A 52210-nucleotide genomic window follows, 5' to 3' on the forward strand; every position below is an offset into this window, starting at 1 on the left:
GAGCGCGACCGTGACCGGGGGGACCGCGACCGTCAGGCCCGCACCCCGCCGCTGCTGCGGCGGACGGCCACCCTGACGGTCGCGGTCCCCCCGGTCACGGTCGCGCTCCGGCTTCGCCCCCGCCTCGTCGTCCAGCCGCAGCGTCAGGGAGATCCGCTTCCGGGGGATGTCGACCTCCATCACCTTCACCTTGACCACATCACCCGGCTTCACCACCTCCCGCGGGTCCTTCACAAACGTCCTGGACATCGCGGAGACATGGACCAGCCCGTCCTGGTGCACCCCGATGTCGACGAACGCGCCGAACGCCGCGACATTCGTCACGACCCCCTCCAGCACCATCCCCGGCTCCAGATCGCCGAGCTTCTCCACCCCGTCCTTGAACGTCGCGGTCTTGAACGCCGGACGCGGGTCCCGCCCCGGCTTCTCCAGCTCCCGCAGGATGTCCGTGACGGTCGGCAGCCCGAAGGAGTCGTTCACGAAGTCCGCCGGCCGCAGCGACCGCAGCACCGACGTGTTGCCGATCAGCGACGCGACCTCGCCGCCCGTCGTCTTCACCATCGACCGCACCACCGGATACGCCTCGGGGTGCACGCTCGACGCGTCCAGCGGGTCCTCCCCGTCACGGATACGGAGGAAGCCCGCGCACTGCTCGTACGCCTTCGGGCCGAGCCGCGACACATCCTTGAGCGCCCGCCGGGACCGGAACGGCCCATGCGCGTCGCGGTGCGCGACGATGTTCTCCGCGAGCCCGGTGCCGATGCCGGAGACCCGTGAGAGCAACGGCACCGACGCGGTGTTCACATCGACCCCCACCCCGTTCACACAGTCCTCGACGACCGCGTCCAGCGAGCGCGACAGCTTCACCTCGGACAGATCGTGCTGGTACTGGCCGACGCCGATCGACTTGGGGTCGATCTTCACCAGCTCGGCCAGCGGGTCCTGGAGCCTGCGCGCGATCGAGACCGCGCCCCGGATCGACACATCGAGACCGGGCAGCTCCTGCGAGGCGAAGGCCGACGCCGAGTACACCGAGGCGCCCGCCTCGGAGACCATCACCTTCGTGAGCTTCAGCTCCGGGTGCTTCGCGCACAGCTCACCGGCGAGCTTGTCGGTCTCCCGGGACGCCGTGCCATTGCCGATGGCGATCAGATCGACCGCGTGCTCCTCGGCCAGCCGCGCCAGCTTCGCCAGCGACTCGTCCCACTTGTTCGCCGGGACATGCGGATAGATCGTGTCGGTGGCGACGACCTTGCCCGTCGCGTCGACCACGGCCACCTTCACCCCCGTACGGAACCCGGGGTCGAGCCCCAGCGTCGCGCGCGTCCCGGCCGGCGCGGCCAGCAGCAGATCCCGCAGATTCGCCGCGAACACCCGCACCGCCTCGTCCTCGGCGGCCGTCCGCAGCCGCAGCCGCAGATCCATCCCGAGATGCACCAGGACCCGGGTCCGCCACGCCCACCGCACCGTGTCCGCCAGCCACTTGTCGCCGGGCCTGCCACGGTCGGCGACCTCGAAGCGCCGCGCGATCATGTTCTCGTACGTCGTCGGGCCCGGCAGCTCCTGGGCCTCGGAGGGCTCCTCGGGCTCCATCACCAGATCGAGGACATCCTCCTTCTCGCCCCGGAACATGGCGAGCACCCGGTGCGAGGGCAGCTCGGTGAACGGCTCGGCGAAGTCGAAGTAGTCGGCGAACTTTGCGCCCGCCTCCTCCTTGCCCTCCCGTACCTTCGCGGCCAGCCGCCCACGCGTCCACATCCGCTCGCGCAACTCGCCGATCAGGTCCGCGTCCTCCGAGAACCGCTCGGTGAGGATGGCCCGCGCGCCCTCCAGCGCCGCGGCCGGGTCCGCCACCCCCCGCTCCACGTCCACGAACGCCGCCGCCGCTGCCAGCGGTTCGACCGACGGGTCCTTCAACAGGCCCTCGGCGAGCGGCTCAAGACCTGCCTCCCGGGCGATCTGCGCCTTCGTCCGCCGCTTCGGCTTGAACGGCAGATAGATGTCCTCCAGCCGCGCCTTGGTGTCGGCCGCCAGGATCCGCGCCTCCAGGGCGTCGTCGAGCTTGCCCTGCTCGCGTACGGACTCCAGGATCGCGCTCCGCCGCTCCTCCAGCTCCCGCAGATAGCGCAGCCGCTCCTCCAGCGTGCGCAACTGCGCGTCGTCGAGCATCTCGGTCGCTTCCTTGCGGTAGCGCGCGATGAACGGCACCGTGGACCCGCCGTCGAGCAGCTCGACGGCCGCCTTCACCTGCCGCTCCCGTACGCCGAGTTCCTCGGCGATCCTGCCTTCGATGGACGTCGTCACGATCACGCTCCGCTGTTCTGTGGTCGGCCGACTGCATTGTGGCAGGTGGCACCGACATCGGTGGGCGCGACCGGCTCAGTGCCCGCCGACGGGTTCGCCGGGACGCGCGTACGGCGCCGGGCCGGCCGTACGATCACCGTGCCCCGCTCCGTACGGTCGCGGCGCGCCGCCTCAGCCGTGGAAGGTCCAGCCGAAGCGGGGTTCCCGGCGCTCCAGGAACGCGGCGACGCCCTCCGCGGTCTCCCCGCTGGAGCGCGCCTGCTCCGCCCAGTACGCGGCCCGGTCGGTACGGCCGGAGGCGAACTCCTTGGCCGCCGCCTGGGTCAGCCGCGACCGGGAGACCAGCACCCGCGCGAACTCCGCCACCCGCTTCGCCAGCTCGCCGGCCGGCAGCACCTCGTCCACAAGACCGGTGCGCAGCGCGCGCTCCGTACCGATCAACTCGGCCGAGAACAGCAGGTACTTGGCGGTCGCCGGCCCCACCAGCGAAGCCAGCCGCCGGGTGGACGAGGCCGGATAGACGATCCCGAGCCGCGCCGGAGGCACCCCGAACAGCGCCCCCTCCTCGGCGAACCGCAGATCGCAGGCCGCGGCCAGCTGGCAGCCGCCGCCGACACAGTGCCCGCGCACGGCCGCCAGGGTCGGCTTGGGGAAGGCGGCGAGCGCCTCTTCGGCCCGTACGGCCAGCGCCTGCGGGTCGTCACCGGCCTCCCCCTCGGACGCGCGCAGTGAGGAGATGTCGGCGCCCGCGCAGAAGGCTGCCCCCTCGCCGGTCAGCACCAGTACCCGTACGGCGGGATCCGCCGCCAGCCGTCCGAGCAGCGGTGGCAGCTCCCGCCACATCGGAACCGTCATCGCGTTGCGCTTGGCGGGATGGTGGATCACGACGGTCGCGATGCCGTCGGCGACGGTGTGCAGTAGCTGCGGCTCCATTCGCCGGATGCTATCCCCGGCCCATCGGGCGCCCTCGGCCGCTCCCGAAACGGCAGTGGACGGTCGGGACCGGTCACCCGGCATATGCACGCGCTCGAACGCGGTCATTCCCCATCAATAGAGGCTGACTTCTGTTCAGTAGCCCGGCAGGACCCGATCCGTTCCCAACACTCGTATCCGTTGGACGACACCGGTCGAGCCTCCGGTCGAATCAAGTCAAGGGTGGGTGCCGCAAGGATGGAGAGCCCCGGGAGTGTTCCGGTCCGGCCACTGTCGTACGAGGGGGTCTGGCGGTTCACCGCGCCGGCCGTCGACCTCTCCGTACCGCAGGCCCGGCACGCCGTACGCGACCTGCTGAAGCGCCAGCGCGTACCGGTCCGCGACAGTGTCGTCCAGGCACTGCTGCTGATCGTCTCCGAGCTGGTCACCAACTCCGTGCGGCACGCGGCGCTGCTCTCGCCGGAGGTCGGCGTCGAGGTCGGCATCGGCGCGGAGTGGATCAAGGTCTCGGTCGAGGACAACCATCCGTACCGGCCCAAGCCCCTGGAGACGGACCACGCCCAGACCGGCGGGCGCGGACTGCTGCTCGTACGGGAGACCACCCGCGAGGCGGGCGGAAGCTGCGCGGTCGAGCACACCGCGGGCGGCGGGAAGATCGTCTGGGCGTTGCTGCCCTTCAGCGCGCCGCTCGGCGGTGCGCCGGTGCGCGAGGGCGTCACCAGCCCCCGGCAGACCCCGTGAGTTCCCGGATCGCCGGGCGCGCGGCGTCCAGCACGGTCATGAACCACGCCGAGAACGTGTCCGCGGCATGCCGTTCGGTCAGCTCCGCCGGGGTGACGTACACGGTGGCGTCCACCTCGTCCGGGTCGGGGCGGACCGAGGACTGCGCCATCCCCACGAAGAGGTGGTTGTACTCCTGCTCGACCAGGCCCGAGGCCGGGTCCGGGTGGTTGTAGCGCACCGTACCGGCCTCGGCGAGCAGCGAGGGCGAGATGCCCAGCTCCTCATGGGTACGGCGGGCCGCCGCGGTGAACGGTGCCTCGCCCGGGTACGGATGGCCGCAGCAGGTGTTCGACCAGACACCGGGGGAGTGGTATTTGCCCAGCGCGCGGCGCTGGATCAGCAGCCGGCCCTGCTCGTCGAAGAGGAAGACGGAGAAGGCCCGGTGCAGCAGGCCGGGCGCCCGGTGGGCGGAGAGCTTCTCGGCGGTGCCGATGGTATTGCCGTTCTCGTCGACCAGCTCCAGCATGATCGTTTCCTGAACGCTGTTCGACGAGCTGTTCGCAGCGGTGACTGGTGTGGTCGGCATAACCATCCTTCGCTTCGGGCCTCGAATGCCAAGTCTGCCGCACAAAGGTCGCGCGTCCGCACTTCGGGAGTGTGGGCATGTTTGTTTTGCCAGGCCCCCGGGGGTGTCAATGACGGTGTGTCAGTGGCAGAGCTTCGCCTCGTGCTCCGCGTGCCCTCTCGGTTCGAGCTGGAAGGTGCAGTGCTCCACATCGAAATGGTGACCGAGGCATCCCTGCAGGTCATGGAGCATCTTCTCGTGGCCCACCGCATCGAGCGCGTCCTGGTCCACCACCACATGCGCGGAGAGCACCGGCATGCCGGATGTGATCGTCCAGATGTGCAGGTCGTGCACATCGTCCACACCGGGCAGCGCGAGCAGATGCGCGCGCACCTCGGCCATGTCCACGTCCTTGGGTGCGGCCTCCAACAGCACGTTCAGTGTTTCCCGGAGGAGTTTCACCGTACGCGGAACGATCATGAGCCCGATCAGCACGCCCGCGATCGGGTCGGCGGTCTGCCAGCCCGTGGCCAGGATGATCCCGGCCGAGACCAGCACCGCGAGCGAGCCCAGGGTGTCCGCGAGGACCTCCAGATAGGCCCCGCGCACATTGAGGCTGTCCTTCTGCCCCCGCATCAGCAGGGAGAGCGAGACCAGATTGGCGGCCATACCGATGAGGGCGAAGACGATCGTCAGCCCGCCCCTGGTCTCCGGCGGCACGATGAAGCGCTCGATCGCCTCGTAGAGCAGGAATCCGCCGACGCCGAGCAGCAGTACGCAGTTGGCCAGCGCGGCCAGGATCTCGGCCCGCGCGTAGCCGAACGTACGGCTCTCGTCGGGCGGCCGGGCGCCGAAGCGGATCGCCAGCAGCGCCATCCCCAGCCCGACCCCGTCCGTCGCCATATGGGCGGCGTCGGCGAGCAGAGCGAGGGAGCCGGAGAGCAGACCGCCGACGACCTCCACCACCATCACGGACAGGGTGATCGACAGCGCGATGCGCAGCCGCCCCCGGTACGCGGCGGTCGCGGTGCCCCCGGGCGGCCTGCCGTGCGCGTGTCCATGGTCGTGCCCTGCCCCCATGAGGCCGCCTTCCGGTCGTCCGTGCGATCTGCCGACCACGCCAGTGAACTAAGCGTGGGGCGTCTCGGGCAACCCGGCACTGAACACCGTTGTCGTATGCTCTGACCTGCGGAAATGATCGCAGGTCAGAGCGACGGACCTGTCACCCGACCGATGCGGCCGGATGGTGGAGCCGCCAGCCCTCCCAGGCAGACTCGACCATCTCGCGCACGCCCCGGCTCGCCGTCCAGCCCAGCTTCTCGGCGATCAGCCCGACCGAGGCGACGGCCCGCGCCGCGTCACCGGGACGGCGTGCCTCGACCACCGGCGGGACGCGGTGGCCGGTGACCTCCGCCACCAGGGCCGCCAGCTCACGGACCGAGACGCCCTCGCCCCTGCCGATATTGACCGTGAGATCCCGACCGGCCGTGAGATCCCCACTGGCTGCGAGGTCCCGACCGGCTGCGAGATTCCCACCGGCCGTGAGACCCGCGGTGCCTTCCCGTCCCGCCAGCCACCGCGCCGCCGCGAGATGGGCCTCGGCGAGATCCGCGACATGGATGTAGTCGCGGATGCAGGTGCCGTCCGGGGTCGGATAGTCGTCACCGAAGATCCGCGGAGCCTCGCCGCGGCTGATCCGGTCGAAGAACATCGGGATGATGTTGAACACCCCGGTGTCCGCCAGCTCCGGCGCCGCGGCGCCCGCCACATTGAAATAGCGCAGACACCCGGTGGCGATCCCGTGTGCCCGCCCCGTCGCCCGTACGAGCCACTCGCCCGCGAGCTTGGTCTCCCCGTACGGGTTGATCGGCACCGTCGGGGTCCGCTCCGTGATCAACTCCACATCCGGCACTCCGTACACGGCCGCCGAGGACGAGAAGAGGAAGCGCCGCACCCCCGCGGCGGCCACGCTCTCCAGCAGGACCGTCAGTCCGTGCAGATTCTCCCGGTAGTACCTCAGCGGCTGCTCGACCGACTCCCCGACCTGCTTCTTCGCCGCGAGATGCACCACCCCGGTGACCTCGTGCTCCCTGAGCGTACGGTCGACGGCCCCCCGGTCCAGCAGGGAGCCCCGCACCAGGGGAATCCCGGCCGGAACCCGCTCGGGGACACCGGTCGAGAGATCGTCGAGGACGACGGCCCGCTCTCCCGCCGCGGCCATCGACCGTGCCACATGTGCCCCGATGTATCCCGCTCCGCCTGTGATCAGCCACGTCATGGACGCAACCCTATGGCGTGCCGCGAAGGGCCCCTTCCGCGGTTGTCCGGCGGACGCCGGATCGCCAGTGATGATCACCGCGTGGGCCGTTCCTATCCCAGACCCGGGCGACCGCAGCGTAAACGGGTGGTGAACTCAGCCTTCAGTTCATCCGATAGCCTCTTTGCCGATGCGCCGCCGACCCGGAACCGGGTCCCGTCGCCGCGCACCGAGCCCTGTAAGTGCCAAGGAGTGAGTTCGTCTGTCGACCGCCATCCTCACCGGCCCCCCGGTCCCCGGATCGCCGCTCGAAGGCCATCTGAGGTCGCTGGGTTACGACGTACGGACCGCGCCGGGCGCCGAGGAGGCCCGGAGCCTTCTCGCCTCGGCCCCCGCCACCGAGCGGGTCGCCCTCGTCGACACCCGTTTCGTCGGCCATGTCCATGCCCTGCGGCTGGGTCTCACCGACCCGCGCTTCCCCGCCGCCGCCGTACCCGGCGCGGTCACCGCGCAGCCCGGGGCCCGGGCCGCACTGCTGCGCGCCATGACGGCCGTCGCGGACGGCGGCTCACCGGCGCGGGGCGGCACGACCGGACCGCATCGGACCGGTGCCGCCTCCACCATCGCGTCCACCACCGCGCCCATTGCCGCCTCCGCCACCGTCACCGCCCCGGGCGCCGTCTTCGCCGACCGGGTCGCCGCCGCGCTCGACGCAGACGGCCCGGGCGTACACCGCCCCGACCTGGGCTCGCTCGTCGCCGTCGTACCGGCGGACGCCGCCGCCAGGCAACAGGCTGAGAGCGCTCTCAGCGCCGTCGACGACGAGGCCGTACGGCTGCGCTCCGCCGTCAAGGCGCGCGACGGCTTCTTCACCACCTTCTGTGTCAGCCCGTACTCCCGGTATCTCGCCCGCTGGTGCGCCCGCCGCGGTCTGACCCCGAACCAGGTCACCACCGCCTCCCTGCTCACCGCCCTGATCGCCGCCGCCTGCGCGGCGACCGGCACGCGGGGCGGCTTCGTCGCCGCCGGTGTCCTGCTGCTCCTCTCCTTCGTCCTCGACTGCACCGACGGCCAGCTCGCCCGCTACTCGCTCCAGTACTCCACGCTCGGCGCCTGGCTGGACGCGACCTTCGACCGCGCCAAGGAGTACGCGTACTACGCGGGCCTCGCACTGGGTGCCGCCCGGGGCGGCGACGACGTCTGGGCACTGGCGCTGGCCGCGATGGTGCTCCAGACCTGCCGCCATGTCGTCGACTTCGCCTTCAACGAGGCCAACGCCGACGCGACCGCCGCCCCCGGCGGCAAGGCGGTGGCGGGCACCCCCACCGCCGCCCTCTCCACCAGGCTCGACAGCGTCGGCTGGACGGTCTGGGCGCGCCGGATGATCGTGCTGCCCATCGGTGAACGCTGGGCGATGATCGCCGTACTGACCGCCCTGACCACCCCGCGGACCGTCTTCTACGCGCTCCTGATCGGCTGCGCCTTCGCCGCCTGCTACACCACCGCGGGCCGCGTCCTACGCTCGGTGACCCGCAAGGCCGTCCGTACGGAACGGGCGGCACGGGCCCTCGCCGATCTCGCCGACTCCGGACCGCTCGCCGAGGGAGTCGCCGCGCTGCTGCGCCGCCCGGCCCGTGCGCTCCCCGGCCTGCTGCCGTTTCTGACCGCCTTCGCCGGCGGCGCGGCCCTCGTCGCCACCGCCTCCCTCGCGCCCCTCGACAGCCCCTGGCCCGTCGTCGCCGCCCTGGTGTACGTCCTGACCTCGGGCCTCGCCGTCGCCCGCCCACCGGCGGGCGCGCTCGACTGGCTCATTCCGCCGGTGTTCCGGGCCGCCGAATACGGCACGGTCCTGGTGCTCGCCGCCCGCTCCGAGGTGAACGGAGCCTTGCCCGCGGCTTACGGCCTGGTTGCGGCCGTCGCCTACCATCACTACGACACGGTGTACCGCATTCGCGGCGGCAGCGGCGCACCGCCCCGGTGGCTCGTCCGCGCGACCGGCGGACACGAGGGCCGGACCCTGGCGGTGACCGCGCTCGCCGCCGTCCTCGTGACCCGGCAGTCCGCCTTCCCCCTGGCCCTGACGGCGCTCGCCGCCGCCGTCGCACTGGTCGTACTCGCGGAGTCCATCCGGTTCTGGGTGTCCTCCGGCGCTCCCGCCGTACACGACGAAGGAGAACCCGCATGATCGGCCTCGTACTGGCCGCCGGTGCCGGACGGCGTCTGCGCCCCTACACCGACACGCTTCCGAAGGCCCTCGTGCCCGTCGATCCCGCCGGCGAGGGAACCACCACGGTCCTCGACCTCACCCTGGGCAACTTCGCCGAGATCGGTCTGACCGAGGCCGCCGTCGTCGTCGGCTACCGCAAGGAGGCCGTCTACGAACGCCGGGCCGGTCTGGAGCGTAGGTACGGGCTGAAGCTCACCCTCGTCGACAACGACAAGGCCGAGGAGTGGAACAACGCCTACTCCCTCTGGTGCGCCCGCGATGTCCTCGCCCAGGGCGTGATCCTCGCCAACGGCGACACCGTGCACCCCGTCTCCGTGGAGCAGACGCTGCTCGCCGCCCGCGGCGGGAACCGGCGCATCATCCTCGCCCTCGACACGGTCAAGCGCCTCGCCGACGAGGAGATGAAGGTCGTCACGGACGGCGCGAAGGGCGTACGCCGGATCACCAAGCTGATGGACCCGGCCATCGCCACCGGCGAGTACATCGGCGTCACCCTCATCGAGCCGAGCGCCGCCGCGGATCTAGCCGACGCCCTGCGCACCACCTTCGAACGCGACCCCGACCTCTACTACGAGGACGGCTACCAGGAGCTGGTCGACCGCGGCTTCACCCTCGACGTGGCCCCCATCGGCGACATCCCCTGGGTCGAGATCGACAACCACGACGACCTCGCGAAGGGCCGTGAGATCGCGTGCCAGTACTGACCCGGCTCATCCCCTCCCCGGTCGTCGTCGACATCAGCCCCGGCGCCCTCGACGATCTCGCCGGTCTCCTCGCGGACCAGCGGATCTCCAGCTCGGGACGGGTCGCCATCGCGGTCAGCGGCGGCTCGGGAAAGGCCCTGCGCACCCGCCTGGAGCCGGTCCTGCCCGACGCCGACTGGTACCAGGTGGCCAACGGCACCATCGACTCCGCGGTCCGGCTCGCCGACGGCATCAAGGGCAAGCGGTACGACGCGGTGGTCGGCCTCGGCGGCGGCAAGATCATCGACGTGGCGAAGTACGCGGCGGCCCGGGTGGGCCTGCCCATGGTCGCCGTCGCGACCAACCTCGCGCACGACGGGATCTGCTCCCCGGTCGCCACCCTGGACAACGACAACGGCCGCGGCTCGTACGGTGTCCCCACCCCCATCGCGATCGTCGTCGACCTCGATGTCATCCGCGACGCCCCGATCCGGTTCATCCGCTCCGGCATCGGCGACGCCGTCTCCAACATCTCCGCCATCGCCGACTGGGAGCTGTCGCACGGCATCAACGGCGAGCCGGTCGACGGTCTTGCCGCCGCCATGGCCCGTACCGCCGGCGAAGCCGTGCTGCGCCACCCCGGCGGCGCCGGTGACGACGAGTTCCTCACCGTGCTCGCCGAGGCACTGGTCCTCACCGGCATCGCCATGTCCATCAGCGGCGACACCCGCCCCTCCTCCGGTGCCTGCCACGAGATCAGCCACGCCTTCGACCTGCTCCATCCCAGGCGCTGCGCGCTGCACGGCGAGCAGGTCGGCCTCGGCGCCGCCTTCGCCATGCATCTGCGCGGCGCCCACGAGGAGTCACAGCTCTTCACCGAGGTGCTGCACCGGCACGGGCTCCCCGTGCTGCCCGACGAGATCGGCTTCTCCGCCGAGGAGTTCGTCCAGGCCGTCGCCTATGCCCCGCAGACCCGCCCCGGCCGTTTCACCATCCTCGAACACCTCGACCTGTCCACCGACCAGATCAGGGACGCGTACGCCGACTATGCCAAGACCATCAGTAGCTGAACTCCGCCCGGTCGTGCACCCGGAGGGTGTGAAGGACCGGCGCAGCGGAGAGCACTGGGCCGGGCGCCTGTACATGCGGGAGATCTCGCTGCACATCGACCCGTACCTGGTGAACACCCGGATAACGCCCAACCAGCTCACCTATCTCATGGTGGTCGTGGGGGTCCTCGGCGGCGCCGCGCTGCTGCTGCCCGGGCTCACCGGCGCGATCCTCGCGGCGGTCCTGTTCCAGATCTATCTGCTGCTCGACTGCGTCGACGGCGAGGTGGCCCGCTGGCGCAAGCAGACTTCCATCACGGGTGTCTATCTGGACCGGGTCGGCCACTACCTCTGCGAGGCCGCCCTGCTGATCGGCTTCGGTGTGCGCGGCGCCGATGTCTTCCACCAGAACGGCAGCGCCACCAACTGGCTGTGGGCCTTCCTCGGTACGCTCGCCGCCCTCGGCGCGATCCTGATCAAGGCCGAGACCGACCTGGTCGACGTGGCCAGACAGCGCAGCGGCCTGCCCGCCGTCAAGGACGAGGCGTCCGTGCCCCGCTCCTCCGGTCTGGCCCTCGCCCGCAGGGCCGCGGCCATGCTCAAGTTCCACCGGCTCGTCGGTGGGATCGAGGCCAGTCTCTTCATCCTGGTCGTGGCCGTCCTCGACACGGCCCGCGGCGATCTGTTCTTCACCCGGCTCGGCATCGCGGTCCTGGCCGGTATCGCCGTCGTACAGACCCTGCTGCACCTGGTCTCCATCCTGGCGTCGAGCAGGCTGAGGTGAGCGATGTGCGGCTCGGCGCGGTGATCATCACGATGGGTGACCGCCCCGCCGAGCTGCGCGCGCTGCTGGCCTCGGTCGCGGGCCAGGAGGGCGACCCGGTCGAGATCGTCGTGGTCGGGAACGGCGCCCCGGTGGGCGACGTCGCCGCCGGGGTACGGACCGTCGAGCTGCCCGAGAACCTGGGTATCCCGGGCGGCCGCAATGTCGGTATCGAGGCCTTCGGGCCCGCCGGCTCCGCGGTCGACGTCCTGCTCTTCCTCGACGACGACGGCCGGCTCCCGGACCCCGGCACCGCCGAGCTGATCCGCGCGGCCTTCGCGGCCGATCCGGTGCTCGGGATCGTCAGCTTCCGGATCGCCGACCCGGAGACCGGTCTCACCCAGCGCCGCCATGTCCCGCGGCTGCGCGCCTCCGACCCGCTGCGGTCGTCCCGGGTGACGACCTTCCTCGGCGGGGCCAACGCCGTACGGACCAGGGTCCTCGCCGAGGTCGGCCCGCTGCCCGGCGGTTTCTTCTACGCCCATGAGGAGACCGATCTCGCCTGGCGGGCCCTGGACGCGGGCTGGATGATCGACTACCGCGCGGACATGGTGCTCAGCCATCCAGCGACCGAGCCCTCCCGGCACGCGGCCTACCACCGTATGGTGGCCCGTAACCGGGTCTGGCTCGCCCGCCGGAATCTGCCCGCGCCGTTCGTACCGCTCTATCTCGGGGTGTGGCTGCTGCTCGCCCTCGTACGGCGCCCCTCGCTGCCCGCGCTGAGGGCCTGGCTCGGAGGGTTCCGGGAGGGCTGGTCGACCCCGTGCGGACCGCGCCGCCCCATGAAGTGGCGTACGGTGTGGCGGCTGACCCGGCTGGGCCGACCGCCTGTCATCTGACAAGCTTCGGATCTGAGAGCATCACTCTACGACCTGCCCCCGGGGCCTGGCCGTCCGTGCCGGTGCCCGTCCGGCTGCGCATCTTGAAGACGAAAGTTTCAACTTGTGAGTGACACAACCCAAGAGGGCGCGATCGCCGTGAGCGCCCCGCCGTCGTCCGACGACGGTCTGACCCCGGCGGAGCTCGCCGCGAAGTACGGCCTGTCCGTGAGCGGCGCCCGGCCGGGACTGGCCGAGTATGTGCGGCAGCTCTGGGGCCGGCGCCACTTCATCCTGGCCTTCTCCTCGGCGAAGCTCACGGCCCAGTACAGCCAGGCCAAGCTGGGCCAGCTCTGGCAGGTGGCGACGCCCCTGCTCAATGCCCTGGTGTACTACTTGATCTTCGGTCTGATCCTGGGCACCAGGAAGGGCATCCCCCAGGAGGTCTTCGTCCCGTTCCTGGTCACCGGTGTCTTCGTCTTTACCTTCACCCAGAGTTCGGTGATGGCCGGTGTCCGTGCGATCTCCGGCAATCTGGGGCTGGTGCGGGCCCTGCACTTCCCCCGGGCCTCACTGCCGATCTCCTTCTCGCTCCAGCAGCTCCAGCAGCTCCTCTACTCGATGGTCGTGCTGGTCGCCGTGGCCGTTGCCTTCGGCAGCTATCCGCGGCTGAGCTGGCTGATCGTGGTGCCCGCGCTGACGCTCCAGTTCGTCTTCAACACCGGGCTGGCCCTGATCATGGCGAGGCTCGGCAGCAAGACCCCGGACCTGGCGCAGCTCATGCCGTTCGTGATGCGCACCTGGATGTACGCCTCGGGCGTGATGTTCTCCATCCCGGTGATGCTCAAGGACAGGCCGGCCTGGATCGCGGACGTGCTCCAGTACAACCCCGCCGCCATCTACATGGACCTCGTGAGGTACGCGCTGATCGACGGTTACGGCTCGTCGAACCTGCCCGCGCACGTCTGGTTCGCCGCTCTGGTGTGGGCCGTGCTGCTGGGCGTCGTCGGCTTCGTGTACTTCTGGAAGGCTGAGGAACGGTACGGGCGTGGCTGACGAGAACGACGACATCAACGGCAACAGGCAGGGACGCATCCCCACCGTCATCGCCGACGAGGTGCACATCGTGTACCGGGTCAACGGCGGGGGCGGAGGGAAGGGCAGCGCCACCGCGGCGCTGAGCCGGATACTCCGCCGCGGCAAGGGCGAGGCGCGCGGAGTCCGCAAGGTCCATGCCGTACGGGGCGTCTCCTTCACGGCGTACCGCGGCGAGGCGATCGGCCTGATCGGCACCAACGGGTCCGGCAAGTCGACGCTGCTGCGGGCGATCGCGGGCCTGCTGCCCACCGAGAGCGGCAAGGTCTACACCGACGGCCAGCCCTCGCTGCTCGGGGTGAACGCCGCGCTGATGAACGATCTGACCGGCGAGCGCAATGTGATCCTCGGCGGGCTGGCGATGGGCATGACCCGCGAGCAGATCAAGGACCGGTACCAGGGCATCGTCGACTTCTCCGGCATCAACGAGAAGGGCGACTTCATCACGCTCCCGATGCGGACGTACTCCTCGGGCATGGCCGCCAGGCTCCGGTTCTCCATCGCCGCCGCCAAGGACCATGACGTCCTGATGATCGACGAGGCGCTGGCCACCGGCGACCGCAAGTTCCAGATCCGCTCCGAGCAGCGGATCCGCGAACTGCGCAAGGAGGCCGGCACGGTCTTCCTCGTCAGCCACAGCAACAAGTCGATCCGGGACACGTGCGACCGCGTTCTCTGGCTGGAGAAGGGCGAACTCCTGATGGACGGCCCGACCGACGAGGTCATCAAGGCGTACGAGAAGGAGACGGGCAAGTAGCCCCGAGGCCCCCGCCGGATCGCTCCGGACGGGGGCCTTTGCCGCGCAGACCGTTCGCTTTCCGCCGCCGGTATTCGGTCACTGACCGTCAAGGAATGGTCAAGTCCCGGGCGGGCGGGGAAGGTTGGCCGTCATTGCAGCGCTTTTGTAATGCGCGCAATACCCCGGAGGGATGCACTTAGTTGTACAACGTAAGCTGTGCTGGTGCTGATTCGCGGCAAGTGGGGCGATACCCCCTGAGTACCTCGTCCGCGAAGGCGGCGGCCTTCTTTACTCGGAAGGACGGGCGGCGTGTCCGAAATGGGATGTATTGGGTCAGCAGTGTAGAACGGGAGGTGTGACGGCAATGACGGGAAATCTCCAGCCCCGCGAGGGTTGCGCCGTCCCCGTGCCGGGCAGCCGGCAGTGATGGGCACTCCCCGGGAGCACCCCGATGCCGCCTCGCGCTCCACACTCGACAAAGCCGCGGACGAGAACTTTCCGGTAGCCCCTTTCTTTCTGCCCCGCGCCTGGCGCGACGATCTGATGGCCGTCTACGGATTCGCCCGACTCGTCGACGACATCGGTGACGGCGACCTCGCCCTCGGCGGCGCCGACGCCCGCCATCTCGGCGTCGCCCCCGAACACGCCGACGACCGGCTCGCCCTCCTCGACGCGTTCGAGGCCGATCTCGCGCGGGTCTTCGAACCCGGGGGACCGGGCCCCGGCCATCCCCTGCTGCGCGGGCTGATCCCGGCCGTACGGCGCCGCTCGCTCACCCCCGAGCCGTTCCTCGGACTCGTCGGCGCCAACCGCCAGGACCAGTTGGTGCGCCGCTACGAGACGTACGACGATCTCCTCGCCTACTGCGAGCTGTCCGCCAATCCCGTCGGCCGGCTCGTCCTGCAGATCACCGGTACCGCGGACCCCGAGCGGATCCGCCGCTCCGACGCCGTCTGCACGGCGCTCCAGATCGTCGAACACCTCCAGGACGTGGCCGAGGACCTGCGCCGCGACCGGATCTATCTGCCCGCCGAGGACATGAAGCGCTTCCGTGTCTCCGAGGCGGATCTGGCCGCCGCCACCGCCAACGCGTCGGTGCGCTCGCTCGTCGCGTACGAAGCAGAACGCGCGCGGCTGCTGCTGAATGAAGGTCCCCCGCTGGTGGGTAGCGTCCACGGCAGACTCCGGCTGCTGCTCGCCGGGTTTGTGGCAGGAGGGCGCGCCGCCCTCGCTTCGATCGCGGCCGCCGGGCACGATGTGCTCCCCGGACCGCCCAGACCCACCAAGCCGCGTCTGTTGCGCGAAGTGGGAGCTGTCTTGCGAAGAGCGCACAGAGAGGGGTGAGCCGGAACGTGGAGGGACAGACGCCCGTGTCCGCGCCGGTACAGGCGGCCTACAGCTACTGCGAGACGGTCACCGGGCAGCAGGCCCGCAACTTCGCGTACGGCATCAGGCTGCTGCCGGCCGAGAAGCGGCACGCCATGTCCGCGCTGTACGCGTTCGCCCGTCGGGTGGACGACATCGGCGACGGCACACTCGCGCCCGAGGCCAAGCAGAGACGGCTCGAAGAGACCCGCGCGCTTCTGGACAGAGTCAGGAAGGGCGAGGTGGGCGAGGACGACACCGACCCGGTCGCGGTCGCCGTCGCGGACGCGGCGCGCCGTTTCCCGGTGCCGCTCGGCGGGCTCGACGAGCTGATCGACGGCGTCCTGATGGACGTACGGGGCGACACCTACGAGACCTGGGACGATCTCAAGATCTACTGCCGGTGTGTCGCGGGTGCCATCGGCCGGATCTCGCTCGGCGTGTTCGGCTTCGCGCCCGACGCGCCGGGATCCGAGCATGCCGTCGAGTACGCCGACACGCTGGGTCTCGCCCTCCAGTTGACGAACATTCTCCGTGATGTACGGGAGGACGCGGGCAACGGCCGTACGTACCTGCCCTCCGACGACCTCGCCAAGTTCGGCTGCTCCGCCGGTTTCCACAGCGCCATCCCGCCCGCCGGCTCGGACTTCGCCGGTCTGGTGCACTTCGAGGTCCGCCGCGCCCGCGCCCTGTTCGCCGAGGGCTACCGGCTGCTGCCCCTGCTCGACCGGCGCAGCGGCGCCTGTGTCGCGGCCATGGCGGGTATCTACCGCAGGCTGCTCGACCGCATCGAGCGCGACCCGGAGGCCGTGCTGCGTGGCCGGGTCTCGCTGCCGGGGCATGAGAAGGCGTATGTCGCGGTGCGCGGGCTTTCGGGGCTCGATGCCCGGAATGTCTCCCGGCAGAGCGTCAGGAGGCGTGGCTGATGCGGCATATCGCCCGACTCGGCCCCTTCGTTGCACATCCGTACGAGGCTCTCGCAACCCGGCGCGGGCCCGGCGCGTCCCTGACTGCGACGGCCGGAGGGGGACACGCATGACGACAGCGGACGGCTCACCGCCACGGCACGCCGTAGTGGTCGGCGCGGGGCTCGCCGGAATCACCGCGGCGCTCCAGCTCGCCGACGCCGGAGTGCGGGTGACGCTCCTCGAAGGGCGTCCGCGGCTCGGCGGTCTCGCCTTCTCCTTCCGCCGCGGCGACCTCACCGTCGACAACGGCCAGCATGTGTATCTGCGCTGCTGCACCGCCTACCAGTGGTTTCTCGACCGGGTCGACGGCGCCGCCCTCGCACCCGTGCAGGACCGGCTCGACGTACCCGTACTGGACGTCGGCGGCCCGCGCGGCCCCCGGCTCGGACGGCTGCGCCGCAACGGGCTGCCCGTACCGCTGCATCTGGCCGCCGGGCTCGCGGCGTACCCGCATCTCTCGCTCGCCGAGCGCGCCTCCGTCGGGTGTGCCGCGCTCGCCCTGCGGCGGCTCGACCCGGCCGACCCCGCCCTGGACGGCATCGATTTCGCCACCTGGCTGGGCCGCCACGGCCAGTCGCAGCGCACCATCGAGGCCCTCTGGGACCTCGTCGGCGTGGCGACCCTCAACGCCGCCGCGCCGGACGCCTCCATGGGCCTGGCTGCGATGGTCTTCAAGACCGGACTGCTCTCCGAGCCCGGTGCCGCCGACATCGGCTGGGCGCGCGTCCCGCTAGGCGACCTGCATGACACGCTCGCGCGCAAGGCCCTCGACTCGGCGGGCGTACGGACCGAACTGCGCGCCCGCGTCGGCGCGGTGACCCGTACCGAAGGCGGCGGCTGGCAGGTCGACACGGACGCCGAGCGGTTCGACGCGGACACGGTCGTCCTCGCCGTACCGCAGCGCGAGGCCCATGGCCTGCTGCCGCCCGGAGCGCTCGACGACCCCGACCGGCTGCTGGACATCGGCAACGCGCCGATCCTCAACATCCATGTCGTGTACGACCGCAGAGTGCTGCGCCGCCCCTTCTTCGCCGCGCTCGGCAGCCCCGTCCAGTGGGTCTTCGACCGCACCGAGGCCTCCGGCCTGGGCGAGGGCCAGTATCTGGCGCTCTCCCAGTCGGCGGTCGCCGACGAGATCGACACGCCCGTCCAGGAACTGCGCGCGCGGTATCTCCCGGAGCTGGAGCGCCTTCTGCCCGCGACCCGCGGCGCGGAGGTACGCGACTTCTTCGTCACCCGGGAACGGACGGCGACCTTCGCGCCCGCGCCCGGCGTGGGCCGGCTGCGTCCCGCCGCCCGTACCCGTGCCGCCGGGCTCTTCCTGGCCGGCGCGTGGACCGCCACCGGCTGGCCCGCGACGATGGAGGGTGCGGTCCGGAGCGGCTTCAGCGCCGCGGGCGCCGCCCTCGCCCAGCTCGGCCGACGGCACGAACACCCCTTGCAGGAGGCGGCATGAGCCCGAGTACCGCACCTACGAGTACGGGAACAACGGGTACTGGAACAACGAGTACCGGAACAAGAGGAGAGACCGTGCCGACCGTGCCCCCGGTGAACCCGGCTGTCGACACCGCGGACGTCTACGCGCTGCTGGAGCGGGGGCGCGCCCTGTCCGCCCCGGTACTGCGGGCCGCGGTCAGCCGGCTTGCCGCGCCGATGGACGCCGTCGCCGCCTACCACTTCGGCTGGATCGACGCCGAGGGCCGGCCCGCCGACGGCGACGGAGGCAAGGCGGTACGCCCGGCACTCGCGCTGCTCTCCGCGGAAGCGGCGGGTGCCGCGCCCGAGACGGGCATTCCCGGCGCGGTGGCCGTCGAGCTGGTGCACAACTTCTCGCTGCTGCACGACGACCTGATGGACGGTGACGAGCAGCGGCGCCACCGCGACACCGTATGGAAGGTGCACGGCCCCGCGCAGGCGATCCTCGTCGGCGACGCCCTCTTCGCGCTCGCCAACGAGGTGCTGCTGGAGATCGGCACCCCCGAGGCGGGCCGCGCCACCCGGCGGCTGACCACCGCCACCCGCAAGCTGATCGACGGTCAGGCACAGGACATCTCGTACGAGCACCGCGAGCGGGTCGCCGTCGAGGAGTGCCTGGAGATGGAGGGCAACAAGACCGGCGCCCTGCTGGCCTGCGCCGTCTCCATCGGAGCGGTCCTCGGCGGCGCCGACGACCGTACGGCCGACACGCTGGAGGCGTACGGGTACCATCTCGGCCTCGCCTTCCAGGCCGTGGACGATCTGCTGGGCATCTGGGGCGACCCCGAGGCCACCGGCAAGCAGACCTGGAGCGATCTGCGCCAGCGCAAGAAGTCCCTGCCGGTCGTCGCCGCGCTCGCCGAGGGCGGTCCCGCGTCCGCGCGGCTCGGCCAACTGCTCGCCGCCGACGCCAAAAGCAATGATTTCGAGACCTTCTCCGAGGAAGAGTTCGCCACCAGGGCCGCGTTGATCGAGGAGGCGGGCGGCCGGGAGTGGACCTCACAGGAGGCCCGCAGGCAGCACGCCGTCGCCATCGAAGCCCTCGATGGCGTCGATATGCCAGCCAAGGTAAGGGCGCAGCTCATCGCGCTTGCGGACTTTGTCGTCGTACGAAAGAGATGATCACTATTCCCATATGACCGCAGTCGCCGTCCAGGGCCCACGGGGCGAAGGACGACGGAGACCCCAGCACAGCAGAAGCACACCACTGCACGAAGGGGAAGCCATGACAGCGACGACCGACGGAAGCACCGGGGCCCTGGGGCCCCGCGCGACCTCGGCGAGCGGACCGACTGAGACAACCCCCGCCACCGGCGGTGACCTTCTGGCCACCGCGCGGCGGGCCACCGAACGATCCGTCGAGTTCCTGCTCGGCAGGCAGGACGCCCAGGGATGGTGGAAGGGCGACCTGCAGACCAATGTGACGATGGACGCCGAGGACCTGCTGCTACGGCAGTTCCTCGGCGTCCTGGACCCGCGCACCACCGAGGCCGCGGCGCTCTTCATCCGCGGCGAGCAGCGCCCGGACGGCACCTGGGCCACTTTCCACGGCGGCCCCGGCGAGCTCTCCGCCACCATCGAGGCCTATGTGGCGCTCAGGCTGGCCGGCGACCGCCCCGACGAACCGCACATGGCGCGAGCCTCCCAATGGGTGCGCGAGCAGGGCGGGATCGCGGCGAGCCGGGTCTTCACCCGTATCTGGCTGGCCCTCTTCGGCTGGTGGAACTGGGAGGACCTGCCGGAGCTGCCGCCCGAGATGATCTTTCTGCCCAAGTGGTTCCCGCTCAACATCTACGACTTCGGCTGCTGGGCCCGCCAGACGATCGTGCCGCTGACCATCGTCTCGGCCAAGCGGCCCGTACGGCCCGCTCCCTTCGCCCTCGACGAACTGCACTCCGGCGCGGCCGCCGTACCCGCCAAGACGTCCGCGCCCGTGACCAGTTGGGACGGCGCCTTCCAGCGTCTCGACAAGGTCCTGCACGCCTATCACCGGATCGCCCCGCGCCGGCTCCGCCGTACCGCGATGAACGCGGCGGCCCGCTGGATCATCGAGCGGCAGGAGAACGACGGTTGCTGGGGCGGGATCCAGCCGCCCGCCGTCTACTCCGTGATCGCCCTGCACCTGCTCGGATACGACCTCGACCACCCGGTCATGCGCGCCGGACTCGAATCGCTCGACCGGTTCGCCGTCTGGCGCGAGGACGGCGCCCGGATGATCGAGGCCTGCCAGTCGCCGGTCTGGGACACCTGCCTGGCCACCATCGCGCTCGCCGACGCCGGCCTGAACCCCGACCATCCGGCCCTGGTCAAGGCCGCCGACTGGATGCTGGGCGAGGAGATCGTCCGCCCCGGCGACTGGTCCGTACGGCGGCCCGGACTCGCCCCGGGCGGCTGGGCGTTCGAGTTCCACAACGACAACTACCCGGACATCGACGACACCGCCGAGGTCATCCTCGCGCTGCGCCGGGTCAGCCATCCCGAGCCCGAGCGGATCGACGCCGCGATCGAGCGGGGCGCCCGGTGGAATCTGGGCATGCAGTCGAGGAACGGAGCCTGGGGCGCCTTCGACGCCGACAACACCAGCCCGTTCCCCAACCGGCTGCCCTTCTGCGACTTCGGCGAGGTCATCGACCCGCCGTCCGCGGACGTCACCGCGCATGTCGTCGAGATGCTGGCGTACGAGGGGAAGAGCCACCACCCCAGGACCCGGCGCGGAATCGAGTGGCTCCTCGCCGAACAGGAGACCAGCGGCGCCTGGTTCGGACGCTGGGGGGTCAACTACGTATACGGAACGGGGTCGGTGGTGCCCGCACTGGTCGCGGCCGGGCTGCCCGCCTCCCATCCCGCGATCCGCCGGGCCGTGAGCTGGCTCGAATCCGTGCAGAACGAGGACGGCGGCTGGGGCGAGGACCTGCGCTCGTACCGTGACGCCGAGTGGATCGGACGCGGTGCCACGACCGCCTCCCAGACCGCCTGGGCGCTGCTCGCGCTGCTCGCGGCCGGGGAGCGGGAGAGCAAGGCCGTCGAACGGGGCATCGCCTGTCTGGCCGCGGCCCAGCGCGAGGACGGCTCCTGGGACGAGCCGTACTTCACCGGCACCGGCTTCCCCTGGGACTTCTCCATCAACTACCACCTCTACCGGCAGGTCTTCCCGCTCACGGCGCTCGGCCGGTATGTCCACGGCGAGCCGCTCGCCGCCCGTACGGGCAGCCGCAAGGGGGGCTGATGGACCGGTCCCCGGGGCCGGCCGGCCCTTCGGCACCGCTGCTGATCGCCTGCGCGCTCGGCATCGAGAGCCTCGCGCTGCGCGGGTCCGGCGGCGGCGCCCCGGCCGGCCCGGTGACCGTTCTCCGTACGGGCATGGGGCCCAGGAACGCCGAGCGCGCCGTGGCGCGCGCGCTCGGGGAGCCCCGGAACAGGGACGCGGTGCTGATCGCGTCCGGATTCTGTGCCGGGCTCACCCCGGGGATGCACCCCGGGGATCTGATCGTCGCCGACGAGACCCGGGACCCGTACGGCTCCACGCCCTGTACGGGGACCGGGCTGCTCGTCGACGCGCTGGCCCGGGCCGTTCCCGGCCGCACGGTCCACACCGGTCCGCTGACCGGGTCGGACCATGTGGTCCGGGGACAGGAACGGGCCGTACTGCGTACCACGGGGGCGGTCGCGGTGGACATGGAGTCCGCCGCCACGCTCCGCACCGCTCTGAGCGCGGGCACCCGTCCGGTCGCGGCCGTACGGGTGGTCGTGGACGCTCCGGAGCATGAACTCGTCCGGATCGGCACCGTACGCGGAGGAATATCGGCCTTCCGTGTACTCCGTGCCGTCCTTCCCGCATTTCATGAATGGCACCGTTCTTTGCTGCTCCCCAGGAGGTGAGCTAGATGGCCATGCCGCTCCGTCAGACCATCAGGGTCGGGACGTACCTCTTCGAACAGAAGGTCCGCAGGCGTGAGAAGTTTCCTCTCATCGTCGAGCTGGAACCGCTCTTCGCCTGCAATCTGAAATGTGAGGGCTGCGGCAAGATCCAGCATCCGGCCGGCGTTCTGAAGCAGCGCATGCCCGTTGCCCAGGCGGTCGGCGCGGTGCTGGAATCCGGGGCGCCCATGGTCTCCATCGCCGGCGGTGAGCCGCTGATGCATCCGCAGATCGACGAGATCGTGCGGCAGCTCGTCGCCAAGAGGAAGTACGTTTTCCTCTGCACGAACGCGATGCTGCTGCGCAAGAAGATCGAGAAATTCACCCCCTCACCCTATTTCGCATTCGCCGTGCACATCGACGGACTGCGGGAGCGGCACGACGAATCGGTCGCGAAGGAGGGTGTGTTCGACGAGGCGGTGGAGGCCATCAAGGAGGCCAAGCGGCGCGGTTTCCGGGTGACCACCAACTCCACCTTCTTCAACACGGACACCCCGCAGACCGTTGTCGAGGTGCTGAATTACCTCAATGACGAGCTGAAGGTGGACGAGATGATGATCTCGCCCGCCTACGCCTACGAGAAGGCCCCCGACCAGGAGCACTTCCTCGGCGTCGAGCAGACCCGTGAACTCTTCAAGAAGGCGTTCTCCGGCGGCAATCGGGCCCGCTGGCGCCTCAACCACTCGCCGCTCTTCCTGGACTTCCTCGAAGGCAAGGCCGACTTCCCGTGCACGGCCTGGGCCATTCCCAACTATTCGCTCTTCGGCTGGCAGCGCCCCTGCTATCTGATGAGCGACGGATATGTGCCCACGTACCGTCAGCTCATCGAGGACACCGACTGGGAGAAGTACGGACGCGGCAAGGACCCGCGCTGCGCCAACTGCATGGCGCACTGCGGCTATGAGCCGACCGCGGTACTCGCCACCATGGGCTCCCTGAAGGAGTCGATCCGCGCGGCCCGCGAGACCGTCGCCGGGACCAGGTGACCACGCCATGACCAATGGAGAGCCGGTCTCGCTGGGGCTTCCGGCACTGCCGCCGCGGCCCGTCGCCGAGCGGCGGGTCAGCCGTCAGATCCAGGTGGGGTCGGTGGCGGTGGGTGGGGATGCGCCGGTGTCGGTGCAGTCGATGACGACGACGCGTACGTCGGATGTGGGTGCGACGTTGCAGCAGATCGCGGAGCTGACGGCGTCGGGGTGCCAGATCGTGCGGGTGGCGTGTCCGACGCAGGATGACGCGGACGCGTTGGCGGTGATTGCGCGGAAGTCGCAGATTCCGGTGATCGCGGATATTCATTTCCAGCCGAAGTATGTGTTCGCGGCGATTGACGCGGGGTGTGCGGCGGTGCGGGTGAATCCGGGGAACATCAAGCAGTTCGACGACAAGGTGCGGGAGATCGCGAAGGCTGCGGGGGACGCGGGGACTCCGATCCGGATCGGGGTGAACGCGGGGTCGCTGGACGCGCGGCTGCTGCGGAAGTACGGGAAGGCGACGCCGGAGGCGCTGGTGGAGTCGGCGCTGTGGGAGGCGTCGCTGTTCGAGGAGCACGGGTTCCGGGAGATCAAGATCTCGGTGAAGCACAATGATCCGGTGGTGATGGTCAACGCGTACCGTCAGCTTGCCGCGCAGTGCGACTACCCGCTGCACCTCGGTGTGACCGAGGCGGGTCCGGCGTTCCAGGGGACGATCAAGTCGGCTGTGGCGTTCGGTGCGTTGCTCAGTGAGGGGATCGGGGACACGATCCGGGTGTCGCTGTCGGCGCCTCCGGCCGAGGAGGTGAAGGTCGGTCTGCAGATCCTGGAGGCGCTGAACCTGAAGCAGCGGCGTCTGGAGATCGTGTCCTGCCCCTCCTGCGGGCGTGCGCAGGTGGATGTGTACAAGCTGGCGGACGAGGTGACGGCGGGCCTGGAGGGTATGGAGGTTCCGCTGCGGGTCGCGGTGATGGGCTGTGTGGTGAACGGTCCGGGTGAGGCGCGTGAGGCGGATCTCGGGGTCGCGTCGGGCAATGGCAAGGGGCAGATCTTTGTGAAGGGGGAGGTCATCAAGACCGTTCCGGAGTCGAAGATCGTGGAGACCCTGATCGACGAGGCCATGAAGCTCGCCGAACAGATGGAGGACGCGGGGGTGCCCTCGGGGGCTCCCGCCGTCACGGTGAGCTGAACCGATCCGAGAGGGGGCCCGAGCGTGTCAGTCTTGGAGAACATCCGGGGGCCGCGCGATCTCAAGGCGCTGACGAGCGGCGAACTCGACGAACTCGCCCAGGAGATCAGAGACTTCCTGATCGAGGCGGTGGCCAGAACCGGTGGCCATCTCGGGCCCAATCTCGGCGTGGTGGAGCTGACCATCGCCCTGCACCGGGCCTTCGACTCACCCGCCGACCACATTCTGTGGGACACCGGACACCAGAGCTATGTCCATAAACTCCTCACCGGCAGAAAGGATTTCTCCAAGCTGCGTGGAAAGGGTGGCCTTTCCGGCTATCCCTCCCGTGAGGAGTCCGAGCACGACATCATCGAGAATTCGCATGCCTCCACCGTGCTCGGCTGGGCCGACGGGCTGGCCAAGGCCCGTGACGTACTCGACCGCGACGAACATGTCGTCGGGGTCATCGGTGACGGTGCCCTCACCGGCGGAATGGCCTGGGAGGCGCTCAACAACATCGCCGCCGCCAAGAACCGGCCACTGATCATCGTCGTCAATGACAATGAACGGTCCTACGCCCCGACGATCGGCGGCCTCGCCAACCATCTCGCCACGCTCCGTACCACGGACGGCTACGAGAAGTTCCTGGCCTGGGGCAAGGACGTGCTGCACAACACCCCCGTCGTGGGCAGGCCGTTGTACGGATCGCTGCACGGCGCGAAGAAGGGGTTCAAGGACGCCTTCGCCCCGCAGGGCATGTTCGAGGATCTCGGGCTGAAATACGTCGGCCCCATCGACGGGCACGACATCGCGGCCGTCGAGTCGGCACTCAGCCGGGCGAAGCGCTTCCACGGGCCCGTACTGGTGCACTGTCTGACGGAGAAGGGCCGTGGCTACCGGCCGGCGCTGGAGGACGACGCCGATCGCTTCCACACGGTCGGGGTGATGGATCCGCAGACCTGCGAGCCCCTCGCGCCCTCCAACGGCCCTTCCTGGACCTCTGTGTTCAGCGACGAGATCCTCGCGATCGGGGAGGAACGGCCGGATGTCGTCGCCATCACCGCGGCCATGCTGGGCCCGGTCGGGCTGACGAAGTTCGCCGAGCGCTTCCCCGACCGGGTCTGGGACGTGGGCATCGCCGAGCAGCACGCGGTGGTCTCCGCGGCCGGGCTCGCCACCAGCGGGCTGCATCCCGTCGTCGCCGTGTACGCGACCTTCCTCAACCGTGCCTTCGACCAGCTGCTGATGGATGTCGCGCTGCACCGGTGCGGAGTCACCTTCGTACTGGACAGGGCCGGGGTCACCGGGTCCGACGGGCCGTCCCACAACGGGATGTGGGACATGTCCCTCCTCCAGTGCGTGCCGGCACTGCGGATCGCGGCGCCACGCGATGCCGAGCAGTTGCGAGCCCAGCTCCGTGAGGCGGTCGCCGTGGACGACGCGCCGACCGTGGTGCGCTTCCCCAAGGAGTCAGTGGGCGCGGCGGTTCCGGCCGTCGGCCGCGTCGGCGGCATGGACGTACTGCACCGCCCGGAGCACGCCGATGTGCTGCTGGTGTCGGTGGGAGCGCTCGCGCCGGTCTGTCTCCAGGCGGCGGAGCTGCTCGCCGCACGCGGAATCGGCTGCACCGTGGTCGATCCGCGCTGGGTCAAACCCGTCGACGAACAGCTCGCGCCGCTGGCCGAACGGCACCGGCTGGTCGCGGTCGTCGAGGACAACAGCCGCAGCGGCGGGGTGGGTTCGGCCATCGGCCAGTCGCTGCGGGACGCGGGAGTGGACGTACCCCTGCGGACCTACGGAATCCCCGAACAATTCCTGGCCCATGCCAAACGGAGCGAGGTCCTCGCCGACATCGGCCTCACCCCGGTGGAGATCGCGGGGCGGATCAGCGCCGCACTGGGCCTCGTACTGCCGCGACAGGGCAAGGGACCTGTCCGAGCGCGCAAGGAGAGCACGGAATGACCGAGCGCAAGGGCTTTGACCTGACGCGGCTGCTCGCGGAACGTGGCGCCGAGCGCTACGAACTGCACACCAGGCACCTCAACCACCAACTCCCGCGCATGCTGCACACCATCGGCTTCGACCGGGTCTACGAGCGGGCCGAGGGCGCCTACTTCTGGGACACGGACGGCAACGACTATCTGGACATGCTCGCGGGCTTCGGGGTGATGGGCCTCGGCCGGCACCATCCCGTCGTACGCAAGGCGCTCCACGATGTCCTCGACGCCTCGCTCGCCGATCTCACCCGCTTCGACTGCCAGCCGCTGCCCGGACTGCTCGCCGAGAAGCTGCTGGCCCACAGCCCGCATCTGGACCGGGTGTTCTTCGGCAACAGCGGTACGGAAGCGGTTGAGACCGCTCTCAAGTTCGCCCGGTACGCGACCGGGAAGCCCAGGATTCTCTACTGCGCGCACGCGTTCCACGGGCTGACCACCGGCTCGCTGTCGGTCAACGGCGAGGACGGCTTCCGGGACGGCTTCGCGCCGCTGCTGCCGGACACCGCGATTCCGCTGGGCGATCTCGACGCGCTGGAGCGGGAGTTGAAGCGCGGCGATGTGGCCGGCTTCGTCGTTGAGCCGATCCAGGGCAAGGGGGTGCACGCGGCACCGCCCGGATTCCTGCGCGCCGCACAGGAGTTGCTGCGCGCGCACAAGGCGCTGCTGATCGCCGACGAGGTGCAGACCGGTCTCGGCAGGACCGGTGACTTCTACGCGTACCAGCACGAGGAGGGCGTCGAGCCGGATCTCGTCTGTGTGGCGAAAGCGCTCTCAGGCGGCTATGTACCCGTCGGTGCCACCCTCGGCAAGGACTGGATCTTCAAGAAGGTCTACTCCTCGATGGACCGGGTCCTGGTCCACTCGGCGAGCTTCGGCTCCAATGCCCAGGCCATGGCGGCGGGGCTGGCGGTGCTGGCGGTGATGGAGGACGAGGGGATCGTCGCCAACGCGCGGGCGACCGGCGATCTGCTGAGGACCAGGCTGGCCGCGCTGGTCGACCGCTATGAGCTGCTGTACGAGGTACGGGGCCGGGGCCTGATGATCGGCATCGAGTTCGGGCGGCCCAGCTCGATCAAGCTGCGCGGCCGGTGGACGATGCTTCAGGCGGCCCGCAAGGGGCTGTTCGCGCAGATGGTGGTCGTACCGCTGCTCCAGAAGCACCGGATCCTGACCCAGGTCTCCGGTGACCATCTTGAGGTGATCAAGCTGATTCCGCCGCTGACGATCGGCGAGCGGGAGGTCGAGCGGTTCGTGGCGGCGTTCACGGCGGTCATGGACGACGCGCATGGCGGGGGCGGGCTGATGTGGGACTTCGGCAGGACACTGGTGAAGCAGGCGGTCGCGCACCGGTAGGGGCCGGGCCGGGGCTGACTGCGGGCCGGTCTTCTGCTGTCCGGTGTGCGGGCTGTTCAGGACGGGCGGGCGGGCAGGCAGGCGGCGGGTTTTTGCCTCCCGGGCAAGAAATTTGCCTGAGAGGAAAGATCCTGGCCCAATGGATGTGTGAGCACATCTTCTGCCGGAGGGGCGGCCGCCCCGCCGCCTCTCCGGCTTCCCGACGCCGACGCGACCGACGCGCTCCCCGATGTCGCGCCCCGGCTGCGTGAGCTGCGGCGCGACCGCCGGCTGACGCTGGAGGCCGCCGCCCGGCGGGCGGGGCTCTCGCCCGCCCATCTCTCCCGGCTGGAGACGGGCCAGCGGCAGCCCTCGCTGCCCATGCTGCTCGCGCTGGCCCGTATCTACGGTACGACCGTCTCCGACCTGCTCGGGGAGGTGCCGCCCGAGCGCGACCCGATCGTCCGGGCGGGCCGTACCGAACCCGTCGAGGCCGGCGGCTGGACGTACCACCAGGCGGGCGGCTCGGGCCGGGCGATGCAGCCGCTGCGGGTCCGGGTGCCGTACGGGGTACAGGGCGACCTCGTCCGTGTGCACCCCGGGGAGGAGTGGCTGTATGTCCTCGAAGGTCGGCTGCGGCTGAACCTCGGGGACGCCGAGTATCTGCTCGATCCCGGCGACAGCGCGCACTTCGACTCGCTCACCCCGCACCGCATCGCGGCGGCCGGGCCGGACGGGGCCGAACTGCTCTTCGTCCACACCCTGTTGCAGAGCCCGGCGGCCGAGCTGTGTCTCGGCGCCGGGGCCCATCGCGGCTGACCCGCAAGAGCTGATTCCTGATGCTCGCTGATTCCCGATGCTCAAGAAAGGGACTGACATGTCTGAGCCGGACAACCCCGCACAGCTTTCGGCCGGGCCGGAGGACCGGGCGCCGGAGCGTACCGGCGACCAGGAGAGCGCGTTCCCGAGAGGGCTGGTCATCCGGCTCTTCGCCTATCTGATCGCCGGCCACCTCTTCGCGGGCTTCCTCTATCTGCTCTTCCACGTCGGCACACAGCAGTAGCGGACAGCACGCGTGACGGCCGGGCGACCCGCCGGCCGGGCGGTCGGAGGCCCGGCGGCCCAGCGCCCCCGGCGGCCCGGAGAGTCCGAGAGCGCTCCGGCGTCCCGGCCTGAGAGCGGTTACAGCCAGCCCCGGCGCGCCGCCTGCCACGCGAGCTGCATCCGTGTCGTCGCACCCGCGAGCGTCATCATCCCCTGGATGTGCCGCTGCACGGTCCGTCGGCTGAGCCCCATCTGACTCGCTATGGCCTTGTCCGCCACACCCGCCACCAGCAGCGACAGCAACTGCTTGTCCGTCGCTGAGAGCGCGTCCCCGTGCGTGACCCCGTCCGTCCCGCTGACCGTGCCCGACGGGCTGACGTCCAGCGGCACGGCGTCCTCCCAGTACCGCTCGAACAGCGCGACCAGCGCCTCCAGCAGGCTGCTCCCGCGCACCAGCGCCGTCGTCGGCTCCTCGGAACCGCCGGACGGGCCGCCCGGTACGAGCGGACAGATCGCGATGGCGCGGTCGGCGACGGCCAGCCGCAGCGGGAGATGCGGCACCGCGCGGGCGATCTCCCCGGCGCGCACCCCCTCCACCACATTGCCGACGGCGCCCGGATCGTCGAAGAACGCCCGCTCGTACAGCACCCGGTAGCGCACTCCGCGCGCGAGGGCGTCGAACTCGGCGCGGTTGCTGCCCGACGGCATCGCCACGTACTGCGCCTTGCAGAACCACAGCATCTCGTGGCGGGTGCTGTCCTGGATCTGACGCAGATGCTGGCGCAGCGCCTCCGCTCCGGTGATCACTTCGATGAGCTGGTCGGGATCGCGGCGGCGCCGGGTGCGGCGGTAGGTCTCCAGCAGATCGGTCACCGCCGTACGTGCCTTGTCCAGGGCGTCGGAGTTGCGCTGGAGCGGCGGCAGCAGGGCGACGTCCGGGGGAGTGGCGGCGAAGCTGTGCGGCGCCCGGTCCGTACCGCTCGCGAGGCCTTTGGCGGTGAGCGAGGCCAGGACGCGTTCGGTCTCGTCCGGCGGCAGACCGCAGCGGGCGGCGATCTCCTGCGCCGGGGCCGCGGGCACCGTCACGAGCATGCGGTAGACGGTCTCCTCGGCCGGTGTGAGGCCCGCCGGCTCCAGCATGGTGCTCCCTCCCCGTGGACCGCCCGCTCTCTCCGGCGGTCTCACGCGCGCCAGGGCACTATACGCCCTGGTCGCGGCGGCGCCCCGGGTGTAAGGAGCGGGGCGGACGGCGGGGTACGGGACATGGCGCGGCGGGTGTGCGGGCCGTACCGCGCCCGCGCACCCGCCGCCCTGTGCCAACTCCCGCTATCCGCGCAGCAGATAGGCGCGCTCGACGGTCTGCCGTACGCCATTGCCCGCGCGGTCGGTGACGGACACCCGCAGGGTCACATGGGCGTCGCCGTGCTGCCGGGCCGGCCGCTCGACGGTGGCGGTGAAGCCGTTCCGCCCCTGCTTGCCGACCCGCGCCCGCGCCCAGGTCCTGCCGTCGTCGTACGAGGTGTCGACCCGTACGGTCAGACCACTCGGCACCGGCGTACCGTCCTGGCCGCGCACGGTCAGGCCGATGTCATGGCTGCGCCCGCCGGCCACCGCGTTGTGGGCGTCGGTCCGTACGTCGTAGTCGAGTTGGAGAAGCGGCAGCGGCTCGCGCTCGGCCGTGGTGCCGGAGCGGAAGGTCCACGAGGTGGCGGTACGGGTGCCGAAGTCCCACTCGTCGGAGACGCGCGAGGTCGTCAGGTCGAGCCGGAAATCGGCCGTCCCCGAGGCGACTTCGATGTCGCCCCAGGCGCCGTCGGCCTCACCGACCTTTGTGCCGTCCCGGTACAGGACCGCTGAACTGGAGTCGCCCTCCTCGGCGTCGCCGCCCGGATCAGAGGCGCCGATGCCGGTAGTGGAGGGGCTGATTCCGGTGCCGGAGGTGCCGATGCCGCCGTCGGCCAGGACCGTGCGCGACCAGTGGCCGGGCGTGGAGTCGGTGAACTCCGGGATACGCAGCGCCAGTACGTCGCCCGAGCGGGTGGAGACCAGTCCGGAGCCCTCCGGGGCGGACGGCCGTACCACCGCGCCGAACCAGCGCTCCTCGCTCCGGGCGCCGGCCCTGTACGTACGCGGCGCGTCCTGCAGCCCGGCCATCAGCGGGGCATCGATGTCGAAGGTGGTCGTGTGGTTGACGAAGTGCTGCCAGAGAGTGTCGCCGGAACTGATGTACTCGGTGCGCTCATGGCCCGTCGGCACATGGCGGGTGTACTGGTTCCAGGCGGTGGACTGGTACGGGCGCCAGCCGAACCGCTGCTCGCTCGCCCACGGCACACCGCCGTTGTCGGCGTAAGTGGTGTGCACCTGGGCGGTGTTGCGGTCCGAGACGGTGTGCACGACCCGCTGGGGGACCCGGCCCGAGGACACCTGCATCACATCGTAGAGATAGGGGCTCTTGGCGGTGCCGGAGATGGCGACCGTGGTGGTGTGCTTCCTGAGCCGGGCCAGCAGTGCGGTGCCGCCGGTCTCGCTCACCCGTACCACCGGCACGGCGTAGCGGTCGCCCACCGGGTTCCAGCGGGTCCACGGGTAGCGGGACGGGAAGACCAGCAGGATCCCCTTGGCGCCGGCATCGGCCGCCGCCCGCGCGAGGTCCCGTTCGTTCCCGCCGTAGCCACGGACGACCGCGAGCTTGCCGCGCACCCGGGAGGTACGGAGGTCGGGGGCTGTGTCCGTACCCGCGTCCACCGCGGTCAGCCGTACGCCCTTGTCGCCGAAGAGCGGGGAGGACGGTGTGTAGTACGGGTCGAGAGCGCTCTCAGTGCCCACCGCCTCGGCCTCGATCAGCGGGGCCACGAGCTGCCAGCGCGAGGCGAATTCAAAGGTGCCGTCGGTGACGGGCGCGGTGGGGCTGATGTATACGCGCTTGGCGATGTCGAAGAACATCACGCCCTGGATCAGGCTCTGCCCGTCGATCTGACGGTACGTCTGATAGCTGATGATGCCGCGCTGTTCGGCGGGGCGGGGGGTGCGGATCTCGACCGGGGTGGTGGCGCGCTCGTCCAGGGTGACGGACCTGTCCTCGGTGACCTTCACCTCGGGCACGACGACCTGGCGCAGTTCCTGCCCGTCGTCCGCGTCGGTGATGGAGGAGTGGCTGAGCTGGTATGTGCCCTCCTCCACCTCGGCGACGGCCGGCGAGAGGCTGGTGTAGTCGACAAAGCCGTCCGGGCCCCAGATGGTCGGGAGCGCCTCGATGCGATCGCCCTGGAGGTCGATGGTGTTGACGGTGAGGCGGTGGACCGGGCCGTCGACGACAAAGCTCACCGTGGTGTGGACGGCGGCCTTGCCGTCGGAGGTGGTGGCGGTGACATAGCCGTAGTAGTCGCCGCGCTCGGCCCGTGCCGGATCGGCGCTCAGCGGTACGTCGACGGTGGCGCCGGGGGCGACCTCCACCGTGTCCGCTCCGAGCCGGAGCGCGCCGGGCGCGAGGACGCGGCCGCCGCTGGTGGCGAGCCGGGCCGTCAGCCGGAGGGAGAGCGCCGAGGCGGAGGTGTTGGTGTAGCGGATGGTGCCGGCGGCGTCGGCGGCGGCGGGTGTGCTCCCCGCCCGGAACGGGCCCAGCGCGAGGGTGCCGGTCGCGGTCAGCGGGCCGAGTGCCGCGGCGGCCAGGTCGATCCGGCCGCCGCCCTGCTGGGGCGGCTGCTGCCCGTCCACCGTACGGGCCGTGCTGACCAGGGCGTCCTTGAGCCGGTCCGCGCGCCAGTCCGGGTGCTCCTGCGCGAGCAGGGCCGCGGCTCCGGTCACATGCGGCGTGGCCATCGAGGTGCCGGACGCGGAGATGTAGTACTCGTCGACCGGGTCGCCCATGGTCGTCCCCGCGGCGCGCGCGGCCACGATTCCGACGCCGGGTGCGGTGACATCGGGCTTGACCGCGCCGTCGCCGAGGCGGGGGCCGCGGCTGGAGAACGGAGCGAGCGAGTCGTCGCGGTCCACGGCGCCCACCGTGAGGGCCGCGTCGGCGGCGCCGGGCGAGCCGACCGTACGCTGCCCCTGCTCCCCGCTGTTGCCCGCGGCCACCACGAACAGGGCGCCGCTGCTCTCGGTGAGCCCGTTCACCGCGAGGCTCATGGGGTCGGTGCCATCGGTCGGGGTGTCGGATCCCAGGCTCATGTTGATGACCCTGGCGCCCTCGGCCGCGGCCCACTCCATGCCTTCGATGACCTGGGACTCGGTGCCGTACCCGTCGTTCCCGAGGACCTTGCCGATCAGCAGGCCGGCCTCCGGGGCGACGCCCTGGCGGCTGCCGCCCGAGGCGGCGCCGGTGCCGCCGACGGTGGACGCGACATGGGTGCCATGGCCGAAGACGTCCTCGGTCCCGCCGCTGGCGGAGAAGTCCCTGGCCTCCAGGATCCGGCCCGCGAGATCGGGGTGCGTCGCGTCGGCGCCGGTGTCGAGGACGGCGACCTTGACCCCCTTGCCCCGGTAGCCGGCGCCCCAGGCGGCGGGGGCGTTGATCTGTCCGGTGCTGCGGTCCAGGGCGGCGCCGACCTTGCCGTCCAGCCAGACCTTGGGTGTCGCGCGAAGGCCGGCGGCGCTCATCGAGTCCCCGGCGGGGGCGAGCGTCTTCCAGAACGCGCCGAGGTCGTCGGCGGGTATCCGCAGCGAGCGGGCGCCGATGCTCTCCAGCGTGTGCGCGGGTACGGAACCGTCCTGGAAGCCGGACAGGGTACGGAGAGTCCCGGCGGCCCGTGCCCCGGCGGGCTGCGAGACGATCAGCGGCAACGTGGAGGTGTGGGCCTCGTCGTACCCCTGCGCGACGAGCGCCGTCACATCGAAGAGTTCGCGGTCGAGCGTTCCGGCGGAGACCAGGTCCATGGCGTCGGAGGGGAGTACGGTCAGCCGGCCGTTCTGCTCGGCGGTCTGGAAGAGGACTCCGTCGCGGCCGGGTCCTGGCACGACCGAGGCCGCGTGCTTCCCGTCCGGGCCCGTGCCGAGCGTCACCCGGTCACCGGTGATCAGCCGTACCGTCGCTGCGGCGCGTGCGGGGGCGGGGGCGGCGGTACCGGGGTCCTGGGCGGTGGCCCGGGCGGGTACGGCGGTGGCCTGGGCCGAAACCGGCGCCGTGGCACCCGCGGTCATCAGCAAGGCCATCGATACCGCCGCCGTCAGGCGGATACGTCTCATCTGTCCAGCCCCTTCGTTCAACTCCGTGGTCACGCGGTGTTGGACAGAATCTGGTAGCGGCAGAGGGGCTGTCACTGCTTCACGGTGTCGTGGTTGGGACATGTCCCAACCACGACACCGCCGAGGTACGGGCAAGGCCTTGGACTGATCCAGCTGATCCAGCTGACCGAGTCGACCGAGTCGATCGAGCCGATCCGGTCGGTCTAGTCGAGAAGGCGGGCGCGCAGCCGTTCACGTGTCCCGGCGGAGAGCCCCAGGCCCTCGGTGAGATACGCCTCGGTGCCGCCCCACGTCTTCTCGATCGTCTCGAAGGCCGTGGCGAGATACTCGGCGCGCGCGTCGAAGAGCGGCCTGAGCAGCTCCATCACCTCGCCCGACATCCCTTCGGGGGCGTTGTCGCTGCGCCGGACCGGATAGCGGCGGTGCGGATCGTTCGACTTCAGGTAGTCCGCCTCGATCGCCTCGGGCTCCACCCCGACCGCGAGCAGGGCCACCGCGATGGACAGACCGGCCCGGTCCTTGCCCGCCGCGCAGTGCATCAGCGCGGGCATGCTGTCCTCGGCCAGGGCGTGCAGGACCCGGCTGTGCTCGGCGGTACGGTCCGTGATGATCGACCGGTACGAACCGGTCATCCGGGCCGCGGCCCTGCCGTCGGCGAGGAGCGAGCGGAGCTGGTCGAGGTCGCCGTCCCTGACCATCCGCCAGAACTCGGCGCCGTCGGCCGGGTCGGTGAGCGGGATGTTGACGTTCCGTACGCCGGGCAGCTCCACATCCGCGCCGTCGAGCTTCAGATCGGCGGCATTGCGGAAGTCGAAGATCGTGTGGAGGCCGAGGGAGGCGAGAAAGGCCGCGTCGGCCGCGGTGGCGTTGGCGAGATGGCCGCTGCGGAAGAGTCTTCCGGTCCTGACCCGCCTGCCGTCCGTGGTGGGCAGTCCACCGACATCACGGAAGTTGCGCACGCCGGCCAGCTCGGGCTCTGTCGACGGGACCTGCTGCGTCACGGCCTGCTCCTCCATGTCCGATGCCAGCGCGGCTCGCCGACAAGGTCGACCTCTGACCCTACGACATCTGTTCCCAGGGCAATCAGTTCGAGTGTCGGGATTCCTGCGGGACTATTCGGACATCGCATCCCACATTGCGTGCCCGTGAATATCGGTCAAATGTTGATCTGTCCGTATTGGGTGTTTCTGTATGGCCTGTCCTGTTCATGGATGAGATGGGAACCCGTCCGTGAGCAGGATCATATTCGTGACGTTCCGTGGCGGCTCTCGGTAGCGGATCTCCCGATCCGAAGCGGCAATTGGCGACCGCGGTCGACACAGGGTGACCGGTAATGCCGGGATAAATGCGAGGAAGTTCAGAAGAAGTTCAGCCGGGGGAATAGAAATGCTTGTTCCACTCGTCCCGCTCGCTTAAATTCACCCTCACTCCGGGTGGAACGCCGAATCCTGCCGCCGCTCGGAATTCACATCCGACCAGCACCGCGTGGCAGGAGCGGGGGAACCAGGTAGTACGCCGATCCGGAAACTTCGGAACGGCTCGGGGTGAAGTCGCGCACCATACGCGACCGGGCATCTCCAGTCCGAACCCGACAGCTCACCTCGCAGGCGCCGGAGAGGAATTCGCCATGCCCGCGAAGGGTAAGCACCGCCGTCCCAAGGCCAACCCGGTATCGCGCGGATTCATAGCCGCCGGAACCGGCGGAGCCGCCATCGCACTTCCGCTCATTGGCGCCACCGGCGCCCACGCCGCCGTGAAGGCCGCGCCCGCCACCGCGCCCCAGGCCGTCCCCGAGCACCAGCTCTCCGCGGAGCACTCCGCGCATTCCACCGAGAAGAAGGCCGCCGCCAAGAAGTCGCACCACAGGACGCGGACCTACACCGTGGTCGCGGGCGACTATCTGTCCAAGATCGCCAGTGAGCAGCATGTCCACGGCGGCTGGCGGACGCTGTACGCGGACAACCGCGAGGCCGTAGGACCCGACCCGTCGCTGATCCACCCCGGACTGAAGCTGACCATCAAGGCCAGGGGCGGGCACCACACCAAGCCCGAAGCCCCGGCGAAGCCGTCCGACTCCTCCGACAGCGGTTCCCCGGACCCGTCCACCACCACGCCCGCGGACGACTCCGGGTCGGCTCCCGCACCCTCGGACTCGCCGGACCAGAGCAGCGGTTCGGGCTTCACCACGCCCGTCGACGACGTCGAGATCGGCACTCCGTACCACGCCTCCGGCAGTTCCTGGGCCAGCGGCTACCACACCGGTGTGGACTTCCTCGTCTCCTCGGGCACCGAGGTGAAGGCGGTCGGCGCGGGCACGGTCGTGACGGCGGACTGGGGCGGCTCGTACGGCAACGAGGTCGTCATCGAGCACAGCGACGGTCACTACTCGCAGTACGCCCATCTGTCCTCCATCTCCGTCTCCGAGGGCGACACGGTCAGCGAGGGCCAGCAGATCGGTCTCTCCGGCGCCACCGGCAATGTCACCGGTCCGCACCTGCACTTCGAGATCCGTACCGGACCGGACTACGGCTCGGACATCGACCCGCTGGCGTACCTCCGTGATCAGGGTGTCAACATCTGAGCAACGGCGGTATCCAAGGGGCGGGACAGCCGTACCTCTTACCTCGTAGCCTGTACCTCCGCGTGACTCGAACCTCTGCCCGGCGCTTCTGCGCCGGGCAGAGGCCGTTGCGCCTATTCCCGCTTGGCCGAAAATTGACCGATGGCATATCTCACCAGCCGTCAAGCCCTCCCTACGGTCGCGTAGGCCACATCTGCGGGGAAAGATATGCTGCTGTGGCAGACGATTCGAGATCAAGAAGAAGAGGCGTATTCGGGTCGTACACGTCGTACACGGCGGTCGGTGACAGCTTCACGGAGGGCGTGGGCGATCCCGGACCCGATGGACGGTATGTCGGCTGGGCGGACCGGCTGGCGGTGCTGCTGGCTGACCGGCTGGCGGACGGGGCGGCGTTCTCCGGGGACGCCCCGGACACCGTGCACGGGGATTTCCGGTACGCGAATCTCGCCGTACGCGGCCGGCTCCTGGACCAGATCGTCGACGAGCAGCTTCCCCGGGCGAAGGAACTCGCCCCCGACCTGGTGACCTTCTGCGCCGGCGGCAATGACATCATCCGGCCGGGCACCGACCCGGACGATGTGGCCGAGCGTTTCGAGCGGGCCGTCGCCGATCTCACCGGCGCCGTCGGCACGGTCATGGTGACGACCGGCTTCGACACCCGGGGCGTTCCCGTACTCCGGCATCTGCGCGGCAAGATCGCCACGTACACCGCTCATGTACGGGCGATCGCCGACCGCTATGACTGTCCAGTGCTCGATCTCTGGTCCCTCAAGTCCGTCCAGGACAGGCGGGCGTGGGACGACGACCGGCTGCATCTGTCGCCCGAGGGCCACACCCGGGTCGCCCTGCGTGCCGCGCAGGTGCTCGGGCTCGACATACCCGCCGATCCGGACCAGGCGTGGCCGCCGCAGCCGCCGCGCGGTGCGTTCGAGGTGCGGCGGGACGACATCAACTGGGCGCGCGAGTATCTGGTGCCCTGGATCGGGCGGCGTCTGCGCGGGGAGTCCTCGGGCGATCATGTGGAGGCCAAGCGTCCGGATCTGCTGCCGCTGAGGCAGTGAGGACGGAGCCAGGGGGATGACGTCGGTTTCGGCTTCGAGTTCCGGTTCGGAGTGATTTTCACTCATCAGAATGGACCGTGCGGCGCTGTCGCATGGGCCGCTCCCCCCTTGGCGATAACCGAGCCGAAGGGGTCCTCCGGTGTGGCGTCGGCCAGGGGAGAGCCCGACAACGGCGCTGTGGTTCAGGGGGTTGCGATGGCGGACAACGGCAGTGCGAGGCTCGCGGCGGGGGCGGTCACGTTCGTCACGGCCAATGAGGACCGCGACCACGACACCGGGATCAATATCTCGGTCAAGACACCGGACGGCGTGGAGGTGGCCTCGATCTCCGTGCCGTTCGGCGTGTTCAAGGACGGGACGACGGCGGGGCCCTACCCCCTCGATGTGCTCACGGAGACCACGAAGGACGGACTCTCCAACGGGACCGCGACAATCACCATCCATCCCAACGGGGACGACACCTGGCGGTTCGACATGCGGCTGAGGCTGCGGTTCACCGACAACACGCATCTCTCGGTCAGCGCCGAGAACATCGAGCTGAACGACGACCGGAACACCACTCAGATCTCCCTCGGGGGCCCGCCGAACTGAGACCTGCCCGGGGTATGAGGGATCCGCTCCAGCACTCCGCCCGCGAAGACGTCGTACAGCGGCAGTGTCTCCAGGTGCACATAGCCGATATGGCAGTCGCACACCGCCAGGGGGCACGGCCGGGGCGCGAGCGCCTGGCGGTACGAACCGTCGTACAGGTTGCCCAGCTCCGTACGGACGAAGTGGCAGCGCCGTACGGTCCCCGCGCCGTCCACCGAGATCACCGACTCGCCGGTGCGGCAGGGCAGCCCGGCCGAGGGATGAGGATGGCGGCTGTACGGGAAGAGGGGGTCGAGATCCGTCCACCGGGCGGCCTCCTCGTCCGTATAGCCGTGCCCCTCGGCCGCGTTGATCCAGAGATAGATGTGCGCGGGCAGTTCGGCGCGCAGCCTGCGGGCGAGCTCCAGATGCTCGGGGAGGCCGACGACGCCCACGCTGAACCGCACGGAACGGTCCGCCAGCTCATGGCACTTGGTAAGGAAGCGGTCGTACGGCGTCTGGCCCGGGTGGTAGGTGCACCACAGCGCCAGCTTCTCCGGATCCGCACCGGCCAGCCAGTCGGTGCGGAAGCTGAGGTTCGTCTGGATGGCCACCCGGCGGACCTGCGGCAGATGCGACAGCTCGGTGAGGGCACGCCGGTACCAGGAGCGGACCAGCCCCTCGCCCCAGGGGGTGAACAGTACGGACAGCCGGTCGTCCCGCCGCTCCGACACCCAGGCGGCGAATCGCTCCAGCGCGTCCCGGTCGGCGCGGAGCTGCTCACGGCTGTCGCGTCGCTTGGCGAACGGGCAGTAGGGACAGTCGTAGTCGCAGGAGGCGAGGGGACCGCGGTAGAGGATGGTCAGATCCATGGCGGCCCCGGGCGGCTCGGGGGCCATCGGCTGTATGACACGCGGGGGCTTCTCGGGGTCCATGGGGCGGCTCACTTCACTTCGTACTCGGCCATCGCGGAACGAACGGAAGGGGAGAAGAGCGCCGGGCCCAGGGCGTCCGAGTACGCGAGGCCTTCGGGCGAGAGCCGCAGCAGCCCGGGGCCCGCGGCGGGGTCCAGCCAGCCGAGATCCGCGAACCGGTCCAGCTCGGCCGGGAAGTCCTCGGCGGGCGCCGAGCCGAACCGCTCGCGGTAGCCGGCCACATCCATGCCCTGGGCCTGGAGGAGCGACTGGAGCAGATGGCGGCGGCGCGCCTCGTCCCCGTCGATCCGGCGGCCGACCTCCGCCCGGGAGAAGTCCTCCGTCGCCGTATAGGTGTCGATGATGGTGCGTATCTGGCGCATGTCGACCGCGTAGTCGAAGGAGTAGTGGAGTCCCGAGGTGTAAGAACGGGCGCCGCAGCCCAGACCGATCATGCCGTCGGTCTGGCACGCGTAGTCGTCGGTCCGCGGGTAGCTGTTGACCTGGGTGTCGTCGTCTCGGGCGTCGTCGGTCCGGGTGTCGGAGAGGCTGTCCGGGCGGCGGAACATCCGCATGGACACTTGCTCGTACCCCTCGGCGAGCAGCAGGTCACGGCCCTGCCGGTAGAGCCGCAGCCGCTGCGCGTCCCAGGCGGCGTCGCCGCCCGCGCCGAGCCGGTCGAGACCGGTGAGCGGCCGTATGTACAGGGGGTAGAGATACAGCTCCTCGGGCCGCCAGGCGAGCGCCGCGTCCAGGGACCGGCGCCAGGTCGGCTCGGTCTGCCCGTCGATGCCGTAGATCAGATCGATGTTGAGGACCGGGATCCGGGTATCGCGGATACGGCCCAGCGCTGCTTCGACCTCGGCGCGGCGCTGCGGGCGTACGGCGGCTCGCGCCTCCGCGTCGACAAAGCTCTGGACGCCGATGCTCAGCCGCGTGGTGCCGCGGTCGGCGAGTACGGCCAGCCGGTCGGCCGTCGCCGTCGCGGGGGAGGTCTCCACGGAGAGCGGGACGGACCGCAGCTCGGCGCCCATCCGCTTCTCGGCGATGTCGCACAGCCGGTCCAGCTCCCCGGCGTCGAGAAAGGTGGGCGTGCCCCCGCCGAAGGCCGCGGCGGCGAACCGTACCGGATCGGTGCCTCCCTGACCGGGGCCGGTGAGCGCGTCACGTACGGCGGTCGCCTGCCGGTCGAGCGCGTTGAGATAACGGGTCGTCAGCTCGTCGGGGGCGCCGATCCGCGTGAAGAGATTGCAGAAGCCGCAGCGGACCTCGCAGAACGGTATGTGCAGATAGAGGGAGAGCGCGTCCTTGCGCTCACCGGCCCACAGCTCGCGCAGAGCCGGGCGGTCGGGCAGCGGACGGTACGCCGTCTTGTGCGGATAGGCGTAGACGTAACTCTCGTACGGGCGTGGCGCGGTGACGCCTGTGGTGCTGCTCATGGGGTGCCCCCGTGTTCCAGGAAGAAATGGGCGTACGGCACGGTCCAGACGGCCTCGTGGCCCAGCCGGTGTCCGGTCCAGCCGTCGTCGCCGTAGGTCGTGCCATGGTCGGAACAGACGATCGTGAAGCAGCGGCGCTTGCTGCCGGCGGCGGCGAAGAGCCGCCCGATGTGCCGGTCGACATATTCGAGAGCGGCGGCGTGCGAGGCCCGCGAGTCGCCCGCCTCCCTTGTCGCGCCCGGCAGATGGAACCAGTTGGGCTGATGCAGCGCCGACACATTGACGAAGAGGAACAGCCGCCGGTCGGGCTCCAGACCGGCGACGACTTCCTCCGCGCGGGTGATCTGCGCTTCGAAGGATTCCGGGGAGGTCACTCCGAACTCCGGCTCCCAGTGGCTCTCCTGGAACAGGCCGGGCAGTACGGAGCCGAGTGCGCCACGCCGGTTGAAGAAGCCGACCCCGCCGATGCACACCGTGTGATAGCCGGCCGCCGCGAGGCCCGAGACCAGATCGGGAGTGTCGAAGACAAACGTACGGTCGGCCGTGGTCTCGCTGCCCCCGAAGCGCGCCGCGAACAGCCGGGGATGGCTGCCCGGCACGGCGGGGGTGGGCAGAAACCCGGCGAAGATCGCCTGGTGCGAGGCGTAGGTGAAGCTGCCGGGCGCGTGCCGCTTCTCCCAGCGCCCGCCGGGGAGATGGCGGGCGAGACGGGGGATCCGGCCCGCCGCCGCGAGTTCCCGCGCGACATCGAAGCGCAGGGTGTCGAGGGTGACGAGCAGCAGATCGTCCCGCCCGACCACCTCGTTCATATCGGGGATCGCCGCGGTCATCTCAGCCGCGTCTCAGATGCCGACGTGGTCGTTTCCCGGTCATTTCTCTCCTTGGCCGTCCGGTGCGCCGTCCGGTGCGCTGTCCCGGATCTCGTACGGGCTCCCGTACGGGCGGGCAGGGCGGCGAGCTGGGCCGCGTAGGTGTCCAGGCCTTCGGCGCCACGGCCCGCCAGGCCGGTGAGTCCGGGCAGCAGATCGCCGAAGGCGTTGACCTCGCAGACCGCGAACCGCCGCCACCCCCGGGCAGGCAGCAGATCGACGCCCACACAGTGGGTGTCCGGGAAACAGGCCGCTGCCTCCTCGCAGACGGCGAGGGCGGAGGCCCAGCTTCCGCCCGCCGCTTCGATCGCCGCGCGGGCCGCGTCGAGATCCCCTCGCCGGCCGCCGAGATGCAGATTGGTCATGGGGGAGGCGCTCGTCCGCAGAACCGCGTGGGTGGCGCGGCCCGCGACGACCACCACCCGCAGATCGGCCGACCTGCCCTCCTGTGCCGCCTTGGGAACCCACTGCTCGATATGCAGCCCGTCGGGCGCGAGGGTGTCCACGATCGCGGCCACCTCGTGCTCGGTCGTATAACGGCGCACCCGCAGCGAGTTGAACAGCCGGCCCGCGCTGTCGCGTTCGACGGAGGTGGTGGCGCGCACCCGTCCGGGACCTGCCGTCTCGACGGCCAGGACCCCGGACGCCGAGGAGCCATGGGCGAGCTTGACGAACGCCCGGTGCAGTCCCGCCCCGGCCATCAGGGACCGTATGTCGTCCCAGCCGGACACGGCTGGAGCCGCCGGGCCCGAGGTGGGCGAGACGGGGACCGGCACCCCCGCCTCGTCCAGCACCCCGTGGCAGAGCCGCTTGTCGAAGAGAACCGCCAACTCGCCCGGGGCGGCGAGCAGTTCGGCCCCGGCGGCGGAGGCGGTCCGGGCCACGTCCCGCGCGGCGGCCATGAACCGCTCGTACCAGCGGCCGGTGCCCTCGACCCTCGTGGGGTCGTCCGTACCCCGCAGGAGCCGGTCCACCTCGGGGTCCTCGCCGGGCGAGTCGATCCGTACGGTCTCCCCGGCCCTGAACACCGCCCGGCCGCGCAGCACATCGAGCCAGGCCACCTCGCGGGCGGCGGGCAGCCCGGCGGCCCGGACGGCGTCCTGGAACAGGGCCGTGCGGCGGTTGCCGGGATTTCCGACGACGGCCAGGGTCAGGGGCGGCATCGGATCACTCCGAGACCGCGGTGTACCGGAAGTCCGGATCTTCCTCGACCCAGTCGACGTCCCCCTGCTCGGCGATGACCTCGACGCCGGACGCCCCGAGAGTGGCGAGGACACGCTCGCGCATCGTCTCGCCCAGATAGTTGTGGTGCAGGTCGAGCTTCTTGAGATGGGTGAGCGGCTGGCCCGCGAGCAGCGCCTCGGCGCCTTCGTCGCCGAGAGTGCCCATCGACAGGTCGAGGACCTCCAGGCCGGCGACGACGGGGGCGCTTGCCATCGCGATGGCAATCTCGTCCTGGATCTCGCTGTTGCGCAGGGCCAGATACCGCAGGCTCGGCAGGCGTGAGCCCGCCAGGATCGGTGCCAGGTCGGCCACTTCGGTGTTCGCGCCGTAATTGTCGACACCGAGCCAGATGTCGAGGTGCTCCAGCGCGGGCAGGTCGCTCGCGCCGATGGCCCGCACCACCTCGGCGTCCAGACCGCCCGTCTCGATGGTGAGCGAACGCAGCCGCTCATGACGGAAGGGGGTGAAGCGCAGTTCCTGGCCGCCCCGGACGCCGAATTCCAGCAGCTCCGGGAACGCGTCGAGCAGCGGGTTCACCAGTCCCTGGTTGATCCACGAGATCTCGCACTCCTCCCCGATGATGTCGCCGAGGAACAGCGAGCGCAGCGCGGGCAGCCGGTCGCGCGCCGCCACCAGGGCGGATATCACCTCCTCCGGGCCCGACTCGTACGAATCGCTCCACGAGCCCGCGATCAGTGCCCTGACCTCGGTGGTGTCCACGGTCTCGGCGAAGCGGGCGAAGGCCTCCTCCCACTCCTCCTTCGACTCGTACGCCTCGACAGCGATCCGCCAGGCCACGGAGGCCGGGGCCGGAAGCTCCGCCTTGGTGCCGGCGGAGGGGAAGTCGAACGCGGGCAGGCCGTACAGCTCCTGCAAATGGTTCGAAATGGTCATGGCGGATGCTCCAGACACCGGTGACGTAGATCGGCTGATGTGGAGCAGTTCTACCAAGCGGCACTGACAACGACGGTCGCCGGGGCGGGATTGTCAGACCCCCCGTCTAGCGTCGTTCTCAGGTTCGGCGCACTCGGCGCCGCCGGTGGAGGGGAGAGCCATGTTCCGGCAGGGAGACGTACTGATCGCGCCCGTCGCGGAGGAGTCCGTGCCGTCTCATCTCATGGACGCGGGACGGGTGTCCGGCGAGCCGAGGGATGCGCGGGGGCGGCTGGTCCTGGCGCTCGGCGAGGTCACCGGCCACGCCCACGCCGTGACCGGCCCCGGCCGGCTGATCCGTGAGCCGGGCGGCACGGCCGGGCCGATGTATCTCCATCTCCCGGACGGCGGGCGGGTGGTGCACGAGGAGCACGCGGCGATACCGCTGCCCAAGGGGTGGTTCCGGGTGGTGCGCCAGCGGGAGTACCTGCCGGGCGCGGTGCGTGTGGTCGCGGACTGAGCGTCCGTGCGGCGGTGTTGGCGCCGCCGCGGATACGGGCACCGGTGTGCGGGGCGGAGACAGGAACGACAGGGGACGGGGATTCGGACATGAGTGGAATGGACATGTGGCGGGCCGTCGCGGCGGCGACGGGGGAGACGGACCGGCCGGCGGCCGAGCGCGGGGTACGGCTCGCCTACCGGAGGGCGGGTCTCGAAGAGCCCGAGCGGATCATCTGGGCCGGATCGCCGCTGGCCGGGGCTGAGCTGGCGCGGTCGCTCGACGGTGCGGGACGGTCGGTGCGCGACGAGGTGCGCACCCGTCCCTGGGCCGAGGAGCGGCGCAGGCTGCATGACGCGCTGGGACCGGCGGGCTGGGCCGAGCACTGGAGTGCCACCGGCGCACAGCTCTGGGACACCGGCCGGGCGCTCGCGGAGCGGATAAGGACCGGGGTGGTGGAGGCGCTCATCGGTGAGCCGGCCAAGCCCGCGGAGGCGGCCGGGATCCGCGCGGTGCTGCTCGACGCGGTGCTCGGACAGCACGACGCGGCCTGGCTCGCGGCTTTCGACGGCCGGAGTGAGCGCCTTGAGGGACTCGCCGAGGTGGCGCGGCACGCGGGCTGGTGGTGGCCGTACGAACGCGCGGTGGTGATATGCGAGCGTCCCGCGGAACTCCACCGCGACGAGGCGGGCAGACTCGACCGCGGCGACGGCCCGGCGCTGGCCTACCCGGACGGGTTCGCGCTGTACGCCTGGCGTGGGATGCCGGTCCCCGCCGGATTCCTGAGCGAGCTGGCGTCCCTCACGCCGGAGCGGATCCGCGACGAGGCCAATGCCGAACTGCGCCGGGTGATGCTGGAGTACTACGGCTACGACCGCTATCTGAGCGAGTCGGGGGCCCGGCCCGTCCACCGGGACGAGACGGGGGTGCTGTGGCGGATCGCGCTCGACGGGGACGAGGACATAGCGATGGTCGAGGTGGTCAACTCCACCCCGGAGCCGGACGGTACGTACCGTACGTACTGGCTCCGGGTGCCGCCCACGACCAGGACGGCGAAGCAGGGGGTCGCCTGGACGTTCGGACTGGAAGCGGCGGAGTACGAGCCGATACGCCAGACCTGAGCGGTGCCCCGGCCGGACGGCCGACCGGGCCGGGGCAGCAGCGGGCAGCAGCGTTGGCGGGCCCCGGACTTCTCAGCCCGGAGCCTGGCGCGGCGGACCCGTACAGGCCCGGTCTGCCCAGACCCGGACCGCTGAGGCCCGGGCCGTCAGGTTCCGGCTTGTTCGGATCCGGCCTGTTCGGGCCCGGCCGTCAGGGCCAGGACCGCTCACTTACGGAGGGTCTTGAGCTTGCTGGTGACCAGGGCGTCCGGGCCGATCAGCGCCTCGTTGCCCCCGCTCGTACAGGCGTAGGCACCCGCCACCGCGCCCATCCGGGCGCAGGCTTCGAGGTCCAGCCCGGCCAGTCGTCCGTACAGGAAACCGCAGACGTACGCGTCACCCGCGCCGTTGGAGTCCACCACCGGCGCGGGCGGGATGGTCGCGGGGATCGGACGCGGTGTACGGCTCCCCTGACGGGTCATCAGATACGAGCCGCCCGCGCCGGCCGTCGCGATCACCGCTTCGGCCCGGCCCTCGCGCAGGATCTCCCGCATCACCGAGGCGATCCGCTCACCGGCCCCGGCCGCGCTGAGGAACACCAGATCGGACCGGAGGGCGAAGTCCCTGTGGTAGTCGCTGAGTCCGTCCCAGTCGTGCAGATCGGTCGAGGCGGGGACCCCGAGCGATTCGATGTCGTCGTAGAGAAAACGAGCGAAGTTGGTGATCGACAGATGGACATGCCGGGCACGCCGGAGGTGAGGCAGGTAGGAGTCGCGCGGCATCCGCAGATCGGCCGGGTCCCGGCCGTCGTAGAACGACATCCGGCGGCCCGTCCTGTCCACCAGGTTGACCGCGCGCCGGGTGCCGGCGGGGGAGATCAGCACCTCGAAGTCCACACCGCCTTTTGTGAGTCGTTCGCGGACCTGGCCTCCCGTCCAGTCGTCCCCTATGAAGTCGAGGAACTTGACGTCCAGGCCGAGCGCCCGGCAGCCGAGCGCCACATTGCCGCCGGTGTGGCCGGGCCATTCGCGGATCGGCCCGACCCCGACCGAGTCCGCGAGCGGAACCGGCAGCGAGTCCACCCGGACGACGGTGTCCACCCCGCTGCCCCCGACGACCAGCACATCATGGCCGAGCTGATCCGTCGGATCGGTCTGCTGCTGTGCCACAGTCTTCCGTCTCCCTGTGTGGTTCCGGATGTCCGGCGGCTCCGGTCCGGCCGCCGGTTACTTCCCGGGCCTGTCGAACGCCGCGCGGTCGACGCCCAGTTCGCGGGCGAGTGCCTCGTCCGCCCACTCCAGCATGGTGGTGCGCGGCAGCGAACCCGCGTACGACGTCATCTGAACCGCGAGTCCGTCCAGCATGGCCGTCAGCCGTCCCGCCGCCGACACCGGGTCCGCGCAAGCGAATTCGCCCGCCGTTGTGCCTTCGGCGACCACCTCGGCGAGGGCCGTCTTCCACTGCCGGTCGAGACCGAGCGCCACCTCGCGCAGCGCGGGCTCGCGCAGGGCCGCCGCCCATCCCTCGATCCACAGTCGCCAGCCCTTGGCCTCGCCGGTCGGCGCGTACCAGCGGACCGCGCCGTGCAGCCGCTCCAGCGCGCTCGCACGCCGGCCGAGCAGCGCGCGCAGCCGGGCCAGATCGTCCTGCGCGGCATACGCGAAGGCGGCCGCGACCAGCTTCTCCTTGGTCGAGAAGTGGTAGAGGACCAGGGCGCTGCTGACGCCGAGCGCGGCGGCGACATCGGCGATCCGCAGGGCCGCCACCCCGCGTGCCTCGATCTGTCCGACGGCGGCCCGCAGCAACTCCTCGCGCCGCTCCGCCACACCCAGCCGCACCCTCGCCACGCGGCCCACCCTATCGATCTTCCGGGCCCCTCACCGGTACCAGCCGTATCGCTCCGCGATGACCTGGAGGCGGGCCGCGGCCATGGTGTGGGCGGCGGCACGGGGGGTGGTGCGGCCGGTTTCGGCACGGGTCAGCATGGTGCCGACGAGGGTGCGCATCGCACGGCGGATGTGGGCGAAGGCCTCCTCCGCGTGCGGGCCGATGTCACCGAAGAGGGTCCACCACCACCAGGCGTTGGTCGCCGAGTTGACGACGACATCGGGCAGGACGGTGATACCGCGTGCGGTCAGCGCTTCCTCCGCCTCGGGCCGTACGGGCATGTTCGCCGCCTCGACGATCCAACGGGCTTTGATCGTGCCCTGGTTGCCGGTGTCGATGGCGTACGAGACGGCCGCGGGCACCAGTACCTCCGCGTCGGCGGAGAGCCAGGCGTCGCCCGGCAGTTCCAGGACGCCGGGGCGGAGGGCGGCGCGGTCGACCGTGCCGTACGGGTCCCGGGCGGCGAGCAGGGACTCGATGTCCAGACCGTCCGGGTGCGCGATGGTGCCCTTGACGTCGGCCACGGCGACGATCCTCAGCCCGGCCCGGGACAGGAAGCGGGCAGTCGCGCCGCCCATCGTGCCGAGCCCCTGCACACTGACCCGGGTTCCTCGGTATGCGGTCCCGGCCCGGTCCAGCGCGGTGAGCACCGATTCGGCGACCCCGCAGCCGCCGACGAGCGCGTCCAGACCGAGGCCGTCGACCCGCACCGCGAAGGCGTCGGCGAGGCGCTGCCTGGCCGCCCGCTCGTCGTCGAGCAGCGGATGGACCGCCTGGATGGTGGAGACGAGACCGGCCTCGGCGGCGGCTCTGTCCACGGTGTCCTGGGTCAGGCCCAGATCCTCGCCCATGGTCCAGAAACTCTCGATGTACGGGCGCATGGCGCGCAGATAGCGGACGAGCACGCCGTACGCGTCGGGTTCTCGCGGATCGCAGTCGATACCGCCCTTGGCGCCGCCGAGAGGTACATACCGTACGGTCGGGTCGTCCGCGTCGAAGTGCAGGGCCTCCTTCATGGTCATGCCACGGGCCAGACCGGTCACCTCCTCCAGCGAACACCCCGCGCGCATCCGCAGCCCGCCGCTGGCGACCCCTCGTACCAGCCGGTCCACGACCAGAAAACCCCGCCGGCCGGTGACATGGTCCGTCCAGGTGAGCGACAGCAGCGGCATCGGGCGGTCTCCTCGTCGTACGTATGAGCGAACTGTCAACTGAATCGCTGGTCAGTATGTCAAAGGGCGCGTTCCGTCTCATCGCCCCGGACCGGGCGGAGTTCAGGGGTGTTCCTGGGAATCCTGGGGGCAGTGACGACGTTGTACGGCCGTGCGCGGGACGGGGGAAGTCCGGTTCATTCGCCCCGCACACAGAAACCCGCCCGGACATAATGGGACAACACCGAACCTCCAGGAGGTGCTGTGACAGCCACTGGTTCCACCCCTTCGTTGCGCTCCCGGCTGCGCACGCTGCGACCCGCGGCCTTCGGGGCCGACTCGGCAGGAGCGAGGCTGGAGCGGATCCACCGCTCGCCGAACTTCGCCGACGGGGTGTTCCAGAACCCGGTGGGTGCCAGGACCAGACCGTCCGGCTCCGGTCTGGAGTTCGCGAAGGTCTACTTCCAGAAGGAGGCGCGGGCACGGCGGGCCCCGAGCGGCACTGTGCCGGTGCACTCCACCACCCTCGCCGACCTGGCGAAACCCCCGTCCTCCGGGCTTCGGCTCACCTGGATGGGCCATTCGAGCGTGCTCGCCGAAATCGACGGCCGGCGTGTGCTCTTCGATCCGGTCTGGGGCGAGCGGTGTTCACCGTTCGCCTTTGTCGGCCCCAAGCGGCTGCACCCCGTGCCCGTACCGCTCGCCTCCCTCGCCCCCCTCGATGTCGTGGTGATCTCGCACGACCACTACGACCACCTCGATCTGCCCACGATCCGGGCCCTCGCCTCCACGGACACGGTCTTCGCCGTGCCGCTCGGGGTCGGCGCCCATCTGGAGCGCTGGGGCGTGCCCGCTGAGCGGCTGCGCGAGCTCGACTGGAACGAGTCCGCCGAAGTCGCCGGCATCCGGCTCACTGCCACTCCCGCACGCCACTTCTGCGGCCGTGGCCTGCGCAATCAGCAGCACACGCTCTGGGCGTCCTGGGCCGTCGCGGGACCCGAGCACCGGATCTACCACAGCGGGGACACCGGCTATTTCGCAGGCTTCCAGGACATCGGCGCCGAGCACGGCCCGTTCGACGCCACCATGATCCAGATCGGCGCCTACAGCGACTACTGGCCGGACATTCATATGACCCCGGCCGAGGGAATGCGCGCCCACCTCGATCTCCAGGGCGGGCGGCCGAGCGGTGTGATGCTGCCGATCCACTGGGGCACGTTCAATCTCGCGCCGCATCCCTGGGCCGAGCCCGGTGAGGGTACGGTCGCGGCCGGCGCGGAGGCGGGAGCCGCGATCGCGCTGCCGCGCCCGGGCGAGCCCTTCGAGCCGACCGGGGAGGACATTCCGACGGCTCCCTGGTGGCGGCCGGTGGCGGTGGTTCCGGCGGGCGGCTGGCCCGCGGTCTCCGGCGTGGCCGCCGGCGTCACGGGTGTTGCCGCGGCTCAGGACTCCGGTACGGCGGGCGGGGGCAAGGCCGGGGAACCGGCCGGGAAGGCATCACCCGCCTGAGAAAGGCGGGAGCCGTGAGGCTCTGGGACTCCTGGTGCTGATGAGGCCTGATGTCTGAGGCCTGATGTCTGAGGCTTGATGCCTGAGGCTTGGGGTCTGATGCTTCAGGCCTCTGCCCTGGGCCGGACCTCCGGCCTCGTGCCGCCCGGCCACTCCGTAGCATGCCCCCGGAACCGATTCCGGGGAATGCAGGGGAGTGGAGACGCGCATGACGCATGTCGAGGCGGAACTGACCACCCAGCCCGCGTGCTGGCGCCGGGCGGCGGCGTTGGCGGACGAGGTGCGCGACCGGCTGCCCGGGGCCGGCGAGCGCACGGCCGTCGTGGGCTGCGGCACCTCGCTGTTCATGGCCCGCGCCTATGCCTCGCTCCGTGAGGGCGCGGGACTGGGCGAGACCGACGCCTTCGCCGCCTCCGAGTTCCCCACGGGCCGGCGCTACGACCGGATCGTGGCGCTGACCCGCTCCGGCACGACCACCGAAGTGCTGCGGCTGCTCGCGGATGTGCGCGGTACGGCCCGTACGACCGCGATCACGGCCGACCCCGCGACCCCGGTGCGTTCGGCCGCCGACGACCTGGTCGTTCTGGACTTCGCCGATGAACGGTCCGTCGTCCAGACGCGGTTCGCGACCACGGCCCTCACCCTTCTGCGGGCCCATCTCGGTCTGCACACCGACGCCGTGGTCAGGGACGCCGAGAGCGCTCTCACGGACCGGCTACCCGACGGCGTGACCGAGTGCACGCAGTTCACCTTCCTCGGACGGGGCTGGTCGGTCGGGCTCGCGGAGGAAGGCGCGCTGAAGATGCGTGAGGCGTCGCTCGCCTGGACCGAGGCGTATCCGGCGATGGAGTACCGCCACGGCCCGATCAGCATCTCCACCCGCGGGACGGCGACTTGGGCGCTCGGTCCCGCTCCGGAGGGCCTGGCGGAGCAGGTACGGGCGACCGGCGCGCTCTGGGTGGCCGGTCGGCTCGACCCGCTCGCCGAGCTGGTACGGATCCAGCGGCTCGCCCTCGCACTGGCGGACCGCCGCGGCCTCGACCCGGACAGTCCGCGCCATCTCACCCGCTCGGTGATCCTCCCGCCGTCCGCGTAAGGCCCCCGTGCAAAGCGCCGCGTGAAGGTGAACCCGCCGCGTGAAGGTGCCCGCGTGAAGCCCTCCGTATGAAGGTGCCCGAGTCCGTGAACCGCCAATGCGGTATTTCGGGCTGATGTGCGAGGACTCATACCGGAGCGGGACGCTCTGTGGGCAAGTTGCTCAACTGCCCACCACAGATGAACGAGTGGCGACTACTGTGTGTGCCCGGTGATCAACGGAGGGCTTATGTACGGTACGACGGCCCTGCCGCTGCGTCACTGCCGAGAGCACCAGCACGCTGCCGATTCCTGGGGCCCCACGTACGAGGACACTGATGTCTCAACTTCGCGCACCCGTCACACGGCCGGAGTGCCGTGAGGGCGGGCGGCACGGCCGGCCGGGCACCCGCTCGTTGTCATCCGCGGCCAGGGCAATGGGGAGCGGGCCATTGCCGCCGGACGCCCGGATGCGTCCTCAACTCCTGCGCACCGCCGTCCTTCCGGCGATAGTCGCCGCGCTGAGCGGCGCCGCCGCCGTGGTGGTCACGCTCCGTTCCACCGCGGCAGAACCGACCGCCGAGATCTGGACGGCGCTGGTCGGCACCGCGATGCTCGCCTTCGCGGCCATCGGCGCGGCGGCCCTGGGAGCGGAACGTACGGCCAAGTCCATCGTCGACCGCTGCGAGGCCCTGCGCCGCACCACCGCACGCGGCCAGGCCGAACTCCGTACGGTCGTCGAGCAGATCGGGCGGGGCGAGCGCGTGACCCCGCGCCGCCCGCAGCCGCCGCCCCCGGCGGACGCGCCCGTCGGGGACGAACTCGACGTCCTGGCACGGGAGATGGGCCGATCGCACGAAGCGGCCGTCACCGCCGTCCTCCAGGCGTCCCGGATCTCCAGCAGCGTCGGCAACGAACAGAAGGTGGAGGTCTTCGTCAATCTGGCCCGTCGGCTCCAGTCGCTGGTCCACCGCGAGATCCAGATCATCGATGAACTGGAGAACCAGGTCGAGGATCCCGAACTGCTCAAGGGCATCTTCCAGGTCGACCATCTCGCGACCCGTATCCGCCGGCACGCGGAGAATCTCGCCGTCCTCGGCGGGGCCGTCTCCCGGCGCCAGTGGACCAGGCCGATCATGATGAGCGAGGTGCTGCGCTCGGCCATCGCCGAGGTGGACCAGTATCCGCGGATCAAGCTGGTGCCGCCGATCGAGGGCGCCCTGTGCGGCCACGCCGTCGCCGATGTGATCCATCTGCTGGCCGAACTGATCGAGAACGCCACCCAGTTCTCGTCCCCGCACACCCATGTGCTGCTGCGGACCCAGTATGTGACGGCGGGTCTGGCCGTCGAGGTGGAGGACCGCGGCCTCGGAATGTCCGTCGGCGAGCAGGAGAGGATGAACGCTCTGCTCGCCGATCCCGACCAGGTGAGTGTCGCGCGTCTGCTCCAGGACGGGCGGATCGGGCTCTTCGTGGTCTCGGCGCTCGCCCGCAGACACGGGATCGCGGTGCGGCTCCAGCCGAATATCTACGGTGGGGTGCAGGCCGTACTGGTCGTACCGCAGGCGCTTCTGGGCGCCGAGCAGACGGAGGAGCCGGGGGCCGGGCAGCACGGCCGGCCGCCCGCACCCACCGGGGCTCCCGTGCCCGCGCCCACGGTCGCGGTGCCCGTACCGCGGCAGCACACACCGGTGGCACCTGAGCCCTTGTACGAAACGCCGCCTCCGCCCGCCGCACAGGCACCGGCGGTACCGCCCCCACCGGCCGTACCACCCCCACTCCCACCACAGCCCGTACCACCTGCATCAGCCGTACCA

Annotated in this window: 44 protein-coding genes and 1 riboswitch; of the genes, 28 read left to right on the forward strand and 16 right to left on the reverse strand. The window is 70.6% G+C overall.

All coding sequences use genetic code 11. The features are described 5' to 3' along the window. Together WH07_RS12285 and WH07_RS12290 are read right to left on the reverse strand one after the other, a co-directional pair. A partial coding sequence (locus tag WH07_RS12285; RefSeq protein WP_046499508.1) for a Tex family protein occupies positions 1–2304 on the reverse strand: 2304 nt, incomplete at its 3' end. A gap of 171 nt (positions 2305–2475) precedes the next feature. Next, positions 2476–3237, reverse strand: coding sequence for an enoyl-CoA hydratase/isomerase family protein (locus WH07_RS12290; RefSeq protein ID WP_046499394.1), 762 nt, complete (start codon positions 3235–3237; stop codon positions 2476–2478). Between the two features lie 237 nt (positions 3238–3474). On the opposite strand from WH07_RS12290, the gene WH07_RS12295 reads away from it, so the two are divergent. Further along, on the forward strand, positions 3475–3978 hold the full coding sequence (locus WH07_RS12295) for an ATP-binding protein (protein ID WP_046499399.1): 504 nt from the start codon (positions 3475–3477) through the stop codon (positions 3976–3978). Here the strand turns inward: WH07_RS12295 and idi are convergent. The 3 genes from idi to WH07_RS12310 form a co-directional block, all read right to left on the reverse strand. After that, positions 3953–4546, reverse strand: a complete 594-nt coding sequence (idi, locus tag WH07_RS12300; RefSeq protein ID WP_046499404.1) for an isopentenyl-diphosphate Delta-isomerase — start codon at positions 4544–4546, stop codon at positions 3953–3955. The genes WH07_RS12295 and idi overlap by 26 nt on opposite strands. A 120-nt stretch (positions 4547–4666) precedes the next feature. Continuing rightward, complete coding sequence (locus tag WH07_RS12305) at positions 4667–5605, reverse strand: cation diffusion facilitator family transporter (protein WP_046499410.1); 939 nt, start codon at positions 5603–5605, stop codon at positions 4667–4669. Between the two features lie 142 nt (positions 5606–5747). Further along, a complete protein-coding gene (locus tag WH07_RS12310) occupies positions 5748–6803 on the reverse strand; it encodes an NAD-dependent epimerase/dehydratase family protein (RefSeq protein WP_046499412.1) in 1056 nt (351 codons plus the stop codon). Positions 6804–7044: 241 nt separating this feature from the next. Between WH07_RS12310 and WH07_RS12315 the strand changes: the two genes are divergently transcribed. The 19 genes from WH07_RS12315 (at position 7045) to WH07_RS12405 (ending at position 28477) form a co-directional block, all read left to right on the forward strand. Further along, positions 7045–8967, forward strand: coding sequence for a DUF5941 domain-containing protein (locus WH07_RS12315; protein ID WP_046499415.1), 1923 nt, complete (start codon positions 7045–7047; stop codon positions 8965–8967). Next, the gene (locus tag WH07_RS12320; RefSeq protein WP_046499418.1) at positions 8964–9713 is read left to right on the forward strand and encodes a phosphocholine cytidylyltransferase family protein; all 750 of its coding nucleotides are present in this window, start codon (positions 8964–8966) and stop codon (positions 9711–9713) included. Before WH07_RS12315 ends, WH07_RS12320 begins: the two co-directional genes overlap by 4 nt. Beyond that, positions 9701–10762, forward strand: coding sequence for an iron-containing alcohol dehydrogenase family protein (locus WH07_RS12325; protein WP_046499422.1), 1062 nt, complete (start codon positions 9701–9703; stop codon positions 10760–10762). Before WH07_RS12320 ends, WH07_RS12325 begins: the two co-directional genes overlap by 13 nt. Beyond that, positions 10740–11525, forward strand: coding sequence for a CDP-alcohol phosphatidyltransferase family protein (locus tag WH07_RS12330; RefSeq protein WP_198533792.1), 786 nt, complete (start codon positions 10740–10742; stop codon positions 11523–11525). The genes WH07_RS12325 and WH07_RS12330 overlap by 23 nt, the downstream gene beginning before the upstream one ends. A gap of 5 nt (positions 11526–11530) precedes the next feature. Next, on the forward strand, positions 11531–12403 hold the full coding sequence (locus tag WH07_RS12335) for a glycosyltransferase family 2 protein (protein ID WP_046499513.1): 873 nt from the start codon (positions 11531–11533) through the stop codon (positions 12401–12403). Between the two features lie 105 nt (positions 12404–12508). Then, positions 12509–13438 carry an ABC transporter permease gene (locus WH07_RS12340; protein WP_046499425.1) on the forward strand — a complete coding sequence of 310 codons (930 nt, stop codon included), beginning with the start codon at positions 12509–12511 and terminating at the stop codon, positions 13436–13438. Continuing rightward, entirely contained in the window at positions 13431–14234 is an 804-nt protein-coding gene (locus tag WH07_RS12345) for an ABC transporter ATP-binding protein (RefSeq protein ID WP_046499427.1), read from the forward strand. Before WH07_RS12340 ends, WH07_RS12345 begins: the two co-directional genes overlap by 8 nt. A gap of 408 nt (positions 14235–14642) precedes the next feature. Then, on the forward strand, positions 14643–15560 hold the full coding sequence (gene hpnC / locus WH07_RS12350; RefSeq protein ID WP_046499429.1) for a squalene synthase HpnC: 918 nt from the start codon (positions 14643–14645) through the stop codon (positions 15558–15560). Then, entirely contained in the window at positions 15557–16507 is a 951-nt protein-coding gene (gene hpnD, locus WH07_RS12355) for a presqualene diphosphate synthase HpnD (RefSeq protein ID WP_079023165.1), read from the forward strand. Before hpnC ends, hpnD begins: the two co-directional genes overlap by 4 nt. Positions 16508–16616: 109 nt before the next feature. Further along, complete coding sequence (gene hpnE, locus WH07_RS12360) at positions 16617–18005, forward strand: hydroxysqualene dehydroxylase HpnE (RefSeq protein WP_046499431.1); 1389 nt, start codon at positions 16617–16619, stop codon at positions 18003–18005. A gap of 83 nt (positions 18006–18088) precedes the next feature. After that, the gene (locus WH07_RS12365; RefSeq protein WP_046499517.1) at positions 18089–19147 is read left to right on the forward strand and encodes a polyprenyl synthetase family protein; all 1059 of its coding nucleotides are present in this window, start codon (positions 18089–18091) and stop codon (positions 19145–19147) included. A gap of 103 nt (positions 19148–19250) precedes the next feature. Beyond that, positions 19251–21251 (forward strand): squalene--hopene cyclase, encoded by a 2001-nt coding sequence (gene shc / locus WH07_RS12370; protein WP_046499433.1) that lies wholly within the window; start codon positions 19251–19253, stop codon positions 21249–21251. Further along, positions 21251–21904, forward strand: coding sequence for a phosphorylase family protein (locus tag WH07_RS12375; RefSeq protein ID WP_046499436.1), 654 nt, complete (start codon positions 21251–21253; stop codon positions 21902–21904). The genes shc and WH07_RS12375 overlap by 1 nt, the downstream gene beginning before the upstream one ends. Before the next feature lie 5 nt (positions 21905–21909). Further along, positions 21910–22929, forward strand: coding sequence for an adenosyl-hopene transferase HpnH (gene hpnH / locus WH07_RS12380; protein WP_046499439.1), 1020 nt, complete (start codon positions 21910–21912; stop codon positions 22927–22929). Positions 22930–22936: 7 nt separating this feature from the next. After that, positions 22937–24103, forward strand: a complete 1167-nt coding sequence (gene ispG / locus WH07_RS12385) for a flavodoxin-dependent (E)-4-hydroxy-3-methylbut-2-enyl-diphosphate synthase (protein WP_046499443.1) — start codon at positions 22937–22939, stop codon at positions 24101–24103. 24 nt (positions 24104–24127) lie between these two features. Beyond that, the gene (gene dxs, locus WH07_RS12390; RefSeq protein WP_046499446.1) at positions 24128–26047 is read left to right on the forward strand and encodes a 1-deoxy-D-xylulose-5-phosphate synthase; all 1920 of its coding nucleotides are present in this window, start codon (positions 24128–24130) and stop codon (positions 26045–26047) included. Beyond that, the gene (locus WH07_RS12395) at positions 26044–27435 is read left to right on the forward strand and encodes an aspartate aminotransferase family protein (protein WP_046499449.1); all 1392 of its coding nucleotides are present in this window, start codon (positions 26044–26046) and stop codon (positions 27433–27435) included. Before dxs ends, WH07_RS12395 begins: the two co-directional genes overlap by 4 nt. A 243-nt stretch (positions 27436–27678) precedes the next feature. Further along, positions 27679–28233 carry a helix-turn-helix domain-containing protein gene (locus tag WH07_RS12400; protein ID WP_046499519.1) on the forward strand — a complete coding sequence of 185 codons (555 nt, stop codon included), beginning with the start codon at positions 27679–27681 and terminating at the stop codon, positions 28231–28233. 58 nt (positions 28234–28291) lie between these two features. Then, positions 28292–28477, forward strand: coding sequence for a DUF6126 family protein (locus WH07_RS12405; protein ID WP_046499458.1), 186 nt, complete (start codon positions 28292–28294; stop codon positions 28475–28477). Positions 28478–28596: 119 nt separating this feature from the next. Here the strand turns inward: WH07_RS12405 and WH07_RS12410 are convergent, their stop codons facing one another. The 3 genes from WH07_RS12410 to WH07_RS12420 all read right to left on the reverse strand — a co-directional run bounded on the left by WH07_RS12410 (position 28597) and on the right by WH07_RS12420 (position 34643). Next, on the reverse strand, positions 28597–29598 hold the full coding sequence (locus tag WH07_RS12410) for a helix-turn-helix transcriptional regulator (RefSeq protein WP_046499463.1): 1002 nt from the start codon (positions 29596–29598) through the stop codon (positions 28597–28599). Between the two features lie 186 nt (positions 29599–29784). Beyond that, positions 29785–33642, reverse strand: coding sequence for a S8 family serine peptidase (locus WH07_RS12415; protein ID WP_046499467.1), 3858 nt, complete (start codon positions 33640–33642; stop codon positions 29785–29787). Positions 33643–33845: 203 nt separating this feature from the next. After that, entirely contained in the window at positions 33846–34643 is a 798-nt protein-coding gene (locus WH07_RS12420) for a tyrosine-protein phosphatase (RefSeq protein WP_046499470.1), read from the reverse strand. Positions 34644–35104: 461 nt separating this feature from the next. Further along, positions 35105–35267, forward strand: a riboswitch (cyclic di-AMP (ydaO/yuaA leader). 2 nt (positions 35268–35269) lie between these two features. Between WH07_RS12420 and WH07_RS12425 the strand changes: the two genes are divergently transcribed. The 3 genes from WH07_RS12425 (at position 35270) to WH07_RS12435 (ending at position 37875) form a co-directional block, all read left to right on the forward strand. Further along, a complete protein-coding gene (locus WH07_RS12425) occupies positions 35270–36223 on the forward strand; it encodes a LysM peptidoglycan-binding domain-containing M23 family metallopeptidase (RefSeq protein WP_046499473.1) in 954 nt (317 codons plus the stop codon). Positions 36224–36438: 215 nt separating this feature from the next. After that, positions 36439–37284 carry an SGNH/GDSL hydrolase family protein gene (locus WH07_RS12430; protein ID WP_046499476.1) on the forward strand — a complete coding sequence of 282 codons (846 nt, stop codon included), beginning with the start codon at positions 36439–36441 and terminating at the stop codon, positions 37282–37284. Between the two features lie 195 nt (positions 37285–37479). After that, positions 37480–37875, forward strand: coding sequence for a hypothetical protein (locus tag WH07_RS12435; RefSeq protein ID WP_046499479.1), 396 nt, complete (start codon positions 37480–37482; stop codon positions 37873–37875). Here WH07_RS12435 and WH07_RS12440 read toward each other — a convergent pair. From WH07_RS12440 to WH07_RS12460, 5 genes are all read right to left on the reverse strand, one after another. Continuing rightward, a complete protein-coding gene (locus tag WH07_RS12440; RefSeq protein WP_046499521.1) occupies positions 37845–38726 on the reverse strand; it encodes an STM4011 family radical SAM protein in 882 nt (293 codons plus the stop codon). The genes WH07_RS12435 and WH07_RS12440 overlap by 31 nt on opposite strands. Before the next feature lie 71 nt (positions 38727–38797). Then, positions 38798–40207: an STM4012 family radical SAM protein gene (locus WH07_RS12445; RefSeq protein ID WP_046499482.1), complete on the reverse strand. Its 1410-nt coding sequence runs from the start codon at positions 40205–40207 to the stop codon at positions 38798–38800. After that, the gene (locus tag WH07_RS12450; protein ID WP_079023168.1) at positions 40204–41016 is read right to left on the reverse strand and encodes an STM4013/SEN3800 family hydrolase; all 813 of its coding nucleotides are present in this window, start codon (positions 41014–41016) and stop codon (positions 40204–40206) included. The genes WH07_RS12445 and WH07_RS12450 overlap by 4 nt, the downstream gene beginning before the upstream one ends. A gap of 17 nt (positions 41017–41033) precedes the next feature. After that, the gene (locus WH07_RS12455) at positions 41034–42239 is read right to left on the reverse strand and encodes an STM4014 family protein (RefSeq protein WP_079023167.1); all 1206 of its coding nucleotides are present in this window, start codon (positions 42237–42239) and stop codon (positions 41034–41036) included. A 4-nt stretch (positions 42240–42243) separates the two neighbouring features. Beyond that, complete coding sequence (locus tag WH07_RS12460) at positions 42244–43194, reverse strand: STM4015 family protein (protein WP_046499488.1); 951 nt, start codon at positions 43192–43194, stop codon at positions 42244–42246. A gap of 160 nt (positions 43195–43354) precedes the next feature. On the opposite strand from WH07_RS12460, the gene WH07_RS12465 reads away from it, so the two are divergent. Both WH07_RS12465 and WH07_RS12470 read left to right on the forward strand, forming a co-directional pair. After that, the gene (locus tag WH07_RS12465; protein WP_046499491.1) at positions 43355–43693 is read left to right on the forward strand and encodes a hypothetical protein; all 339 of its coding nucleotides are present in this window, start codon (positions 43355–43357) and stop codon (positions 43691–43693) included. A gap of 89 nt (positions 43694–43782) precedes the next feature. After that, complete coding sequence (locus WH07_RS12470) at positions 43783–44793, forward strand: DUF6745 domain-containing protein (protein WP_046499494.1); 1011 nt, start codon at positions 43783–43785, stop codon at positions 44791–44793. 206 nt (positions 44794–44999) lie between these two features. Here WH07_RS12470 and WH07_RS12475 read toward each other — a convergent pair whose 3' ends face one another. The 3 genes from WH07_RS12475 to WH07_RS12485 form a co-directional block, all read right to left on the reverse strand. Beyond that, on the reverse strand, positions 45000–45893 hold the full coding sequence (locus WH07_RS12475) for a carbohydrate kinase family protein (protein WP_046499526.1): 894 nt from the start codon (positions 45891–45893) through the stop codon (positions 45000–45002). Between the two features lie 105 nt (positions 45894–45998). Then, positions 45999–46619 carry a TetR/AcrR family transcriptional regulator gene (locus WH07_RS12480; protein ID WP_198533793.1) on the reverse strand — a complete coding sequence of 207 codons (621 nt, stop codon included), beginning with the start codon at positions 46617–46619 and terminating at the stop codon, positions 45999–46001. Positions 46620–46649: 30 nt separating this feature from the next. After that, positions 46650–47831 carry a Glu/Leu/Phe/Val dehydrogenase dimerization domain-containing protein gene (locus WH07_RS12485; RefSeq protein ID WP_046499498.1) on the reverse strand — a complete coding sequence of 394 codons (1182 nt, stop codon included), beginning with the start codon at positions 47829–47831 and terminating at the stop codon, positions 46650–46652. Between the two features lie 243 nt (positions 47832–48074). Between WH07_RS12485 and WH07_RS12490 the strand changes: the two genes are divergently transcribed. The 3 genes from WH07_RS12490 to WH07_RS12500 all read left to right on the forward strand — a co-directional run. Continuing rightward, positions 48075–49319, forward strand: coding sequence for an MBL fold metallo-hydrolase (locus WH07_RS12490; protein WP_046499502.1), 1245 nt, complete (start codon positions 48075–48077; stop codon positions 49317–49319). Positions 49320–49527: 208 nt separating this feature from the next. Further along, complete coding sequence (locus WH07_RS12495; protein ID WP_046499505.1) at positions 49528–50415, forward strand: SIS domain-containing protein; 888 nt, start codon at positions 49528–49530, stop codon at positions 50413–50415. A 316-nt stretch (positions 50416–50731) separates the two neighbouring features. Continuing rightward, the coding region (locus WH07_RS12500) for a sensor histidine kinase (RefSeq protein ID WP_107073639.1) at positions 50732–52210 on the forward strand (1479 nt) is incomplete at its 3' end.

It is taken from the genome of Streptomyces odonnellii (assembly GCF_000981895.1).
Classification (GTDB): domain Bacteria; phylum Actinomycetota; class Actinomycetes; order Streptomycetales; family Streptomycetaceae; genus Streptomyces; species Streptomyces odonnellii.

Excerpts from the sequence above, each read along its gene's own strand:
- WH07_RS12290 (WP_046499394.1), bottom strand. The coding sequence starts at position 3,237 with ATGGAGCCGCAGCTACTGCACACCGTCGCCGACGGCATCGCGACCGTC.
- WH07_RS12295 (WP_046499399.1), top strand. The coding sequence starts at position 3,475 with ATGGAGAGCCCCGGGAGTGTTCCGGTCCGGCCACTGTCGTACGAGGGG.
- idi (WP_046499404.1), bottom strand. The coding sequence starts at position 4,546 with ATGCCGACCACACCAGTCACCGCTGCGAACAGCTCGTCGAACAGCGTT.
- WH07_RS12305 (WP_046499410.1), bottom strand. The coding sequence starts at position 5,605 with ATGGGGGCAGGGCACGACCATGGACACGCGCACGGCAGGCCGCCCGGG.
- WH07_RS12310 (WP_046499412.1), bottom strand. The coding sequence starts at position 6,803 with ATGACGTGGCTGATCACAGGCGGAGCGGGATACATCGGGGCACATGTG.
- WH07_RS12320 (WP_046499418.1), top strand. The coding sequence starts at position 8,964 with ATGATCGGCCTCGTACTGGCCGCCGGTGCCGGACGGCGTCTGCGCCCC.
- WH07_RS12330 (WP_198533792.1), top strand. The coding sequence starts at position 10,740 with ATGCCAAGACCATCAGTAGCTGAACTCCGCCCGGTCGTGCACCCGGAG.
- hpnC (WP_046499429.1), top strand. The coding sequence starts at position 14,643 with ATGGGCACTCCCCGGGAGCACCCCGATGCCGCCTCGCGCTCCACACTC.
- hpnE (WP_046499431.1), top strand. The coding sequence starts at position 16,617 with ATGACGACAGCGGACGGCTCACCGCCACGGCACGCCGTAGTGGTCGGC.
- shc (WP_046499433.1), top strand. The coding sequence starts at position 19,251 with ATGACAGCGACGACCGACGGAAGCACCGGGGCCCTGGGGCCCCGCGCG.
- WH07_RS12375 (WP_046499436.1), top strand. The coding sequence starts at position 21,251 with ATGGACCGGTCCCCGGGGCCGGCCGGCCCTTCGGCACCGCTGCTGATC.
- hpnH (WP_046499439.1), top strand. The coding sequence starts at position 21,910 with ATGGCCATGCCGCTCCGTCAGACCATCAGGGTCGGGACGTACCTCTTC.
- ispG (WP_046499443.1), top strand. The coding sequence starts at position 22,937 with ATGACCAATGGAGAGCCGGTCTCGCTGGGGCTTCCGGCACTGCCGCCG.
- WH07_RS12395 (WP_046499449.1), top strand. The coding sequence starts at position 26,044 with ATGACCGAGCGCAAGGGCTTTGACCTGACGCGGCTGCTCGCGGAACGT.
- WH07_RS12405 (WP_046499458.1), top strand. The coding sequence starts at position 28,292 with ATGTCTGAGCCGGACAACCCCGCACAGCTTTCGGCCGGGCCGGAGGAC.
- WH07_RS12410 (WP_046499463.1), bottom strand. The coding sequence starts at position 29,598 with ATGCTGGAGCCGGCGGGCCTCACACCGGCCGAGGAGACCGTCTACCGC.
- WH07_RS12415 (WP_046499467.1), bottom strand. The coding sequence starts at position 33,642 with ATGAGACGTATCCGCCTGACGGCGGCGGTATCGATGGCCTTGCTGATG.
- WH07_RS12425 (WP_046499473.1), top strand. The coding sequence starts at position 35,270 with ATGCCCGCGAAGGGTAAGCACCGCCGTCCCAAGGCCAACCCGGTATCG.
- WH07_RS12435 (WP_046499479.1), top strand. The coding sequence starts at position 37,480 with ATGGCGGACAACGGCAGTGCGAGGCTCGCGGCGGGGGCGGTCACGTTC.
- WH07_RS12440 (WP_046499521.1), bottom strand. The coding sequence starts at position 38,726 with ATGGATCTGACCATCCTCTACCGCGGTCCCCTCGCCTCCTGCGACTAC.
- WH07_RS12445 (WP_046499482.1), bottom strand. The coding sequence starts at position 40,207 with ATGAGCAGCACCACAGGCGTCACCGCGCCACGCCCGTACGAGAGTTAC.
- WH07_RS12450 (WP_079023168.1), bottom strand. The coding sequence starts at position 41,016 with ATGAACGAGGTGGTCGGGCGGGACGATCTGCTGCTCGTCACCCTCGAC.
- WH07_RS12455 (WP_079023167.1), bottom strand. The coding sequence starts at position 42,239 with ATGCCGCCCCTGACCCTGGCCGTCGTCGGAAATCCCGGCAACCGCCGC.
- WH07_RS12460 (WP_046499488.1), bottom strand. The coding sequence starts at position 43,194 with ATGACCATTTCGAACCATTTGCAGGAGCTGTACGGCCTGCCCGCGTTC.
- WH07_RS12465 (WP_046499491.1), top strand. The coding sequence starts at position 43,355 with ATGTTCCGGCAGGGAGACGTACTGATCGCGCCCGTCGCGGAGGAGTCC.
- WH07_RS12470 (WP_046499494.1), top strand. The coding sequence starts at position 43,783 with ATGAGTGGAATGGACATGTGGCGGGCCGTCGCGGCGGCGACGGGGGAG.
- WH07_RS12485 (WP_046499498.1), bottom strand. The coding sequence starts at position 47,831 with ATGCCGCTGCTGTCGCTCACCTGGACGGACCATGTCACCGGCCGGCGG.
- WH07_RS12495 (WP_046499505.1), top strand. The coding sequence starts at position 49,528 with ATGACGCATGTCGAGGCGGAACTGACCACCCAGCCCGCGTGCTGGCGC.